Origin of the sequence: Streptosporangium sp. NPDC005286 (assembly GCF_040607515.1) — a bacterium.
In the GTDB taxonomy this organism is placed as follows: domain Bacteria; phylum Actinomycetota; class Actinomycetes; order Streptosporangiales; family Streptosporangiaceae; genus Streptosporangium.
The window spans coordinates 1-51,328 of the sequence record NZ_JBEXGU010000056.1 but is presented as its reverse complement, the minus strand read 5'-3'; the positions used below and the strand labels follow the sequence as shown (position 1 = coordinate 51,328).

Sequence of the window (51,328 nt, the reverse complement as noted above, 5' to 3'; positions counted from 1 at the left end):
GCGCCCCCCGCCCGCCGGGGCCCCGGGGCGCGGGGGGGCCCCCCCCGGGGCGCGGCCCCCCCCCCCCCGCCGCGGCCGCGACGGCGGGGTCCAGGTGATGCCGTACGATCATCCGGCCGTCCCGGATCTCGATGACCCGCCGGTACAGGCGCAGGCCGAGGTCGCGCGGTGGCAGCAGGCCGGCCAGCCGGTGCGGCGGCCGCAGCAGGGCGATCTGCGGGTTGGCCCGGTACAGATCTCCCCAGAGCGGGCGCAGCACCGTGTAGACGCGGTAGCGATGGAACCACTCCAGCAGGGCGGGCACCCGCAAGAGCGCCCCCCACGCCGGCATGGTGGCGCCCAGCGGGACGCATACGAACGCGACCAGGGCGAGCACGGCGTCCAGCACGTGACCGAGCGGCCGGGCGTGGTCGTCCCCTAAGGCGGCCACGGCCGGCAGCAGTGCCTTGTTGACGTGGTACGCCAGGGCCGCGACCAGGCCGGCGACGACCAGCTTCTGCCCGATTCCAGCGGAGACGTCGCCGCTCAGGGGGAACATTCGTCTGGATCGCTGCATGATGAGCGAGGCGAGCAGCTCCGCCTCCCGTTCCTCGACGCCCGGGTAGGAGCCGCGGCTCAGAACCCTGTGCACCATCCCGGAGTCCAGATTGGGCATGAGCAGCCGTACCTGCTCGGCGGCCGACAGGTCGGTCACATCGTGCCCGCACAGCAGATGGCTCAGCTCGTGGAGAATGATGTGTTCCTGGTGCGGTGGCGTGGTCACCTGCTCGTAGAAGATCAGATCGGCACCGTCGACGGCCACCCACAGCCCCATCACGCCGCGCCGGCTCCTCATGGGCTCCAGCCGGATGGTGCGGCTGCGCCTTCGCGCCACCGTGTCGCACAGCTTCCCGGCGTCGAACGGCATGGGCAGCGGGAGCTCGCTCAGTATCTCGTCACACCTGCGGCGCAGCCGCCTGAAACTCGCCCCTGAACGGGTCATCGTGATTCTCGAAAAAGAACGAGAGTGGACCCGCCGCACCACCCGAGGGATGCTTTCCGCCCCCGGAGAACCACGGTCAGAATTCCAGAACGGCGACGTCCGCGGACTCTTCGAGCCCGCGGACCAATGTCTTCATCGACTGACCCACCCCCGTGAGTTCTCCATGTCCTATCCCGGCCGAGCCTAGCAGGCCGGAAATTGGGTCGTGGTCTCAGAATGTACCCAGCCAGCGCAGTTCAGGCCATATCCGCGACCACGGTTCACGGGGGTCACGGCACACCAGGATCTCCTTACCCTGCTCGAAATGGGGAAACTCGAAATCGAGCGTGCCACCGAGCTCGCACCGCCCGAACAGTCTGGAGAACGAGGCACGGTCCACACCGACGGCTATGACAACCGTTTTATCGTCCGCCGGACGACCGAAATCAGCATAGGAATTGTTGCCGCTGTACTCCCGCGGCAGTCCGTAACCGGGGCCGTACAGCGCGACGGCACCCGCCTCGCCGTAGTTGTGGCCGTAGACGACAGCCCGTGCCCGGTCGGCCTCCGGCAGCGACCGGTAGACCGCGGCCACCTGTCCCGCCAGCCCCTGCCAGCCCGTCTGGCCGAACTGCTCCTCGCCCAGCGCCGCCAGCACGGGATCGCGGGCGTACACGGCGGCGGGGAGGACCGGCATCACCATCACCATCGCCAGCAGCGCGTTCCCGGCCACCGCCAGCCCGACCCAGATCCGGCGCGGGATCGTCGCCGCCCAACCGGCGGCGCGGACGCATCCCGCCACCAGCAGCACGGTCAGCAGACCCTCGGTGTACCGGGGGGCGCCACCGGCCAGGAGCAGGACCACCACCATGACCAGGTAGGCCACGGCGAGCGAGCGGTAGGCGCGCCACTCGGGCCGGCGTAGCAGGGCCAGCAGTCCCACAACCCACACCGGGGTCAGGAACGGGCCGATCATCAGTATCTGTCCCACGAAGAAGTTGATCACGCTTCCGACCCCGAACGGCTCGGACAGGCTCCCGGCCATCGCGAACTGGGGCCAGCCGTTCAGCGCCTGCCAGACCAGGCCGGGCGCGGCGACCAGCGCGGCGACCCCGGCGCCGGTCGGCAGATACCCGCTGCGCAGCACCCGTCTGGGCCCCGTGACCAGCAGCCCCGCCGCGAGGCAGATCACCAGCAGCACCACGAGGTACTTCGCGAGCAGTCCGATCCCGACCACCGCGCCGGCGACCGGCCAGAGCCTCTCCTCGCCGGTACGGATGACACGGATCACCAGCCAGCACGCGGTCACCCAGACGAGGTGGTCCACGGCGGTGGGGTGGAGCACGTGCCCGGCGGCGAACGACGCCAGCGAGCCGGCCGTCGCGCACGCCGCGAGCAGCTGCGCCCGGCCGCCCCCGCCGAGTTCGCGGGCGATGAGCCCGGCGACCAGCACGGCGACTCCGGCCAGCAGCGCCGGCACGACGCGGATCGCGACCAGGTTGTCGCCGAACAGCGCCATCTGCGCCCGGGCCAGCAGCGGGATCAGGGGCGGCTGGTCCACGTATCCCCAGTCGAGATGCCCCGCGGCCACCCGGAAGTAGAGTTCGTCGACGTAGTACCCCTGCCCTCCGGAAAGCAGCAGGAACACGGCGACCGCTCCGCCGGAGACAGCCGCGAGGGGTCCCCGGCGCACCGGCGACATCGCCGCCCCGTTTTTTTCCGCGGATGGTTCTGGAATGGCCGTCACGGTCGACATTTAAGAGCACCTCTCATTCTCGATCCACGACCCGCCACGGCATGCCGGACATTCTCATCCGCAAAGTAGGCGTTCCATATTGAACCGTCATGCCGACAGTACAGCCGCTGGTGACAGCATGACGGGGGCGTCGCAGACGGGCAACGACATTGAATCCTCGGGAAAATATGCAGCTCGCGTATTGAACAACCAGGCGCTTGCGAACATTCTTTTCATGCATTATTTTTCCCTCAACACCCCTGTCGTTTCGTGTGATCGATAACCGCATTCCGCGGCACCGGTCGACCGGCGGTCCACGAACGGTTACCCCCGGATTCGACAGGGATTTTTCGAATGCCGGAAAACAGATGTCCCCGGCTGCCCCACACTCCCGAACCACCCATGCGAGGTGAACGGAATGCAGGAAACCCGAACGGTGCCCGCCAGTTCAGAGCTGGACGTCGGCAATCTCACCCAGTTCGAGTATCTGGCCCTGAACAGCCCGCTGAACATCGCCGACGCGCACGCCCGCCAAGGGCTCACCGCGGGACAGGCCCGGATCATCGACGACCTGCCGAACCTGTTCCTCAAGGCCGCCGAACTCCCGGTCGAGGAGGTGGAGCGGGAAGCCCACCGCGCGTACTTCGGGCTACTCGGCCAGCACAGCTACCCGGGCGACGACGGCCGTGTGCTGGCCTGCTACTCCTCCTCCGTGGCCATGGAGATCCTCGCCCGCTCCCTGGCCGGCGCGATGAGCTCGGTCGCGCTGATCCACCCCACCTTCGACAACATCCCGGACATCCTCCGCGGTGTCGGGCTGGACCTGGTGCCGGTGGCCGAGGAACGGCTGGGGGAGGACGACCTCGACGACATCCTGGGCTCGGTGGGCTGCGTCTTCGTCACCACACCGAACAACCCGACCGGCCGGGTGCTGTCCGAGGAGGGCCTGCGCAGGCTCGCCGGGCAGTGCGCGGAGCGCGACCTGGTCCTGGCGCTGGACACCTCGTTCCGCGGGTTCGACCCCGCCGGCCACTACGACCACTACCGGGTGCTGGGGGACAGCGGGTGCCGCTGGGTCGTCATCGAGGACACCGGCAAGCTGTGGCCGACGCTCGACCTCAAGGTCGGCTGGCTGGTGACGGCGGCCAACCTCGGCCTGCCGGTGGCCAAGATCTACTCCGACATCCTGCTGGGCGTGTCCCCGATGGTGCTCGCGCTGGTCCAGCGGTTCTCCGAGGACGCCGCGGACGGCGGCCTCGCCGACCTGCACCGCTTCGTGGCGGAGAACCGCGCCCTGGTGCGGGAAGGGCTGGCCGGGGTGCCGGGGATCCACTTCCCCGACCCGCACAGCAGGGCCAGCGTGGAACGGGTGAACGTCGGCGCGCGGTCGGCCCTGGACGTGTGGTCCAGCCTGCGGGACCACAACGTGTACGTGCTGCCCTGCCAGAAGTTCCACTGGGCGAACCCGCCCGAGGGGAACAGTACCCTCAGGATCGCGCTGGCCAGGTCCGCCGCTCCCCTCAGGGAGGCGACCCGGGCGCTGCGCTCCGTACTGCTCTCACGATGAGAACCGACGCGGGCGAGGCCGCGACGGTTCCGGCGGAGACCGCGGGACCCCTGTCGCACGCGCGCTCCTGGCGGGCGGGGGTCGTGCAGTCGCTCCCCCCTCCCGGCGTGTTCGACCTGGGGCCGGGCTACCTCGAACCCGGCCTGCTCCCGGTCGACCTGCTGGGAGCCGCCTACGCGCGGGCACTGGAGGAGTACGGCTCGGCCGCGCTCGGCTACGGCGACGACCGGGGCGCGCTCGACCTCCGCGCCGCGCTGGCGGAACGGACCGCCCAGGCGGACGGCATCGCCTGCGGGCCCGGAAACGTGCTGGTCACCGCAGGCATCTCGCAGGCTCTCCAGCTGCTCGCCACCACCCTGGCGGATCCGGGGGATGTGGTCCTCGTCGAGGAGACCTGCTACGACCTGGGACGCCTGATCCTCACCGACTGCGGGATGCGGCTGCGCGAGGTGCGCTCGGACTCCGGGGGCATGGATCCGGACGCGTTGCGCGAGGCCCTGGCCGAGGAACGGGCCGCGTTCGTCTACCTGAACCCCACCTTCCACAACCCCACCGGCCGGGTCGTCCCCGTCGCGCGGCGACGTGAGTTGCTGTCCGTCGCGTCCCGCCACGGGACCCCGGTCGTGGAGGACGACGCCTACGCCGAACTGCATCTCGGCGAGGCCCCCGCTCCCCCCTCCATGGCGGGGCTCGCGAGCTACCACGGGGTGATCCGGCTGCGCACCTTCTCCAAGACGCTCGCCCCGGGGCTGCGCCTGGGCTGGCTGCTCGCCGGAACCGAGACCGTCGACCGGCTCGCCGGTCACGGGCTGTTCCGCAGCGGCGGCTGCCTGAACCACACCGCCGCGCTCGCGGTGGCCGCCCTGGTGCGCGCCGGCGACTACGACCGTCACCTGGACTGGCTGCGAGCCAGGTTGCGGGAGAGGCGTGACACGCTCGTCGACACCCTGCTGGCCAACCTGGACGACGGTTTCGAGCTCGACCGGCCGGACGGCGGTTTCTTCGTCTGGCTCCGCGCCCGCCACCGGCAGCGCGAGCCCGACCTGCTCGGCGCGGCGAGCGGTGCCGGGGTCGAGGTGGCCGCGGGCTCCCGCTTCGGCGGCACGACGCGGCCGGCCATCCGGCTGGCCTACAGCTTCAACTCCCCCTCGCGGCTGGCCTTCGCCGCCCGGCGGCTGGCCGCGGCCTGGAACGCGTTACCGGCGCACACGGATCGGACCTGACGCATGCGATCGATCGAGACGACCATCCCCTCCACTCCGATGGCGGGCCCGCACGGCTACACCCTGCCGCTCTCCCCCTCCGGGGGCTCGGCGATGGTCACCCCGCCGCCCTGGCACTTCTCCGGCGACGTCATCATGGTCGACTACCGCGTGGACCCGGCCGCGGCCGCACGGTTCCTGCCGCCCGAGCTGGAGCCGGGGCCCGACCCCGGCGAGGCCGCCGCGATCTTCGCCGAGTGGCAGTGGTGCTCGGAGTCCGGGGCCGAACTGGCCGACCCGGCGCGATGCCGGTTCGCCGAGTTCCTGATCCTGATCTCCTGCCGGTATCGGGGGCGGCATCTCGCGCGATGCCCGTACGCCTGGGTGGACAGCCCGGTCCCGCTGATGCGCGGCTGGATCCAGGGCATGCCCAAGCAGTTCGGCACCGTCCACCAGATCCGGCCGGTGGCGGTCGGCCGCGCGGGTCCCCGGCTGGCCGGTGGGGGACGGTTCGGCGGGGTCCTGTCCGTAGACGGACGGCGTACCGCCGAGGCGACCGTCACGCTGGACGGCCGGATCGACCGGCCGCCGCTTCTGCACACGGTCCCGCTGGTGCACACCCGGCTGTTCCCCTCCTGGGTGCCGTCGGAGGCGCCGCTGAACCGGCTCGTCGTCTCGGAGGTCACCGACATCGAGTTCTCCGACATCTGGGCGGGATCGGCCGACCTGCGCCTCCTCGACGTGCCGGACGCCGACCTGGCCGGCCTGGCCCCCGTCGAGGTGGGCAGGGGGTACGTGTTCTCCTACGCGGAGACGCTGCATCACGGCCGGCCGCTGACGGATGACGACAGGTGACGACACCCCCGGGAAAACATCAGGATATTTCATCTAATGTTCCGCCCGGCGGACCTCGCAGCAACCGATCCACAAGAACAACAAACTGTCGTTGGTCCATATACACACTGCCACCCACCCCAGTTGACGCCCTGGTATCCTTCGACCTGCGACCCGGGCCTGCCCAGGCCGGTCCGCGCGGGAAGGACACATGCCAGACACCTCGCCAGCCGGCTCGCCGGACACACGGCGGACCCTCGCGGCGAAGCTGGACCATCTCTTCCACACGGTCCACCCGCGTGACGGCGGCGAGTACAGCTTCGAGGAGGTCGCCGAGGCGCTTCGCACGGCCGGCGGCCCGACCATATCGGCTACCTACATCTGGCAGCTGCGAAAAGGCATCCGCGACAACCCGACCAAACGGCATCTCGAAGCCCTGGCGGGATTCTTCGGTGTCCCTCCGGCCTACTTCTTCGACGAAACGGCAGCCGAGCGGATCGACGCCGAACTCGCGCTGCTGACCGCCATCCGGGACACGCACGTCCGGCAGCTCGCGCTGCGCGCGGCCGGTCTCTCCCCCAAGAGCCTGAACGCCATCACCGAGATGATCGAGCGGGTACGCGAGCTGGAAGGACTGCCCGACACCACGGAGAAGCCGTGAGCACCCGCCCTCCTCGCGGAGGCAGGCAGGCCCGCGGACGCCACCCTCGCCTTCGCCCGCTCATCCTCCGGTATCCCGCACCGCTCCCGCCGGGCGGTCGACGACGCACCGACCTGTTCGGACCGGTGTCCAAGTAAAGTTCAAGTCGTATCCAAGATCGTGTGAGAAGACTTCTCCGGGAGATCTCCTGAGGGAGAAATCAGGTGACCGGATACGACGGCGCGGAAATCTGCGGTCTCGCCCGCTCACGCTGTTCCGGCACGACTTTCCCCGCCCTCGGGCAAGGAAGTGAGTGAAGGAGAAAGTCATGAGAACACGCGGAATCATCGGTGTGGCGGTCGCCGCCGCCCCGGCCGGTGGGCTCCTCGTCCCGGCGCTCCCGGCCTCGGCCGCCGATCATCACCATCAGGACCGGCAAGATCCTGGAACCACGGACCGGCACCAACCTGTTCCTCAAGTGCCCCGACAACCATCCGTGGTAAACGACCGCAGGGACAACCGGCCACTACACCCGATGAAGGAACACCGGCGGCAACTGTCCGTCTTCTTCAGGAACGAACCCCGCTTGAAGAACATGTCGGCGAGCGCACTCCGGTCAGGCCGTTCCAGGGCCTGACCGGAGTTCGGAAATCGCTCTCACCTCATAACGCTCCACGACGATCCGTTGGGCGCGCACTCTCGACCTTCCTGGTGTTTCACCAGGTCGGAGACATCTCATATCGCTCCGCGCAGCCGAGTCCAACGATGTCGAGCAACCGGTCGACCGCGGAATCCACGAAGGGTCACTTCAGTTCCGCGTCGATTCAGAAACGACGTCGGCCGGAAATCGTGTAGAGTTGCATATTTTTCCGAATTTAATAACAAAGAGGAGGTTTCCGTTGTCAGGAAATACGGAAGTTACCGATCAAGGCTCTTCGACGCGGCATTCCGAAACGAGGTCGGCTTCCATATCCGATACGCCCGCCGTTCCTGCCGCCTTTTCTGTGGCCCCTGGGCCTGCCCGGGGCCTGTCCGTGCTGGAGCCGCATACGGTACTGACGGCATCCGAGCTCTACTCACGCATCTGCGTGAGAGATCCCTACTTCGCCCTCAAGGACGTCACGGTGATGCGGCAGGGCGAGGTGGCGGCCAGGGTGCCCGTGCAACAGGACCCAGACATGGAGGCCGGCTGCATCGGCATCGCCGAAGCGGGCCGCCACCTGGCGATTCTTGGCTCATGCGCCGCGGCCGTGGCGGCGCCTCGGGAGGGCCAGCACTTCTACCTGGCAACGGGCGCCCGCGGACAGTGGCTGAACCCGGAGCCGCAGGCGCGCGCCTCGGAGTTGCTCCGGGGCTCGGCGCAGGCGGAGCACACCGGCGAGCGCACCGCCAAAGCACACACGCTGCTGTCCTCGCCCGACGGCACTCCACTGATGCGCTTGGATGTGGACTACGACGTGCTGCCGGCCGCCACCTTCGCACGTCTGTTCGCCAAGGCGCGTGTGGACATGCGTCGCGAGCCGCGCCTCGACGACGGAGTCCGGCGCGCGCCCGAGGAGTGGGCCGAGCTGCGGCAGAACCCGTACGGCAAGCCCCTGGCGCTGCGTGACTGGCACCCGGACGGCGAATGCCTCAGTGCCACACTGGGCCCGGTGACAGCGGACATGTGCAAGGGCCACTTTGCCCTGCACCCGGCGATGCCGGTGGCCGTTGTCGCCGGTGGCATGACGCGAGTGGCCACCACACTGCTGCGCCGGCTGGAGGGTGCGCCATCGGCTCGCTGCGTGACGAAGGGCGTACGCCTGGTAGCGCATAGCCTCGCCTACGCGGGGCAAACGATGAGGTTCAGCGCGCACCGCCGTACCCGCGAGGGCGCTGACCATGACTTCCGCTGCTGGGCCGAGGTGGGCGAGCGCGTGGTGGCGGAGCTCGACATCACCTTCACCCGTGTGGACTGAGTCGCCTCAGTCCTGGGCGATCATCAACCCGTCCGGCTTTGTCGAAGCGGGCCCGGCCTCCTCACCCGCGACCGGGCCCGCCGCCTTCCAGCACTCAGAGGTCGCCGAGTCCCAGCTCGCGGGCGATCAGCATGCGCTGGACCTCGCTGGTGCCCTCGCCGATCTCCAGGATCTTGGCGTCGCGGTAGAAGCGGCCGACCGGGTATTCGTTCATGAACCCGTAGCCGCCGAAGATCTGGGTGGCGTCGCGGGCGTTGTCCATGGCGGCGTCGCCGGCGACGAGCTTGGCGATGGCCGCCTCCTTCTTGAACGGCTCCCCCGCGAGCATCTTCTCCGCGGCGTGGTAGTAGGCCAGGCGGGCGGTGTGGGTGCGCACCTCCATATCGGCGATCTTGAACTGGATGGCCTGGTAGTGGCCGATGGGGTGGCCGAACGCCCGGCGCTCGCGGACGTAGCGCAGCGACTCGTCCACGCAGCCCTGGGCCAGCCCGGTGGAGAGCGCGGCGATGGCGATGCGGCCCTCGTCGAGGGTCTGCAGGAACTGCGCGTAGCCGCGCCCGCGCTCGCCGAGCAGGTTCCGCGCCGGGACCCTGCAGTCGTCGAAGGAGAGCCCGCGGGTGTCGGAGCAGTTCCAGCCCACCTTGGAGTACTTCTTGGCCACGGTGAGGCCCGGGGTGCCCGCCGGCACCAGGATCGTGGAGATCTCCTTCTTGCCGTCGGCCCGCTCGCCGGTGATCGCGGCCACACCGATGACGCCGGTGATGTCGGTGCCGGAGTTGGTGATGAACGCCTTCGTGCCGTTGATCACCCACTCGTCGCCGTCCAGCACCGCCGTGGTGCGCATGCCGCCCGGCACGTCGGAGCCGCCGCCCGGCTCGGTGAGACCGAAGGCGCCCAGCATCTCGCCCGACGTCAGCCGGGGCAGCCACTCGGCGCGCTGCTCGGCCGTGCCGAACCGGTAGATCGGCATGGCGCCCAGCGACACCGCGGCCTCGACGGTGATCGACACGCTGGAGTCGACCCTGGCCAGTTCCTCCAGGGCCAGGCAGAGCGCGAAGTAGTCGCCGCCCATGCCACCGTACTCCTCGGAGATCGGCAGCCCGAACAGGCCCATCGCGCCCATCTGCCGCACGATGTCGTAGGGGAACTCCTCGCGCTCGTAGAGGTCGCCGATCACCGGGGCCACCACGTCGCGGGCGAACGCCTCGACGGTCTTGCGTAGCTCCTCGTACTCGCCGGTCAGCTTGGGCATGGTCACTCCTTCTCCACGGGGGTGCGGGACGGGCTCCCGGCCAGGGCCTGGACGACCCGCGACGGGCTGGGGCGGCCGAGCCTGCCGGCCAGCCAGGTGCTGGTCTCCACCAGCGACGGAAGATCAAGGCCGGTCTCGACGCCGAGACCGTGCAGCATCCAGACCAGGTCCTCGGTGGCGAGGTTGCCGGTGGCGCTCTCGGCGTACGGGCAACCGCCGATGCCTCCGGTGGAGGCGTCGACCACCCTCACGCCCTCCCGCAGCGCGGTGAGCGTGTTGGCCAGGGCCTGGCCGTAGGTGTCGTGGAAGTGGACCGCGAGCCGGGAGGGGTCACCGAAGGCCTCGATCAGCGCGGCGACGTGGCCGGCGGTGCCGACGCCGATGGTGTCGCCGAGCGACAGCTCGAAGCAGCCCAGGTCGAGCAGCCTGCGCCCGACGGAGACGACCTGGGCGATCGGCGTCGGGCCCTCCCAAGGGTCACCGAAGCACATCGACACGTACGCCCTGACCTTCAGGCCGTGCGCCAGCGCCCGTGCGACCACCGGCTCGAACATGTCGAACTGCGACTCCAGCGTCCGGTTGAGGTTCCGGCCCGCGAACGTCTCGGTGGCGCTCGCGAAGATCGCGATCTCCTGGACGCCGTGTTCGAGCGCGCGGTCCAGGCCGCGCTCGTTGGGCACGAGCACCGGGTAGCGCACACCGGGGACCCGCTCCATGACCGTCAGCAACTCCGAGGCGTCGGCGAGCTGGGGCACCCACTTGGGGTGCACGAAGCTGGTGGCCTCGATCACCCGGTGTCCCGCGGCGGCCAGCCGGGCGATGAACTCGGCCTTGACCCGGACGGGGACCACCGCCGCCTCGTTCTGCAGCCCGTCGCGCGGCCCGACCTCGTAGATCGTGACCCGCTCGGGCAGTCCCTCCGCCCCGATCCTCTGCGGCTCGCGCATCATGCCCCCTCGCCTCCCTGACGTTCCGGTACGGCGCGCATCACCGCTCCTGTCCGCCGACCACGGCCAGCACGGCGTCCATGCCGACCGCCTGGCCCGTCCGGACCCGCAGCTCGGCGACGACCCCGTCGATCGGCGCGGTCACGGTGTGCTCCATCTTCATCGCCTCCACGATGAGCAGCGGCTGCCCCTCGGTGACCCGGTCACCGGCGGCCACCTTCACCACCAGAACGGTGCCCGGCATCGGGCTGCGGACCAGACCGTCCCCCGGACCGCCCGCGCCCGCCCGGTCGCCGGGGTCGCCCAGGTGGCGGTGGGTGAACGCCCAGGCGTCGCCGTCGCGGCCGAGCCACACCGTGTCGCCGTCCCTGGCGACGGCGTAGCGCCTCGCGGTCTCACCGAGGGTGACGAGCAGGTCGTCGCCCTCGTCGGCCAGCAGCGCCCGTACCGTCTCGGCGCCGGCATCCGCGCCGTCGCCGGAGAGGTCGCCGGAGAGCAGGACCTCGGCGCCGGAGGCGGGCAGGCCGCGCACCCTGAGCTCGTGGACCCCGTCGCGGCTCTCCAGCCGGTAGACGGTCCACGCCGCCTCGCCCAGCCGCCAGCCGTCGGGGACGTCCCACGGGTCGGCGTGCCCCGCGGGGACGTGCTCGCGGTGCAGGACCAGGGCCGCGGCGGTCAGCACGTCGTCGGGGACGCCCGCACGGGAGACCAGCTCGTCGAGGTGGCGCTCGACGAGGCCGGTGTCGAGGTCTCCCGCGACCACCGCGGGATGGCCGATCAGGGCGCGCAGGAAGGAGATGTTGGTGGGCACCCCGAGCACGGCCGTGGCCGCGAGCGCCCCGTCGAGCCGCCGCAGGGCGCTCGCCCGGTCCGGCCCCCAGGCGATGACCTTCGACAGCATCGGGTCGTAGTCGCTGCCGACCACGCCCCCGGCCAGCAGACCGGAGTCGACCCGCACGCCGGGCGGCTCGCGCAGCGCGAGGACCCGGCCCCCGGTCGGCAGGAAGCCCCGGAAGGGATCTTCCGCGTAGACCCGGGCCTCGACGGCGTGACCGTCGAGCCGCACCTGCTCCTGGGTGAGCGGGAGGGGCTCGCCGGCGGCGACCCTGAGCTGGAGCTCGACCAGGTCCAGGCCGGTGACCAGCTCGGTGACGGGGTGCTCGACCTGCAGGCGGGTGTTCATCTCCATGAAGTAGTAGTCGCCGGTGGAGCCCTGGACGATGAACTCCACGGTGCCGGCACCGGTGTAGCCGACGGACCTGGCGGCCTCGACCGCCGCGGCGCCCATCGCGGCCCTGGTCGCGGCGTCGAGAAGCGGGGAGGGTGCCTCCTCGACGATCTTCTGGTGGCGGCGCTGCAGGCTGCACTCGCGCTCGCCCAGGTGGATGACGCCGCCGTGGGCGTCGGCCATCACCTGGATCTCGATGTGCCGGGGGTTCTCCACGAACCGCTCGATCAGCAGGGTCGCGTCACCGAACGCGGCGGCGGCCGTGCGGCGGGCGGACGCCAGCGCCTCCGGCAGCTCCGCCGCGGAGCGCACGAGCACCATGCCCTTGCCCCCGCCGCCCGCCGAGGGCTTGATCAGCGCGGGGAAGCCGATCCGCTCGGCGGCCTCGGCCAGGTCGTCGCCCGGCTCGGCTCCGCCGGGGACGACGGGGACGCCGGCCGCGGAGACGGTGGCCTTGGCGCGGATCTTGTCGCCCATGGCCTCGACGGCCTCCGGCGGCGGGCCGACGAAGACGAGCCCGGCCTCGGCGCAGCGCCGGGCGAAGGCGGCGTTCTCCGCGAGGAAGCCGTAGCCGGGGTGCACGGCCTGGGCTCCGGTCGCCGCCGCGGCGGCGAGGATGCCGTCGACGTCGAGGTAGCCGCCGGCGAGCCGTACCGCGACATCGGCCTCGCGGACGTGCCGCGCCCCGGCGTCGGCGTCGCTGTGCACGGCCACGGAACGGATGCCCAGTCTGCTGAGCGTGCGGGTGATCCGCAGGGCGATCTCGCCGCGGTTGGCGACGAGGACGGTGTCGAACATCCGGCGGGGTGCTGATGGTTGGGTCATGGGTGCGGTCACATCCGGAAGACGCCGTAGCCGACAGGGTCGAGGGGGGCATTGGCCGAGGCTGACAGGGCCAGGCCCAGGACGGTTCGGGTGTCGAGGGGGTCGATGACCCCGTCGTCCCAGAGGCGGGCCGTGGAGTAGTAGGGGTTGCCCTGCTCCTCGTACTGCCCGCGGATGGCGTCGGGGTCGGCGTTGCCGACCGTGGACAGGACGTTGGCGGCCTGCTCGCCGCCCATCACCGAGATCCGGGCTCCGGGCCACATCCACAGGAACCGGGGCGAGTAGGCGCGCCCGGCCATCGCGTAGTTGCCGGCCCCGAACGAGCCGCCGACGACCACGGTGAACTTGGGCACCCGGGCGCAGGCGACGGCGGTGACCATCTTCGCGCCGTGCTTGGCGATCCCGCCCGCCTCGTAGGCCCGGCCGACCATGAACCCGCTGATGTTCTGCAGGAAGACCAGCGGGGTGTTGCGCCGGTCGCACAGTTCGATGAAATGGGCGCCCTTGAGCGCCGACTCGCCGAACAGGATGCCGTTGTTGGCGATGATCCCGACGGGGTGACCGTGGATGCGGGCGAACCCGGTGACGAGCGTGCTGCCGTACTCGGCCTTGAACTCGCCGAACCTGCTGCCGTCGACGACGCGGGCGATGATCTCACGGACGTCGTACGGGGTGCGGGTGTCGGCGGGGACGATGCCGTACAGGTCGCGGGGGTCGCAGACCGGCTCCTCCGATGGCAGGCGCTCCCAGGGGGAGGGCGTGCGCGGCGCGAGGGTGGAGACGATGTCCCGGACGATCCTCAGCGCGTGGCGGTCGTCGTCGGCGAGATGGTCGGTGACGCCGCTGACCCGGGCGTGCAGGTCGCCGCCGCCCAGGTCCTCGGCGCTGACCTCCTCGCCGGTGGCCGCCTTCACCAGCGGCGGGCCACCGAGGAAGATCGTGCCCTGGTTGCGGACGATCACCGCCTCGTCGCTCATCGCCGGGACGTAGGCGCCGCCCGCCGTGCAGGAGCCGAGGACCGCGGCGATCTGCGGGATGCCGCGCGCCGACATGGTGGCCTGGTTGTAGAAGATCCGGCCGAAGTGCTCGCGGTCCGGGAAGACCTCGTCCTGCCTGGGCAGGAACGCGCCCCCGGAGTCGACGAGGTAGACGCAGGGCAGGTTGTTGTGGAGGGCGACCTCCTGGGCCCGCAGGTGCTTCTTGACGGTGATCGGGTAGTAGGTGCCGCCCTTGACGGTGGCGTCGTTGGCGACGATCACGCACTCGCGGCCGGAGACCCGGCCCACCCCGGTGATGATCCCGGCGGCGGGCGCCTCGTCCCCGTACATCCCTCCCGCGGCCAGCTGGGAGAGCTCCAGGAATCGCGAGCCGGGGTCGAGGAGGGAGTCGACGCGGTCGCGGGGCAGCAGCTTGCCCCGGGAGACGTGCCTGGCGCGCGACTTCTCCGGGCCTCCCAGCCTCGCGGCCGCGACGCGTTCCCCGAGGTCGGCGACCAGCCGCTCATTGACCTCGGCGTTGCGCCTGAAACCCTCGCCACCCGGGTCGCAGGTGCTTCGCAGCACCGGCCAGCCACTCATGCGGGCCCTCCTGTCCGGCTCCGTCGCCGCTGGGTTAAGGATCACTAACTTCACCGCAGATGTTAGTCATTATTAACGTTACCGTCTACCATGCGGAAGGTGACGACTGCCCAGCCCGCTACCCGCAATCGCGGCTCGCGGCGCGCCGAGATCCTGGACGCCGCGGCGAGACTGTTCGCGGCGCGCGGCTTCCACGGTGTCTCGATCGAGGACATCGGCGGCGCGGTCGGCACCTCGGGTCCGGCCCTCTACCGGCATTTCAGCGGCAAGGAGGCTCTGCTCTCCGAGATGCTGCTGGACGTCAGCGAGCGCCTGCACGCCTCGGGCACCCGCCGCGTGACCGAGGCAGCCGGCGCCGAGCAGGCCCTGAACGCCCTGCTCAGCTGCCAGATCGAATTCGCGCTGAGCCACCCGGCACTGATCACGGTGCACGACAGGGAGCTGGACAACGTACCCGAGCCCGCCCGGCGACGGATCCGCAGGCTCCAGAGACTGTACGTCGAGGAGTGGGTCACCGTGCTGAGCGAGCTCTACCCGGGCCGTTCCCAGGCCGAGCTGCGCGCCGCGACCCACGCCGTCTTCGGGCTGCTCAACTCCACACCGCACAGCGCCGGGGAACTACCGCCCGCGGCGATGGCCGAACTGCTGCGCGGCATGGCCCGCGCGGCGCTGGCCACATCCCAAGGTTAGCAATCACTAACTCATGATGTGGGCACCCTTGCGCGGGGACGTGAGCCACGCCTGCGAGGGGTTCACCATGACCGTGCACGGCGCCTCGCGCAGCAGCATCTGGCAGGCCGGGCCGATGGGGAGGCCCGGCGGGTCGTCGTGCTCCCTGTCGGCCACCACCATCAGGTCCGAGCGGTCGGCCGCGGCACGGAGCACCTCGACGTGGGATCTCGTCTCGATCATGGTCTCCACCTCCAGCTGCGGATACCTCTCCTCCCACAGCGCGACGTTGGTGTTGAAGCGGACCGCCACCCGCCGGGTGTCGTCGGCGCCCTCGGGGCAGAGGCAGATCACCAGCAGCGTCGCCCTGCGCAGCCTCGCCTCCTCGAAGGCCAGGCCGAGCTCCGCCGACTCCAGGTGCGCGTCCTCCACGGCGATCGCGACGCGGTCGGTGCGGAGGTGGCCCGGCTGCCTGACGACGGCCACCGGGCAGCGGGCGTGCGAGGCGACCTGGACCGTCGTCGAGCCGATCTCCAGCTCGTCGAAACCGCCGGAGCCGCGCGGGCCGATCGCGACCAGCTCGGCCGCACCCGACACGCTCACCAGGGCCGCCCCCGGCGACCCCTCCACCAGCTGGCCGCGCACCTGTGCCCGGGGGGCCAGATCGTGCGCCAGGGCCAGCCCCCTCTCCAGGATGTGCGAGCCCATGCGCCGGATGACCGCGGTGGTCTCGTGGGTGACGGAGAGCATCGGGTAGGGCCACTGCCAGGCGTGACAGATCAGCAACGGGAGGAATCTGAGGCGGGCCTCCTCAAGGGCCCAGCGCAGTGCCCGCCGGCTCTCCACGGAGTCGTCGTATCCGACGACCACCGGCCGCTCATCGTCCTGTACCAGCATTGCGGCTCCCCTCCCGCGTCACTCACCTTCCATACTTCACTGATCCTCACGCTCGGTAAGGCGACCATTCACAAGTCTTGCCTCGTTTTCCGGCTCGCACCGGCAAAGACACCTCCTTGACCATTGTTTCCGATAATCAGCAGTAAATTCTGACAACCCGTCATGGAAAACTGTTACATGAGGCCGATCCACGACCCCGCCGCACCAAAGATGTCAAGGTTGAGGACGGCGTCCGCCGAGGAGGACATAATCGGGCTGTGGCGCGCGACACTGTTGAGACCCACTTCACCGAGGCCGTGGCCGCCCTCTCCCCCGGGGCGCCGCGCGATCCCGGCCTTCCCGTACGGGAGGGCACGACCCTGACCGGGGCCCGCTGCCGCGAGCTGTTCGAGTTCCAGCTGGGCAGCAGGCTGCTGGACGTCACCGCCCGCTGGCTTCGTGAGCAGGGGCAGGGCTTCTACACCATCGGCTCGGCCGGACACGAGGGCAACGCCGCGATCGCCGCCGCGCTGCGCGTCACCGACCCCGTCCTCCCGCACTACCGGTCCGGCGCCTTCTACCTGACCCGGTCGGCGATGGCGGGACGGCTGCCCGAGGAGGGGATGCGCGACGTGCTGCTCGGCCTGACCGCCTCGGCCGAGGAGCCGATGGCCGGCGGGCGGCACAAGGTCTTCGGCCACCCCGACCTGGCGGTGATCCCGCAGACCTCCACGATCGCCAGCCACCTGCCGCGCGCGGTGGGCGTGGCCTTCGCCATCGAGCGCACCCGCCAGCTCGGCCTGCCGGGGCCGTGGCCGGCCGACGCGATCGCGATGTGCAGCTTCGGCGACGCCTCGACGAACCACGCCAGCGCCCTGTCGGGACTCAACACCGCCGCCTACTGCTCCTACCAGAAGCTGGCGCTGCCGGTCCTGTTCGTCTGCGAGGACAACGGCCTGGGCATCAGCGTGCGCACCCCCGAGGGCTGGGTCAAGGCCGCCCACCACCCACTGTTGAGGTACTTCGAGGCCGACGGCTGCGACCTGGCCGACGTCCACGACGTGGCGCTGGCCGCCGCCGACCACGTCCGCTCGAATCGAGCCCCGGCCCTGCTGCGCGTCGACACCGTCCGGCTGATGGGCCACGCAGGGTCGGACGTGGAGCTTTCCTACCGGAGCAAACGGGAGATCGACGCCGACCTCGCGCGCGATCCGCTCGTCACGACCGCCAGGCTGCTCGTCGAGGCCGGTCTGACCACCCCCGACGAGCTGCTGCTCCGCTATGAGACGACGCGCGAACACCTGTTCAAGATGGCCATGGAGAGCTCACGGCGGCCCCGGCTGGTCTCCGCCCTCGACATCGTCGAACCGCTGGCCCCGCGCACCCCCGCCGCCGTCGCCGCGGCCGGCAGGAACGTCGCAGCCCCCGAGGCCAGGGCGAGGGCCTTCGGCGGCAGACTCCCCGAACAGGAGGGTCCGCTGACCCTCTCCCAGGCCATCAACCGCACCCTCACCGACGCCCTGGCCGCCCACCCCGACGTGCTGGTCTTCGGTGAGGACGTGGCGCGCAAGGGCGGCGTCTACGGCGTCACCCGCGGCCTGCAGAAACGCTTCGGTCTCGGCCGGGTCTTCGACACCCACCTCGACGAGCAGGCGGTGCTCGGCCTGGCACTCGGCTCGGGGGTCTCCGGCCTGCTGCCGGTGCCCGAGATCCAGTACCTGGCCTACCTGCACAACGCCCTGGACCAGATCCGCGGCGAGGCCGCGACGCTCCAGTTCTTCTCCCGGGGCGCCTTCCGCAACCCGATGGTGCTGCGCGTCGCCTCCTACGCCTACCAGAAGGGCTTCGGCGGCCACTTCCACAACGACAACTCCGTCGCCGCGCTGCGCGACATCCCCGGCCTGGTCGTGGCCTCCCCCGCGCGTCCCGATGACGCCGCCTCGATGCTGCGCACCTGCCTGGCCGCCGCCCGCACCGACGGCAGCGTCTGCGTCTTCCTTGAGCCCATCGCGCTGTACAGCACCCGCGACATGTTCGAGGAGGGCGACAACGGCTGGCTCTCCCCGTACGCGCCCCCGGCCCGCTGGGCGGAGACGCACATCCCGATCGGGCGCGCCCGCAGCTACGGCGACGGCCGCGACCTGACGATCGTGACCTTCGGCAACGGCCTGCGGATGAGCCTGCGCGCCGCGGTCAGGCTCACCGCCGAGGGGCACAGCTGCCGTGTGCTCGACCTGCGCTGGCTCTCCCCCCTGCCGGTGGAGGATCTGATGCGGGCCGCCGAGCTGACCGGAAGGGTGCTGATCGCCGACGAGACCCGCCGTAGCGGAGGGGTCTCGGAGAGCATCGTCGCCGAGCTGATCGACGCGGGTTTCACCGGCAGGATCGCCCGGGTGACCTCCTTCGACAGCTTCATCCCGCTGGGCGAGGCGTCCAGGCACGTGCTGCTGTCGGAGGCCGAGATCGAGGCCGCCGCCCGCAAACTGCTCAGCTGATTCCTCCGGACCGAAATCCCGGAACCCGCCTCCACCATGTCACCCGTACGTGTTCAATTGGATGCGCACTGTTACGGATCGCGACTCCGGCTCGTAGCCGGACAGCCCTCCGTTTCCCCCTGAGCAGGAGGTACCATGCCCGGAGTGGCGATTGGAAACACAGGTCAGCGCCTGACGGAGTTGGAGGCTCATGCCTTCAAGACGAGCGCAGACCTGGCGTACATCAAGGAGACCCTGAATGATCTCCCTAAGATCGTCCGCGAGGAGGTCATGACCTACACCGCGCCGATGTTCGAAGAGATCATGAACAGGATGGCCACCAAGGAGGACCTCTCCGCTCTCTCCACCAAGGTCGACGGTCTGGAGACCAAGGTCGACAACCTGGAGACGAAGATGGACGCCCGTATGGACTCCATGGATACTCGCATGGACTCTATGGAGACTCGTATGGACTCCATGGAAGGCAAGCTCGACCTGATTCTGGCCAAGCTCAACTGACGGTGCGGATGTGCGGAGTGCACTCCCCGCCTCGCCGGGAGTGCACTCAGAGCCAGTCTCGGCGTTTGAACACCAGATACAGGGTGAGACAGACGCCCGCCATGAGCAGGACCGCGAAGGGGTAGCCCCACGTCCAGTGGATCTCGGGCATCACGTCGAAGTTCATTCCGTAGATGGTGCCGACGAGGGTGGGGGCGAACAGGATGGCGGCCCAGGCGGAGATCTTCTTGACCTCCTCGTTCTGGGCGTTGCTCGCCTCGGTGAGCCTGGTCATGTGCTCGTTCTGGGCCTGGGCGACCATGGTCGAGTTGACCACGAGGATGTCGTGGAGCATCTGGCGGAAGCCGCTGACCCGCTCCGCGACGGTGATCGCGTGGTCGGCCACGTCCCGCAGGTATCTCTGCAGTTCCTCGTCCACCCCGTACTTGGCGGCCCCCGCGATGAAGCCCTCGATCATGCCCAGCAGCGGCTGGGTGGCCCGCTGGAACTCGATCACCTCGCGCGACAGCTCGTAGATGCGGCGGGAGACCCCGGGCTCGTTGCCGAAGACCTGCACCTCGATCTCGTCGATGTCGTTCTGCAGACCGGCGACCACGGGGGCGTAGCCGTCCACCACCGCGTCGAGGATGGCGTAGAGCACCGCCTGCGGGCCCTGGCCGAGCAGGTCGGGGTCGTGCTGCATCCTGCGGCGGACCTGTGACAGGTCGGGGGCCTCGCTGTGCCGTACGGTGATCACGAAGTTCTGGCCGACGAAGACGTGCAACTCGCCGAAGTCGACCTCCTCGGCCTCGTCGAGATACCTGGCGGGGCGGAGCACCACGAACAGGGTGTCGCCGTAGCGGTCGGCCTTGGGCCGCTGGTGAGCGACGATGGCGTCCTCGACCGCCAGCTCGTGCAGGTCGAACTTCTCGGCGACGTCGAGGATGACGCTGTCCTCCGGCCGGTAGAAGCCGATCCAGGCCATGCTGTCCGGGGTGTTCTTCAGGCACTCGAAGGCGTCGGGAAGAGACTCGGGGGTGGCGGCGCGATGCCCGTTGACGTAGATCGCGTTGTCGATGACGCGCGAGCGGGGTGGGACCGGCAGCCCGTCACCGGCGGATCTGGGGTCCATCGAACGCTCGGGAGACTCCCGACCGGCGCCGGGACGCCCACGCATCAGGCTTCGCAGGCCCCGCACTCGCCGGTCGGTCACACGTGTCTCCTTATCGGGTGGTCATGAACTCTTGCAGCGACTGCATCGCGGTGTTGCGGATCTTGGCCCTGAGCATCGGGGTCCAGCCGAGGATGATCCCGGTCGGCAGGCCCATGGCCATCTTGGACCAGCGCCGCAGGTCGAAGTCGTCGTGGTGGCGAACGATAAGTCCGTCCTCGAAACGGAAGAGAGCGTCGATTTCATTGACGACCCTCCTGCCCGTCTTGCCGAAGGTGTAACTGGCGGTCCAGTGCGCGGTGCCCTCGTACTGGCGGACGGCGATGTCGCGGACCTCCACCCCGAGGTCGGTACTGCGGCCGAGCAGCATCCGCCACATCCCCATGACCTTGTCGCGTCCTTCGAGGTCCTGGAAGACGGGGTCCCCGAACGTGACGTCGGGGTGGTAACAGCGCTCCATCTCGTCGGCGTCACGACGTGCGAAGGCGTCATAGAACGTCTTGATGAGCTCGGCGTTTCGGTCGTTCACGAGTCTCTCCCGATCATCAATGTCCTGCTGACCGAGTGTAGTGCGCCGAAAGGTCAAGGAGATTGTCCGCATTGTTCCAGCACACCGCGCGGAGCCAGTCGTCGCCCAGGTCGAGCCTGTCCAGCGCGTGGAGCTGGTGGGCGTAGGGGTGGGGGATGTTGGGGAAGTCACTGCCGAGCAGGACCTTGCCGGCCAGCCCGAGGTCACGCAGGCGCGGCCGGAGGCGCGCGGGGAACGGCGTACCACGCTCGGCGAAGTCGGTGAAGGTCATCGTGGTGTCGAGCCGCACATTCGTGAAGGTCTCGGCCAGCTCGAAGAACTCGTCGTACTCCGGCATGCCGAGGTGCGCCACGACCAGCGGCAGGGCGGGATGGCGCTCCAGTACCCCGCGGACCGGCACCGGCCCCGTGCAGCGGCCGGGCAGCGGGATCGAGCTGGCGTGGACGACGACGGGAACGCCCCGCTCGGCCAGCAGCCCCCACACGTCGTCGATCTCCTCACACCTGGGGTCGAAGTCGCCGACCTGGAGGTGGACCTTGAAGATCCGCGCCCCACGGCCGAGCGCGTCCCGGACATAGCCAAGGACTCCAGGTTCGGGGTAGAAGGTGGCCGAGGGCAGACATTCCGCCGTACGGCGGGCGAAGTCGAGTGTCCATTCGTTGAGGCTCTCGGCCATGCCCGGCCGGTGCGCGTAGGCGAGGGCGGAGAAGGCCCGCACCCCGAGCGCCCGCAGCCGATCGACCCGCTCCTCGACGGGCAGCCGGTAGTGGATCCGCCACCCTTTCCCCATCAGCGGACCGCCGTGCTCGAAGTGGTGCCAGACCCGGCGCTCCATGCGCTCGGGCAGGAAGTGGACGTGCACGTCCGCCAGGCCGGGCAGGCCAAGCCCACGCCACCAGGCGGAGACGCCGGCGTCCGCGAGTTCCGGAATCATGTTCTGCACGACCTCGACTTTATCGCCAGCACACCGGCAGTCGTGGGACGCTTTGCTCTCATGCCGCGAAGGAGAAGTGAGCGTTGTCCGACCTCTGGGTGACCCTGACCACGGCCCGTTCCGGGCCGCCCCTCTGGGTCGTGCTGCTGTCCGCGCTGGCCGCACTGGGCGTGGTGTCGTGGTCCACCTCGTGGCAGTTGTCGCGAGGTCTGATCACCATCGCCCACGAGGGCGGGCACGCACTGATGGCACTGCTCACCCGGCGCAAGCTGGAGGGCATCCGCCTGCACTCCGACACCTCCGGCGTGACCCTGACCAGGGGCAGGCCCCGCGGGCCCGGCATGATCCTGACCGCCGCCGCCGGATACGTCGCCCCGTCCCTGCTGGGGCTGGGCGGGGCATGGCTGACCTCCTCCGGCTACGTGGAGGTGCTGATCGCAATAGTGATCGTGCTGCTGTTCTGCATGCTGCTGCTGATCCGCAACCTGTTCGGCGTGGTGAGCCTGCTGGCGACCGGGGGCGCGATCTCCGTCTTCACCTGGTACGCCGAGCCCGACATGGACGCCGCCCTCGCCTATCTGGCCGTGTGGTTCCTGCTGCTGGGGGGTGTGCGGCCGATCGTGGAGCTGCAGCGCAAGCGGCGTTACGGCCGGGCACCCGACTCCGACGCCGATCAGCTCGCCCGGCTGACCTTCCTGCCCGGCGGGTTCTGGGTGTTCCTCTTCCTGGTGGTCGCGGGCGCCTGCCTGGTGGCCGGGACCTATTTGCTGCTGCCTCCGGCGTTCAAGCTCTCCTGGTAAGCCCACCCCCGGACCGGCCCAGGTGATTTCGCGGTGACGCACGGCGTGCGCCAGGAGAACCCCTGACCAGCGGCCGACTCCCTCGCCATCCAGTTCAGATCATCGCATTTCCAGCTCATTAGTCATAATTATGTCCCACCTCCGAATAAAGCGGCAGGCCGCCCTTCTCGGTTGACATTTAACACCTTTTTGAGTTTATTAGAAGGAATATAGTTTCCGCTGTGAGAGGCGCTTCATGCCGCATCCCGCCTACCTCGTCGGAACGGCCGGGGCGGGCATCCTGCTGATCTCTCTGGGCGTCACGCTCGCCCTCACCCTGCGGATCAGGCGCCTGCGCGTCGAGCGGGAGCGCGCCCTCGCCAGGGCCTACGAGGGGTTCGCCCGCGACATGCACGACATCGTGGGGCACTGGCTCTGGCTGGCGTCCATCAAGGGAGAGCTGGCCCACCGGCGGGCCGCCGGCGACGCACGCCTGCGCGAGGATCTGGAAGAGGTGCTCCAGGCGGTACGGCAGGCCGCGCACGCCGTACGGAACGTGTCCGCGGCCCGCCACCGGCTTTCGTTCCCCGGCGAGGCCGCCCGCGCCAGAGCGCTGATGGAGGGGTTCGGAGCCTACTGCTCGGTCCGGGTGGACACCGATGAGCTGCCCGAGCCCGTGAGCGCGGCGCTGGGCGCCGTGGTGCGCGAGGGCGTGACGAACATGCTGCGGCACAGCCAGGTGAAGCGGTGCGCGATCGAACTGGTCGAGCACGGCGGCCTGCTACGCCTGACCGTCGTCAACGACGGGGCACCCCGGCGGGAGGCGCCCTCCACCGGCGGCGACATCGGCAGCGACATCGGCAGCGGGGTGGGCAACCTCCGCCACCGCCTGGGCGAGCTGGGCGGCACGGTACAGGTGACGGGCGGTGCGGACGGGTGGTTCACCCTGATAGCCGAGGTTCCCGGCAATTATTCCGAATAACCTTCATGTCTCTCACAAAAGCACAGGTAGTACCCACCTTCACGGTCGACACTGTGCGTTTCGCATATACGAGTGGTTTAGTTTGTAACTAGTGGTTTCTCGGGTTATCCGTAATTCTCTCTTCTGGAAGACAGCAGGGGAGAATGCCGTGGATGACCAGTATGAGCTTTATTGCCTGGCGGACCCGCTTTTTTACGACACGCTTGACGGTCGGCGGAGCGACCACCCCGATTTCGCGCTCGCGGCCCGGGAGGTCCCGGACGGCTGGCAGCACCAGGCGACCGACACCTGGATGCACTACGCGCCGCTCGCGGGCCGCATCCCCGCCCAGGGCTGGAAGGTCCACGTCTCGGCCCGCGCCGAGGACGCCGAGCGCGCCCTGGAGACGGTCTGGGACTACTGCGTCCCCCGCGGCATCGCGTTCAAGTTCCTGCGCAGCCTGCCGGTCATGACCATGCTGAACTCCAAGGCCGCCCCCCGCGGCGCCAGCGGCAAGCTCGTGACGATCTACCCGGTGGACGAGGCACAGCTGGAGCTCACCCTGAAGGAGCTCGACGAGCTGCTCGCCGGCGTCGAGGGGCCGTACATCCTCAGCGACCTCCGCTACGGCGAGGGCCCGCTCTTCGTGCGGTACGGCGGGTTCGCCGCGCGGCGCTGCCTGGCCGGCAACGGCGAGCTGGTGCCGGCCATGGAGGACGGCGAGGGGCGGCTGGTCCCCGACGTGCGCGAGCCCTCCTTCGGAGTGCCGTCCTGGGTGACGCTGCCCGCCTTCCTCGAACCCCACCTGGCCGCCCGCAACGCGGTCACCACCGAGAACCTGCCGTACCGGGTCGAGAGCGTCATGCAGTTCTCCAACGGTGGCGGCGTCTACCTCGGCGAGGACCTGCGCACCGGGGAGCGGGTCGTGCTGAAGGAGGCCCGCCCGCACGCCGGTCTCGACGCCGCCGGCCGGGACGCCGTGGCACGGCTGGCACACGAGCGCGACATGCTGGAGCACCTGTCCGGGCTGGACGCGGTGCCCGCGCTGATCGACTACTTCACCCTGGGAGGCCACCACTTCCTGGTCGAGGAGTTCGTCGACGGCAACCCGCTCCAGCGGCAGCTCGTACAGAGATACCCGCTGACCAGGGCCACCTGCGACGAGGCGGCCCTCGCCGAGTACACCGCCTGGGTGCTCGACACGCTTCCCAAGGTGCGGCGGGCGATCGAGTTCCTGCACGGACGCGGGGTGGTCTTCGGCGACCTGCACCCGAACAACATCCTGGTGACCGCGGACGGCCGCCTGGTGCTGATCGACTACGAGGTGGCGACCTTCAGCACCGATCGCGGCCGCGCGGCGCTCGCCCATCCGGCATTCGGCGCGCCGGCCGACCGGCAGGGCACGGACGTCGACCGCTACGCCCTCGCCTGCCTCTGCCTCGGCCTGTTCGCCCCCCAGCTCACGATCATGCTGCCGCTCGACCGCGCCAAGGTGGTCGACCTGGCCAGGCTCATCACCGAGACCTTTCCCGTGCCGCCCGAGGTGATCGGCGAGGCGGTCCTGACCGTCGCGGGCCCCGCTCCGGCGGCGGTCACACCGTTCCCGAGGCCGGGCCACGACGGCTGGCCCGAGCTCAGGGAGGCGATGACCCGGGCCATCCTGGCGAGTGCCACTCCCGACCGCGACGACCGGCTCTTCCCAGGCGACGTCGCCCAGTTCCAGCCCGGCGGGGGCGTCAACCTCGCGTACGGCGCCGCGGGCGTGCTCTACGCGCTGGCGGTGACCGGGGCCGAGCGCCTCCCGGCCCACGAGGACTGGCTGCGCCGCAGGGCGCTGGCCCCCGCTCCGGGGACCGGTGTCGGTTTCTACGACGGGCTGCACGGCGTGGCCTACGTCCTCGACCTGCTCGGGCACCGCCAGGACGCGATCGACACCGTCGACCTGTGCCTGCGCGAGAAGTGGGAGGCGCTGGAGCTGGGGCTGTTCGGCGGCCTGGCGGGCATGGGCCTGAACCTTCTCCATCTGGGCGTCACCACCGGCGAACGGACCTTCGCCGACCTTGCCCTGCGGATCGTCGACATCTGCTCCGACAGGCTGGGCGGGCCCGACGACGTGCCGAAGATCAGCGGCGGCAGCCATCCCCGCGCCGGGCTGATGTACGGCTCCTCCGGGCCCGCCCTTCTCTTCCTGCACGCCTACGAGCGCACCGGCGACACGTCGCTGCTCGACCGGGCGGCCGTGGCGCTCCGGCAGGACCTGCGGCGCTGCGTCACCGGCGAGGACGGAACCCTCCAGGTCAACCAGGGCTGGCGCACGCTGCCCTACCTGGACGAGGGGTCCGTGGGCATCGGCATGGTGCTCGCCCGCTACCTGGCCCACCGCCACGACGCGGACCTCCGCACCGCGCTCGACGGCTGCCGGCTCGTCACCCGGGGACGGTACTTCGTGCAGTCCGGCCTGTTCACCGGCAGGAGCGGCGTGCTCGCCGCCCTCGGCTGGGGCCTGGGACCCGAGACCCCCCGCACCGACCACCCAGACCTGGCCGCGCAGCTGCGCGGGCTCGGCTGGCACGCGCTGCCCCACGGCGGCGGGCTGGCCTTCCCCGGCGACCAGCTGCTCAGGCTCTCCATGGACTTCGCGACCGGCACGGCCGGAGTCCTGTTCGCGATGAGCGCCGTGCTGCACGACCGGCCGGCGTTCCTCCCCTTCATCGAGCCGCCCGGCGGCACGAACGCCCCTGCCTGGGCGTCCGCGCACGGATCCGCCGGGCGGTTTGGCTCCTGCGACTCACCGAAGGAGGTGTAACGACATGGTTCTTCTCGACCTGCAGTCCCTGGAAACCCCCGGTGGCGGCTCCGGCGGCGGCGGTGGCAGCACCCTCACCGTCCTGGGCTGCCAGTCCGGCCGGCCCAGCAACCTGAGCCTGCTGCTCTGCCACTAGTCCTCCCCATATCGGTTCCCATCTACAAGTGAGGCAATCCCATGATCCTTCTCGACCTGCAGTCCCTGGAGACCCCCGGCGGCGGCTCCGGCGGCGGTGGCGGCAGCACCCTCACCGTCCTGGGCTGCCAGTCCGGCCGGCCCAGCAACCTGAGCCTGCTGCTCTGCCACTAGTCCTCCCGTTCCACGAAAACCCAGACAACCTAGAAACGGAGCCATTCCCATGGTCCTTCTCGACCTGCAGTCCCTGGAGACCCCCGGCGGCGGCCACGGCGGCGGTGGCGGCAGCACCCTCACCGTCCTGGGCTGCCAGTCCGGCCGGCCCAGCAACCTGAGCCTGCTGCTCTGCCACTAGTGAGACCCCGTGCCCGGGACGGCCAGCGACGGCGGCCGCCCCGGGCACACCCGTTCCAGGAAGGAGGGACCGTGCGGGCAGCCGACCGGCTGGTGGCCGAGACCGTACGACGTGGCGGACCCTGGCTGGCCGTCCTCGCGGTCACCTCCGTGCTGGGCGCGTTCGCCCAGCTCGCGCTCCCGCTGGTGCTGGGCAGGACCGTCGACGAGCTCGTGGCCGGCGGCACGGACACGGCGACCTGGCTCGGCACCTGCGCGGGCGTGGTGATCCTGACCGTGGCCTGCGACACCCTCGGCGTCTGGGCCTCGGGATCGAGCGGCGCGCGCTCCTCGGCCTGGCTCAGGGAACGGGTGGTGCGCGGCGTCCTCGGCATCGGGCCGGCGATCACCCGCCGGTTCCCCGAGGGGGACCTGGTCACCCGGATGGGCCTGAACACCGAGGAGATCGGACACGTCCCCGAGTCGCTCGTCACCGGGGCGGCGCTGGTCATCCCCACCGCGGGCGGCATCGTGGCCCTCACCCTCATCGACCCCCTGCTGACCGCGACGCTGGTCGTCGGGCTCGTCCTCATCGCGCTCGTCCTGCGGGCCTTCCTCACCGTGAGCACCGCGATCGCGGGCGACTACCAGGCGGCGCAGGGCGACATCGCCGCCCGTCTCGTCGACGCGCTCGCCGGGGCCCGTACGATCGCCGCGGCCGGTACCGCCGATCGGGAGCGGGCGCGGGTGCTGACCGCGCTGCCCCTGCTGCGCAGGCATGCCATGGCCATGTGGCGGGCCAACGCGCGGGCCGGCGTGCAGGCCGGTGCCGTGGTCCCGCTGCTGGAGGTCGCCGTGCTCGGGGTGGGCGGGCTGCGACTGGCCGCCGGAGACCTCACGGCCGGCGAGTTGTACGCCGCCGCCCGCTACGTCGTGCTCGGCGCCGGCCTCGGCTCGGCGCTTGGCTACGTCGGCCGCCTGGCCCGGGCGCGGGCCGCCGCCGCCAGGGTGGACGAGCTGGTCGCCGAGAGCCCCCGGGCCTATGGCACACGGCCGCTGCCGCCGGGCCCCGGCACGCTGGAGCTCCGCGGCGTGGACGCGGGCGGCCTGCGCGAGCTGGACCTCGTCGTCCCCGGCGGGCAGGCGGTGGCCGTGGTCGGCCGCTCGGGCGCCGGCAAGTCGCTGCTCGCCGCGGTCGCCGGACGGCTGGTGGACCCACGCCACGGCACGGTCCACCTCGACGGCGTCCCGCTGCCGGAACTCTCCCGCGAGGCGCTCCGCCGGGCCGTCGGGTACGCCTTCGAGCGCCCGGTCCTGCTCGGCGACACCGTCGCCGCCGCGATCGCCCTGGGCACCGAAACCCCCGCCCGCGCCCCCGGCACCGGCCGCCACGGCCGCCGCACCGGAGGCGGCCGGGTCGAACAACCAGGCGCGAACAGGGAGGTCGTGCGGGCCGCCGCGCGGGCGGCCCGCGCCGACACCTTCGTCCGGCGCCTCCCACTCGGATACGACACGCCACTACAGGAGGCGCCCATGTCCGGCGGTGAGCGGCAAAGGCTCGGCCTGGCCCGCGCCTTCGCGCAGGGGCGGCGCCTGCTCATCCTGGACGACGCCACCTCAAGCCTGGACACCGTCACCGAGCGCCAGGTCGCCCGGGCACTGTCCGGGGAACTGCGCGACCGCACCCGTCTGATCGTGACCCACCGGGTGGCGACCGCCGCGGCCGCCGACCGGGTGATCTGGCTGGACGACGGGCGGGTACGCGCCTGCGGCAGCCACCATGCCCTCTGGGCCGACCCGGCCTACCGCGCCGTCTTCCAGGCGGGTGCCTCATGACCGCCACAGACCCGTACCGGCTCCGGGACGGCGCCGTCTTCCGGGTGGGCGCCCGGTGAACCGGCCCATCCGGCGGGCGCTCACCAGGGACCCGTACCAGCTGGTCAGGCTCGCGGGCTGGTCCGTGGCGGAGACCGCGCCCGCGCTGGTCATCGGCCTGGCCATCGCGCGGGCGATCGACGACGGCTTCGGCGCGGGACGCCCCGCGGCCGGGTTCGCCTGGCTGGCCCTGCTCGGCGGTGCCTGGCTGCTGGCCGCCGTCGGCGCGCGTCAGGTGGTACTGGCCGTCGCCGCGATCGTGGAGCCGTTCCGCGAGGAGCTGCTCGCGCATGTCGTCGACGACGCACTGCGCCACTCGGCCGCCTCCGGGCAGGGGCCGGGGGCGGGAGCGGTGGCCCGCGCCAACCTCCAGGTCGAGCTGGCCCGCGACGCCTTCGCCTCGGTCATCACCGTGGTCAGGTCGTTCGCGTTCACCGTGGTGAGCGTGGTACTCGGGCTGGCGACCCTCGTCCCCGGGGTGCTCGCGCTGGTGCTGCCGCCGTTCTGCGCGGGCCTCGTCCTCTTCTCACTGTCGCTGCGTGCCCTGGCCAGGCGGCAGCGGGACTTCATCCTGGCCGACGAGCGTACCGCCGGGGCGCTGGCCGGCATGGTGGGCGGGCTGCGCGACATCACCGCCTGCCGGGCCGAGGAGCGGGTCGCGGGTGACGTCGGCCTCCGGGTGACCGAGCAGGCCCGCGCGGCCAGGTCGCTGGCGCGGGTGACCGCGCTGCGCACCGCGTCGCTGGCGGTGGGCGGCTGGCTGCCGGTACTGCTGGTGCTGGCCGGGACCCCCTGGCTGCTCCGCGAGGGCGCGGGCGCCGGGGTGATCCTGGGCGCGCTGGCCTACGTCACCCAGTCGCTGGCGCCCGCGCTCGGCAACCTCGTGGAGGGGCTGGGAATCAACGGCGTCCGGCTCCGGGTGGCACTCGACCGGCTGCTGCGCGACGGCGACCCGCCCGTACGGGCACGCGGACGGCTCGCGGCCGAGAGCGGAGGTGCCGAGCTGCGCGGCGTGACGTTCGCCTACGGCCCGCACGCCGAACCGGTGATCGACCGCCTCGACCTGTCGGTCCCCGAGGGGGACCACATCGCGGTGGTCGGGCCGAGCGGCATCGGCAAGTCCACCCTCGCCGCGCTGCTGACCGGCGTGCTGCTGCCGGGCTCCGGCCAGGTCATGGTGGGCGGCGTGCCCGCCGACCGCCTCGACCCCGCCGACCGGGTGCTCATCCCCCAGCAGGCGTACGTCTTCCGCGGCTCCCTGCTGGAGAACCTGACCTACCTGTCCGACGCCCCGAAGGAGACGGTGGACGAGGCCGTGGCCGCGGTCGGCCTGACGAACCTGGTGGCGCGGCTGGGCGGCTACTCCGCCGAGATCGACTCCGGCCTGCTCTCACCCGCCGAGCAGCAGCTGGTCGCCCTGGCCCGCGCCTACCTGGCCCCGGCCCGGCTGGTGATCCTCGACGAGGCGACCTGCCATCTGGACCCGGCGGCCGAGGCCCGCGCGGAGGAGGCGTTCGCCCGCCGGGGCGGCACGCTCCTCGTCATCGCCCACCGGCTGACCTCCGCCCTGCGGGCGCGGCGGATCCTCGTGATGGACGGCACCAGCGTCCGGCTGGGCACGCACGAGGAGATGCTCGCCGCCTCCCCGCTCTACGCCGACCTGGCCGGACAGTGGAATCCGTCGAGCAGACAGGAGCTGGTGCCTTGACTCTCCCCGAAGCCAGAGCCCTGGGTGTCCACGCCGAAGGAGATTCGATGATCTATCCTCCCGCCGAGCGGCAACCGGTCGTCGACCACCTGCACGGCCACATGGTGCCCGACCCGTACCGCTGGCTGGAAGACGCGGACAGCCCGGAGACGCGGGGCTGGATGTCCGCCCAGGAGGAGCTGTGGCGCGGCCACGCCGCCGCGCTGCCCGGGCGCGACCTGTGGCACGCGCGGGTGGCCGCGCTGACCGGCGCCGGGATGGTCGGCGTGCCGATGTGGCGCGGTGGGAGCCGGTTCCTGCTGCGCCGTACGGCCGACCAGGAGCACGCGGTCCTCTATCGCACCGGCCCCGACGGGGTCGAGGAGGCGCTGATCGACCCGGTGGAGCTGGACCCGAGCGGGCTGACCACGCTCGACCACTGGCAGCCCGACTCGGACGGCCGACTGGTGGCCTACCAGCTCTCCACGCACGGCGACGAGCGCTCGGAGCTGCGGGTGATGGACGTCGCCACCCGGCGGGTGGTCGACGGCCCGATCGACCGCTGCCGGTACGCGCCGGTGGCGTGGCTGCCCGACGGTAAGGCGTTCTTCTACGTCCGCGCCCGCCAGGTCCGCCTGCACCGGCTCGGCACCCCGGCCGAGGACGATGCCGTGATCATGGGCGAGGACCGCTCCTACGGGCTGGGGATCAGCTACAACGGGCGCTGGCTGACCGTCTCGGCGGCGGCGGACGACGGCAACGACCTCTGGCTGGCCGACCTGTCCACCTCCTCTCCCGAGCGCCCTGACCTGCGGGTCGTCCAGCGGGCGGCGGGCGCGGTGACGATGTCCGCGGTCGGCCGCGACGGGCGCCTGTACCTGCTCACCACCCTGGACGCGCCACGGGGACGGCTCTGCGTGGCCGACCCCGCGCGGCCTGGCACCGAGCACTGGATCGAGCTGGTCGGCGAGGACCCGCAGGCGGTGATCGGCGAGTTCGCGATCGCCGGACAGACGCTGCTCGTCGGCTGGACCCGGCACGCGGTCGGCGAGATCAGCGTCCACGACCTGGCGACCGGGGAGCGGCGCGGCCTGGTGCCGCTGCCGGGGCTCGGCTCGGCCGGCGCGATGTCCACCCGTCCCGAGGGCGGCCACGAGGTCTGGTTCACCTACACCGACAGCGTCACTCCGCCGAGCGTGCACCACTACGACACCCGTACCGGGCAGACCTCGCTGTGGAGCGCCGCGCCCGGCGCGGTGCAGGTGCCGGAGCTGGAGGCCCGGCAGGTGGTCTTCGCCTCGGCGGACGGCACCCCGGTGCGGATGGTCGTGCTGGCACGGCCCGGCTCGGGCCCCCGGCCCACGATCCTGTACGGCTACGGCGGCTTCGGGCTCTCGCTCACCCCCTCGTACTCCGGCTACATCCTGCCCTGGGTCGAGGCCGGCGGGGTGTTCGCCCTCGCCCAGCTGCGCGGCGGCGGCGAGGAGGGCGCCGCCTGGCACCGCGACGGCATGCTGGAGCGCAAGCAGAACGTCTTCGACGACTTCGCGGCGGCGGCCGAGGCGCTCGTCTCCGGCGGCTGGACCACTCCCGCGCAGCTGGGCGCCTGCGGCGAGTCCAACGGCGGGCTACTGGTCGGCGCCGCGCTGACCCAGCGCCCCGACCTGTTCGCCGCCGCGGTCTGCTCGGCACCGCTGCTCGACATGGTCCGCTACGAACGCTCGGGGCTCGGCCCGGCCTGGCGTTCGGAGTACGGCTCGGCCGACGACCCCGAGCAGCTGGGCCGGCTGCTGGGCTACTCCCCCTACCACCGCGTCACCGAGGGCGTCGACTACCCGGCGACCCTGCTGACCACCTTCGGCGGCGACTCCCGCGTCGATCCCCTGCACGCGCGCAAGATGTGCGCGGCCCTGCAGTGGGCGACCTCGGGCTCACGGCCGATCCTGCTCCGCCACGAGGGGGACGTCGGCCACGGCTCCCGCGCAACCGGCCGCGCGGTCGCCCTGGCCGCCGACATGCTCACCTTCCTCGCGGCCCACACCGGTCTGGAGGCCGACGCCTGAAACCTCCGCCCGGCCTTTGGGAGCTCTCTTTCTGCTCACTCCCCACCCTGCTGGAGGGAGTCGAGGCGGGTCATTTCGTCCTCTGAGAGCCGCAGGGCGCCGGCGGCCACGTTGTCGGTCAGGTGATCGGGGTCGCCGGTGCCGGGGATGGCCAGCACATGTGGTCCGCGCTGCAACGTCCAGGCCAGCCGGACCTGCGCGGCCGTCACGCCGTGCGCGCGTGCGACGGCGAACACCTCCTCGCTGTCGGTGACCCCCGCCCCCGCCTCGCGCCCGGCACCGGCGATCGCGAAGAACGGTACGAACGCCACCCCCTGCTCCCCGCAGATACGCAGGAACTCGTGGTCCTCGGGCCGTGCGCCGATGCCGTAGGCGTTCTGCACGCAGACCACCGGCGCGACGGCCTGGGCCTCGGCGAGATGTGCGGGCGTGACGTTGGAGATGCCCAGATGCCGGATCAGCCCGGCGTCGCGCAGGTCGGCCAGCGCACCGAAGTGCTCGGCGATCGAGCCGGTCGCCAGGCTCCGCGGAATGCGCAGGTTCACCACGTCGAGGTGGTCCCGGCCGAGCTGGCGCAGGTTCTCCTCGACCTGGCCACGCAGCTGCTCCGGCCTGCCCCACAACCACTCACCCGACGGATCCCGGCCCGGCCCGACCTTGGTGACGATGACCAGATCATCGGGGTACGGCGCCAGCGCGCGGTTGATCAGCTCGTTCGCCGAGCGCAGCGCCGAGAAGTAGAAGGCCGCGGTGTCGATGTGGTTCACCCCGAGCTCGACCGCGCGGCGCAGCACGGTGATCGCCCGGTCACGGTCGCTCGGGGCGCTGTTCCCGAACACCGTGCCGTGCTGCGTCAGGCGCATCGCGCCGAACCCGATCCGGTTGACCGGCAGGTCGCCGAGCTCGAAGACGCCCGCTGCCGCGGCGGTGATCGTCTTTGCGGTCATCGAATCTCCTTGCTCGTTGAGACCCCCGCCTTCAGGTGTGAGGAGGAGGTCAAGGCCGAAGTCTGTCAGCTCCGTCGACAGGGCAGGGCTTCGTTGATCCCACGCTCCCACTCACCTTGGCGCTGCGGGAGACGGCTGTGTCCGACCCCAGATGCGGTGGGAGTCCGGTACGGGATAAGCGGTGTCGGTGGGGGTGATGTCCCAGATCCGGGTGGAGCCGAGCCGGGTGTCGAAGGGCGGCCAGCCGGGGTCGCCGGTAGCGGCGAAAGAGGTCCATGCGGTGCGGATCTGCTGGGACAGGGTGGCGAAGCCGGCAGGGGGCGGGGTGCCGAGGAAACGGGCGGCGTAGCGGGTGTGCGGCAGGCCGAAGACGAACGGAAGGTCGATGCCGTGGGCGGCGCCGATCGGTCCTTGCCAGGCGAAGTCGTACAGCCAGGTGCGGCCGCCCGTCCTGGCGTGTGCTTCGGCGGTGAAGGTGGTCGGCATGCGCACCAGGGCGTCGGACATCAGCGTGGTGAACAGTTCGGTGACGGTGCTGTCGGGGTAGGCGGCCCGGTAGTCCAGGGCGGCATCGGAGGCGAGGCCGAACCGGGTGGCGACGGCCGCCAGGTCGATCCGCGCCGGGTCGGCCGTGGGCGGGAAACCGCGGTATTCGTCGTGGGTGAAGCCGCAGAGCAGGTCGATGTGGCGGGCACGTCCGTCGGCGAGAGCCTGCCAGGGAGGTGCGGTGACCAGGTCACCGTCGATGACGGGAGCGAAGGCGCCGCCGGGGCGCCCGCCGGTCAGTTGGGTGTCCGGCACTTCCAGGAGGGCTTGAGCGGGCAGCGCGGCCAGACCATCTCGGGTAGGGACGGTGCCGACGGCTGTCGCGAGCCGTTCGGTGACCCGCTGGGCTTCGGGGACGCCGAGGTAGCCGGCGGGAAGGCTCTGCACGATGCATCGCCGGAACAGACCGGCGGCTGCCGGCGCCGCGGCGAGCAGGGCGGCGGACGCGCCGCCGGCGGACTGGCCGAAGACCGTGACGTTGCCGTGGTCGCCGCCGAAAGCGGCGATGTTGTCCTGGACCCAGGCGAGCGCGGCGAGCTGGTCCAGCAGGCCTCGGTTGTCGGGTATGCCAGGCAGGTGGCCGAAGCCCTCGAATCCGGTGCGGTAGCCGAAGGTGACGACGACCACTCCGGATCCGGCCAGGACCGAGCCGTCGTAGTGCGGCATCGACGCGGCGCCGTGGATCCACTGGCCGCCGTAGATCCACACCATCACCGGCAGGCGCGCGGCCCCGGGGGCCGGGGTCCAGACGTTCACCGTCAGGCAGTCCAGGCCGTCGCCGGGCCGCCACACCGCCGGAACCCCCGGCGCCGGCGGTCGTTGCGGTGGCGCGCCGCCGAAAGCGTCGGCCTCCCGTACTCCGTTCCAGGACGTGGCCGGTTGCGGCGGCAGGAAACGCCGCGCGCCATCGGGTGCGGCGGCGTACGGGATGCCCTTGAACGAGACGATGCCCTCGCGGGTACGGCCGCGGACCAGACCTTGTTGGGTCTGCACCGTGTCGTGCATGTGTTCCTCCTGGCAAGGCCCCAGGCATCGATCGGCTCTGGGGGCATGGTCGGCATCGAGGCGTTTTCCGTCAGCGCAGGGACTGCCAGGCGCCGGTAGGGCCGTCCTTGGCGAGCTTGGTGAGCAGGCCGTGCAGGGTCTGCTGCTCCTCAGGGGTGAGCGGGCCGAAGAACTCCGCCGAGGCCTGCTCGCTGAGCCGCTCGACTTCCCGGACCTTGTCCAGGCCGGCAGGAAGGATGTGCACTTCCATGGCGCGGCGGTCGCCGATGTGCGGCCGACGCTCTGCCAGATCCATTGCCTCCAGCTCGTTCACCAGGGTGACCATGACGGGCTTGAACACCCTCAGCCGGTCGCTCAGCCGAGCCTGGATCATCGGGCCGTGCTGAATCTGGGTGAGCACGCCCAGGTGCTGTGGTTTCAGCCCGACCTGCGCCGCGACCTGCTCATAAGCCTCGCGGGCGTGGGCCGCGACCCAGTTCAGCAGGAAGCCGGTCCACCTGGTCAGAGATTCGGGCGGTCCATCCCCGGCTTCAGCCCCAGATTCGTTAACGTTCATAACGTTAATCACTTTAACGTTTTTCGCGAGAGCAGCCAAACCGCACCGAGGCCAACGCCGGTCCGGCCAGGCTGTGGACCAAGCAGACCCCCGTGGTGATCGAGGCCTCGCCCACCCCACCCTCCCCGCAAACGGTCTTGGACTCAAGGGATCAAGGCGCCGGCGGCACGATCCGCACGCCGTTCAAGCGCCATCGCCATCGTTGGGCACCCCGGAGCTGTACACCGACACGCAGGTCACAGCCTGAACCTGCCCCAAGATCGCCCGAACCTGAACGGCTCAGGGCTTTGGCGTACCGGATCGGTCTGCCGCAGCCTGTGCGATTCGACCTTCTCCCACCAGAGAGGCGGTGCGAAGATGAATGTCGCAGACCCACTGCGACCAGGACCATCAGAACGGCCACGCGTCCAGCGCACGCGGCCTGGTCGGCGACATCGGGAGCTCCGCGGCGTGCACCACACCCAGCCGCCGGGTGGCACGGGTCAGGGCGACGTACAGGTCGTTGAGCCCGCGCGGCCGCTCGGGGCACTGTTCCCGAACACCGTGCCGTGCTGCGTCAGGCGCATCGCGCCGAACCCGATCCGGTTGACCGGCAGGTCGCCGAGCTCGAAGACGCCCGCTACCGCGGCGGTGATCGTCTTTGCGGTCATCGAATCTCCTTGAGCGTGGAGACCCCCGCCTCCAGGCATGGGGAGAAAGTCAAGGTCGAAGTCTGCCGGCTCCTGAGCCGCGGCCACATCGCGACCGGAGTTCGGGCGGAAATCCCGGACCGCGTGAAAGGGCCTATGCGGCGCAGAACTCGTTGCCTTCCGGGTCCAGCATGATCCACCAGTGTCCGGCGGGCCCCTTGTTCACTTCGCGGACGCGGGTGGCGCCCAGGCCCTCCAGCCGTGCCGCCAGCGCGTCAAGACCACCGGGCTCGCTGTGTACGTCAATGTGCAGACGGTTCTTGCCGGATTTGCTCTCGGGTACGTCCTGGAAGAGCAGACGTCGCCCGCGGCCGACGCCGCTGGTCTTGTCGAACGGGTCCTCGGGGTGGCGGATCGCGGCGTAGCCACGGAAGACCTTACGGTCGTGATGCTCGGTGACCGCTTCCTCGCCGATATGGCCGGCGGCCAGCAGCTGCTCGATGAGCACGCTGGGATCTTCCACTTCGTAGCCCAGTGCCGCGGCCCAGAAGTCCGCGAGCGCGGGTGCGTTCGTACTGTCGATGACCAGCTTCCAACTCAATGCCATGTAACCAGTCATACTGGTTACATGGCATTCACCGCAACCCGAGGCTGACACTGCGTTCCCACACCGGCGTCGCCTACCGGTTCGACCCCGGCACCCTGTGCCTGGAACTGCTCACCACCGGCGGTATGAGGTACTACACGAGCCCGCCGACCTGGCCGCCTGGACCGAGCGTTCGCTGCTGACACCGACACCGGAACTGCAGATCTCCGACGCCGAACACGACACCCCGGAACTCCCCCAAACCGGCCGGCAGCTCCTCTGCGCAGGCCGCTACCCGCCGCGCGTTGGTCACCCTGCGACGCCTGGCCTGCCACTCGGCCTCGGCGAGCATGTCTTCATCGGGGTCAGCGCCTCGGTGAAGAACCGCGCCATAGCGAGCGTCACGGCGCCCGGCCCGCAGCCAACGTCGAGGAGTCGGCCCCGGCCGTCCAGGGCCGTGGCCAGTGCGCCGAGGCGCCCGCATCTGAGCCACCGTAGACAATTGGTAAGTTTCTTTACAATAATGAGGGACCGCGCACCCCCCATCATCGCGGCCGACAGTCCTGCGCCGCGCCCGCCAAAGCCCGGTCTCCGGGCTGGAGAAGGGTTATCCACATGACGCGAATACCGCGCCCGCTCGTGCTGGTCGTCTCATTACTGCTCGCGGCCCTGGGGGTCCTGGTCATCCAGACCTCGGCCCGCGCGGCCAACCTGCTCGCGAACCCGGGCTTCGAAACCGGTGCCCTGTCACCCTGGTCCTGCACCGGCGGCCTGGGGTCCGTGGTCGCCTCCCCCGCCCGCTCCGGCACGAAGGCGCTCGCCGGCGCCGCCAGCTCCTCCGATACCGCCCGGTGCAGCCAGTCCGTGTCAGTCCAGCCGAACACCGCCTACACGCTGACCGCCTGGGTCCGTGGCGGCTACGTGTACCTCGGCGTGAACGGCGGCGGCTCCACCTGGACCTCCTCGCCCTCGGCGTACAGCCAGCTCACGGTCCCCTTCACCACCGCGGCCAACCAGACCACCGCCGTGGTCTACCTGCACGGCTGGTACGGCCAGGGCACGTACTATGCCGACGACGTCAGCTTCGACGGTCCCGGAGCCACGCCCTCGCCCACTCCCACGACCTCGCCCACGGCCAGCCCCACGCCGACGGTCAGCCCCACGCCCACGGCCTCTCCCACCCCGACGCCGACGGGTGACACGACGTGCCCGGTGAAGTCGAAGCCCGCGGGGAAGGTCCTGCAAGGTTACTGGGAGAACTGGGACGGCGCGGTCAACGGCGTGCACCCGCCCTTCGGCTGGACGCCGATCACCGACCCCCGCATTCGCCAGCACGGCTACAACGTGATCAACGCGGCGTTCCCGGTCATCCGCTCCGACGGCACCGTGCTGTGGGAAGACGGCATGGACGCCACCGTCAAGGTCGCCACCCCGGCCGAGATGTGCCAGGCCAAGGCGGCAGGCGCGACGATACTGATGTCCATCGGCGGTGCGACCGCCGGCATCGATCTCAGCTCCAGCGCCGTCGCCGACCGTTTCGTCGCCACCGTCGTGCCGATCCTGAAGAAGTACAACTTCGACGGCATCGACATCGACATCGAGACCGGCCTCACCGGCAGCGGCAACATCAACCAGCTCTCCGCCTCCCAGGCCAACCTCATCCGCATCATCGACGGCGTGCTCGCCCAGATGCCGTCCAACTTCGGCCTGACCATGGCACCCGAGACGGCCTACGTCACCGGCGGCAGCGTGACCTACGGCTCGATCTGGGGCGCCTACCTGCCGATCATCAAGAAGTACGCGGACAACGGCCGCCTGTGGTGGCTGAACATGCAGTACTACAACGGCAGCATGTACGGCTGCGCCGGCGACTCCTACTCCGCCGGCACGGTGCAAGGCTTCGTCGCCCAGACCACCTGCCTGAACAACGGGCTGGTCATCCAGGGCACCACGATCAGGGTCCCCTACGACAAGCAGGTCCCCGGCCTGCCCGCCCAGCCTGGCGCCGGCGGCGGATACATGTCGCCCTCACTGGTCTCCCAGAGCTGGAACAGCTTCAGCGGCAACCTCAAGGGGCTGATGACCTGGTCCATCAACTGGGACGGCTCGAAGGGCTGGACCTTCGGTGACAACGTCAAGGCACTGCAGGGCCGCTAAGGTGCGCCGTCAAAAGGATCCAGGTCGTACGAGATCATGTCCGGGTGATTCGCCGTCATGAACTGACCGATGAGAGTTACTCCCGTCAGGGCGGCCGAGCCGCCCTGACGGGAGTAACGATCGCCGGGTGCTGAACGGCATCGCGTGGAAGATCCGTACCGGTTCGCCGTGGCAGGGCTGCGGTGAGACGGCGACGAGGCTCCCGGCCGGAACATCGGATCTTGGTCGACCGCCGTCTTACCCGGGGCCTTCTCTTATCGACCGGCACCCTCCGCGGACCTGCTGCGACCAGGGCCGTGGATGCCAAAAGCCTCAGTCCTCCGCGAACAGCCACGCGTCCAGCGCACGCGGCATGGCCGACGGCGGCGAAGGCTCCATGCTGTGCAGCACACCCAGCCGCCGGGTGGCACGGGTCAGGGCGACGTACAGGTCGTTGAGCCCGCGTGGCGACTCGGCGACGATCAGGCCCGGCTCGACCACCAGCACCTCGTCGAACTCCAGGCCCTTGGCCTGCCTGACGTTCAGCACGACGACGGGGCTGGGCGCACCGGGAGCCTCACCGACGGACGCTTCCGGCACTCCCGCCGCGATCGCGAGGCCGAGCGGTTCCAGCAGCGAGTCCGGCGTGATGACCGCCAGCCGCCGATCGGTCAGCCCGGCGGCCTCGATCGCGACGACCTCGATCAGCCGGTCGGTGAGTTCCTCCGGCGGCACGCGGAGCCCCCAGGGCTCGACACCGCTCTCCCGTACCGAGACGGGTGCCTCAAGGCCGGCGTCGATCTCCGCCAGCACATCGGCGGCGACTGCCATGATCTCAGCCGGCACCCGGTAGTTCCGGGTGAGGTTCTCAAGCCGCCAGCGCCCCTTGACGTAGGGGTCGAGCACCCGTCCCCACGACAGGGTGCCGGCCAGATCGCCGCTCTGCGCCGTGTCGCCGACGACGGTCATCGACTTGGCCGGGCATCTCCGCATCAGCAGCCGCCAGGCCATCTCCGACAACTCCTGCGCCTCGTCAACGATCACGTGGCCGAATGTCCAGGTCCGGTCGGCCGCCGCGCGCTCGGCCGAGGTGCGGTGGTCCGCCTCCTGGTGCCGCTCGGCGAGCGCCTCCGCGTCGACCAGGTCGTTGACCGTGAGCATCTCGGCCTCCTGGTCGTCCTCCAGGTCGGTGGCCCGCGAACCCATCGCGACGTCCAGCACCCCCTGAGCGTAGGAGACCCGCTCACGCCGTTCGTACTCCCTGAGGATCCGCTCCGCCCGGGTGTCCTCACCGAGCAGCTCGGCCGCCTCGTCCAGCAGCGGCACATCGGAAGGCGACCAGCCACCGCCGGGCTCCCGTAGCAGCAGCGCCCGATCCTCGGGGGGGAAACCCGGTGCCGCGGAGGCGATGCGATCCGGGGAGCCGAACAGATCCGTGAGCAGTCGCTGCGGCGTCAGGTCGGGCCACAGCTCATCGAGTGCGGCCAGGACCGCCTCGTCGGTGAGCATCTCCCGGCGGATGCTCTCCACCTGGTCGTCGTCCAGCAGGGGCTCACCGTCGAACGGATCGGTGCCGACGCGTTCGGCGTACTGCTCGGCGAGAGATCTGCTGATCTCCCGGACCACGAGCAGCCTGGCCGGGTTGTGCGGGGACAGAGAGCCCCGCGCCAGGTCGCGTGCCCGCTCGCAGGTCTGCCGGTCCAGGCGCAGCGTCTGTCTCTCGTACTCCACCTCCAGGTGGTCCTCCGGCACCCACTCGCGGTCGCGTACGGCGGCGGCGACCACCTCGGCCATCGCCGACCGGCCCTTCACCTCGGCGGTCTCGGGCGTCTCCTCCCGTTCCGCGGTCACCCCGGGATACAGCCCGCCGATGGTCGACAGGAGCACGCTCGTCTCGCCCAGCGCGGGAAGCACGTTCCCGATGTAGCGCAGGAACGTGGCGTTCGGTCCGATGACCAGCACCACCCGCCGTGCCAGCTGCCGCCGGCGGGTGTAGAGCAGGTAGGCCGCACGGTGCAGCGCCACTGCGGTCTTTCCCGTCCCCGGTCCCCCCTGCACGACGAGCACTCCGGTGTGCTCGGACCGGATGATGCGATCCTGCTCGGCCTGGATCGTCTGGACGATGTCGGTCATCCGGCCGGTCCGGCCGGCGTTCAGGGCGGCCAGCAGGGTGGCCTCGCCCGCCAGCCCCTCGTGCCTGGCCCCTGCCGCGGATTCGAGATCGAGCAGCTCGTCGTGGACCTCGATCACCGTGCGGTCGCGGTCCTTGATGTGCCGGCGCAGCCGGACGCCCTCCGACGTGACCGCGGTGGCGAGGTAGAACGGGCGGGCGGCCGGCGCCCGCCAGTCGATGAGCAGCGGGGTCGTGTCCCCGTCGTCCCCGGCATCGCCGAGCATGCCCATCCTGCCGATGTGGCGGCGCTCGCCGTCGAGCATGTCGAGCCGCCCGAAGCACAGGCCGTGCTCGGCCGCGTTGAGCCGGGCGAGGCGTTCGGCGTAGGCGGCGTGCGCGGCGTCCTTCTCGACACGTGCCTGGGCGTTGCCGCTGGACGTCGTGAGCACCTGGGTCAGCCGTCCGGTGACGTGTTCGCGGAGCTCGTCGAGGCGGCCGTACAGCATTGACACGTACTCCTGCTCCGCACGCAGCGCCTCGCTTGACAACAGAACTCCTCGTGATATAATTAACCGACAGATGTGTGTGTTCTGCATCATGGACGACCAGTAGCGTAGCTCTCGCCGGCACGCCCGTCCAACCTCTCCCGCGCTCGTCGCCGGGCAGTGGCTCTTCCTGCACCCATTCCGCGACCGCGCGAGGTCGGCCTCGAACGTCATCGCGGGTTCCGCGGACCGCTGCCGCCGATCGTCGACCCCTCCCCGGCCGCCCGGAGCAAACGCGCCGCCGACACGCGGACCACCCGCCACAGCCTCGATCGACCCGGCCCCGGACAGCTGAGCGCCATCACCAAACCCAGCGCTTACCGCATTTCACACCATCTATCTGGTGAACGACCGACCAGAGCAGTGACGCAAACAGCCTGAACAATTAGGCTATTTGATGTTTAATGGCAATTATTCTATTGGTCGCATTTGGCCTCTTTGGTCGCCAATCACGTCGCAAACATCCGGGTCATTGTCCGGCATGGTCGTGTACAGTCGGAGTCCTGTTTTCAGCCCTCATTGCGAGCGGCAGCCAAAGAAAGGCAACAGGAGATGCAGAAAGCAGCCATCGATCGGGTAAAGCTCATTTTCGCCCTGCTCGACGCGGACGGCACCGGCTACCTCGAAGCCGAGGACTTCGAACTCATGGCGACCCGCGTCATCGCGGCGGCCCCCGATTCCGACAACGCCACCAAAGCCGCCATGCTGGCTGCTTTCCGGCGCTATTGGACGACTCTCGCCGCCGAACTGGACGCCAACGACGACAACCGCATCAGCTTCGAGGAGTACACCGCCTGCGTCCTCTCCCCGGAGCGTTTCGACACGGCGATCACCGACTTCGCCGAGGCGCTGGCCGCGCTGGGCGACCCGGACGGCGACGGACTCATCGAGCGGCGTGTCTTCGTGGCGCTCATGACGGCCATCGGCTTCGAGCGCGCGAACATCGACGCCCTCTTCGACGCGTTCGGGCCATCGGACGCCGACCAGATCATGGTCTCGGTCTGGGCCGCCGGCATCAAGGACTACTACCACCCGGAGAAGACCGGAATTCCGGGCGATCACCTGGTCGGTGGGCCGATCTGATCGAAATCACGGCAGCCTGACATATCCGGCCTTCGACAGAGGAACACACGTGGAACCAGTCATCGGACTTGCCGTCGGCCGGGGAACGGGCCCCGAACTCGCGACGGTCTTCGAGCGGGTGCTGACCAGAGTCGCCGACGGGTATTCGGTCGAAATCAATGTCACCCGGTCGAAACGGGTTTACCACTCCTATTCCTCATTGAAGGCCGGCGCCGAAATCGAGCGGATCCGCGAACTCACCGGGGAGGACGCCGACCACTACGCGGAGTTCTGCCGCACGCGGGCCGCTCTCGGCGTCCCGGCCATCTTCCGCACGGCGATCAACGCCCAGTCGCTCTACCTGGTCCGCCAGCGTCTGCAGGCGGTGAAGGTCGACGCCATCGCCACCCCGGAGGCGTCACTGCTGCTGGTCCGGGACGAGGCCCAGGGCTTCTACACCGGGGAGAACAGCCACGCTCCAGGCACACTCATCCGCACCATGGCGTTCAGCCGGGAGATCACCGAGAAGGTCATCGCCTTCGCCGTCCGGCGTGCGCGGCGGCAGTGGCCGGACGGCGGAATCGACCAGATCGTCATGGCGTACAAGTTCCACCTGCTCGACGGAGCCCTCGACGAGTGGGTGGCCGAGAGCGCCGCGCGGCACGGCGTCGAGATCCGCCTGTTCCAGCCGGACACGGTGAACCGCAACCTGATCGAGCACGGCCCGCGCCCCCGCACGGTGATCATCGCGGGCAACGAGTGGGCCGACATCATGCACGTGGTCCTGCTGGACCGTTTCGGCGCCGAACGCCAGGAGAACCGCTGCACCGAGAACGTCTACCTGCACCCCGACGTGGCCGGGCTGGTCGAGTACCAGACCGTGCACGGCTCCGCCGACGACCTGACGGGAACGGACACGGTCAACCCGGTGGCGACCGTACGCGCCGCGGCGATGATCGCCGAACGGCACGCGGGCTGCGCCGGGGCGGTGCGGATGGTGGAGCGCGGCCTCGAATCACTCGGCCACCAGGGCATCGGCACCCCGGATCTGGGCGGACGGCACTCGACCACCGCCATGGTGGATGCGCTGCTCGACGTGCTGGAGCCCGCCGGACAGCCGGCCGTCAACGACCCCGGCCTGAAGGCTGGAGCTTGAAGTGCCGCATCGCGCACCGCCGGCTCCACATTGACCAGCCCCAGCCATCACGATGTGGAGGTGCAACCAGATGGCTACGTTGAACACACGCCGGCAGACCGGCTCCGGGGGGCTTCCTGAATTCACATGACCACCGCACTGGTCGTCGTGGACCTGCAGAACGACTTCTGTGTCGGGCCGACCGCCCGCGCCCGGTACTCCGGCGCCCCTGCGACCCTGGAGGCCGTCGCGACGAACACCGCGCTGGCCGTCGACCAGGCGCGGGCCCGCGGCATGGAGGTGGTCTTCGTCCGGTTCGTCGGCGACGCCGGACACCAGGGTCCGAGCTGGCGGCGCCGGGACCGCGTACAGAACAAGCCGCTCAAGTGCCTGGAAGGCTCGTGGGGTGCGGAGTTCCATCGGGTGTCACCCCTGCCGGAGGAGCGCGTCTTCACCAAGCAAGCGTGCTTCGACGCCTTCCTCAGCGCCGGGTTCGAGCAGCACCTCGTCCGTCGCGGCATCGGGCGGCTCGTGTTCGCGGGCCTGTACACCGACGTCTGCGTGGACTCCACCGCCCGGACCGCGTTCCAGAAGGGCTTCCACATCACGGTGCTGACCGACTGCACCACCAGCCGGCACCTGCCGGACGCGGACATCCTGCGCTTCATGGCCGTTCTCTACGGCGCCCACCTCACCAGCTATAACCACCCGTGGACGCCCTCAGCCGGAGAGGAGGACCCGTGCCAGGTGTCGAAGGCGGCGTCGGCCTGACCGCCCTCATGGTCGCCGCCGCGCGGGCGATCGAGACCCACCGGCCCGATGCCCTGGCCGGCGACGCCTACGCCGAGCACTTCGTACGCGCCGCCAAGGTGTCCGCGGCCTGGCCGGTCCGCCCGGCGGAGGTGCCGGACGGGGACGCCAACCCCCTGTGGGGCAGGCTGGGGCGCTATTTCGGCCTGCGCACCCGAGTCCTCGACGACTTCCTCATCCGCTCGGTCCACGCGGGCGCCCGGCAGGTCGTTCTGCTCGGCGCGGGCCTCGACACGCGGGCCTTCCGGCTCGGCTGGCCGCCGGACCGGGTCATCTACGAGATCGACCGCGACGGCGTCCTGGCGTTCAAACACCACGTGCTCGACGGCCTCGCCGCCATCCCGACGGCCACCCGCCGCCCGATCGCGGCCGATCTGCGCGACGACTGGACCCAGTCGCTGCTGAGCACGGGCTTCGACCCGGCGGTGCCGACCGCGTGGCTGGCCGAGGGCCTGCTGCTCTATCTCCCGCCGACCGCCGAGCGGCGTCTCATCGACACCCTGGACCACCTGAGCGCCGAGGGAAGCACCCTGGCCTTCGAGGTCAAGCTGGGGGTGGAGTCTCCTGAGGTCCGCGCCGGCCCCGTCTACGTCGCGACCAGGCAGCAGATCGGCGTCGACCTGCTCGCCCTGTTCGACGGGGAGCCGCGCCCCGACTCCGCCGGCCACCTGCGGGAGTTGGGCTGGTCCACCGCGACCCACACCCCCTTCGACTTCACCCGCCACCACGGCCGCGGCCCACGCCCTGAGCCGAACGACGCCCTGGCAAGCAACCGCTGGGTGTTCGCCAACAAACCCGGCATGTACCGCTGATCGGCTTCTCGGCGGTAACCGCCTGATGTCACACGCTGGTGTCTGGGCTACGGAGGGGCAACTCTCTTTTGATTCGGGGTGAGGAACGCCTCCGTACCGAGCTTGGGAACGGCCGTGGAGCCGGGACCTGCGGTGTGAGCCCCGGTCATAGCCACCGGCCCCGAGGTCAGGAAGGCAGGCGGCGACCAGGGAAGACCGGTGCCCCAGGTCACGCGGGAAGTCCGCACGTCGAAGGTGACGGGGTATGGCGCTGACGTGCTTCCCAAGGGATCGCCGTACCCGGGACTATCAGAATTCCTCAAGGAGTTCGGCGGCGGCCTTGGGATCCATGATGTTGGACCAGACCTGTTCAGCAGGCAGGAGGTCGCGTTCGGGCAGCGCGTATTCGGGGAACCAACCGTCTGCCTCGCAGCCGGGAACCCTACCCAGGATCATCGCAACCAGGTTGGCCGGGACGGAACCGGTGATGCGGATCGCCGCATAGGTTTCGTTACCGTGATCGGCGCGGACCTGGACACCGAGGCGGAAGCCGGAGAAGTCAGCGGCATGTTCGTGGCCGTCATGCAGGGATCCACGCGCGAGATCACGGATGGTGGAGTTGAGCCGCAGGGCGAATCTGGTAGCCGCTTCGAGCCGGTAGCGGTCATGGTCGTCACGGGTGGGCAGGAGATGCCCGCTGTAGGTGCCGGTAGCCAAGGCATTGTCATGCTCAGCGTTGTAACGGGCACGGGCCGCTTTTCCGCTGCTTTCCAGAGCGGTATAGAAGTCATCGTTGGAACCGTCTTCGCGAGTCCCCGCAGCGACCATCCATGTTGGGACCTCAGCGTCGGGATCATCGGTCCATACGGCTCCACGCCAGCGTTGCACCTTCACCTTGAACAGCACCACGTCATCGATAGCACGGATGCGCTCGTGCACGCTGCCGGGATCGGCGAACTGCTCGGAAGCCTTGTCCAGCAGCGGATGGCTGATCGTGTCCAGGGAGTCCGCCCGGATGGTACGGGCGACTTCAGGTCGTTGCGGAGGACACGCAGTGTGGGGCGGACACGATGCATGGAGATGTCATTCCTCCCAGTCGCCGGTGCCACCGAGTTCGTTGATGCGTTCGGGCGACAGGCCGGTGAGCAGGGACACATTGGAGGACAGGGAGCCGTCCAGGACCTTCATCGACTCGATCATCCCGCGGCGGATCTGTTCGCGCTGCTGGTCCAGGTAGACGCGGACGGCGGCGGCGACCAGGTCTTTCTTGGTCATCCCGAGGAAGTGGGCTCCCTGGGAGATCAGCTCGTCGGTTGCCGGGTCGACTTTCAGCGGTGATTGCCGCTTGGCCGGGTGAGGCATCGTCATGACTTCCCCCTTTCGCTTCCATGGTACCCAAGTACCTCAAGGTGAACAATCACCAGAGAACCAGCGAGTGGATGCCAGGTTGGCGTCTGAAGAAGATCCCGCACCGGCCGCATCTGATTGACGCCTCAACAGAACCGGCTCCTCTCTCAAGGTCGAAGAGCTGACATAAAGGGATTGCCTGGTGCGAACCTGACCGATGTCCTCGTGAAAGATGACATCCGGGATTCTCTCGGCTCCTCACGTCAATGCCTCCGCCATCTCGGGAGTCCGTGATCAGTCCCAGAAGCGGGTTCCAGCTCATTCGCCATGAGCTCGGAAAGGTCAGCGCGAGCCATCGGCAGAACCAGCTCTGCCTCGCTCAACAGCCGGTACGGCCCACACTCACCGAATCCCCGCTCGCCAACCGGATCGTCCAGAAACGACACCGGCACGCCGTTCTCACTCCCACACCGAGCAGGTGCGAGAACCGGAAGAAGTGTCACGATCCCGCCGCAGCCCGCCCGAACTCGTGGACGACCTCGATCACACCCACGATGTGGTCGTTGAACTCCGCCAACTCCTCGGCGGGCACCCACAACTCCAGGATGTCCCTGCCGCCCGCCTGCCGGACCGGATAGCGAGCGACGAAGTCACTGTCGACCTGGAACCGGGTGACGTAACCGACCCCGGAGTGCGGGACGTTCCAGTCTCGGGCGATCTTCACCGCGTACGCCTCGTTGAGCACCGGATAGAAGATCGGCTGCTCCGGCAGCCGCGGCGGCCACCTGCGCCACCCCGACCGGCGCACCAACTCCAACTCCTCCGGCCCGGTCGGCCTCCAGAGCGTGGTGAACCCCACCGGCCGCATCGACATGATCCCCTCCCTCTGGCGGCCATTCTCGTCGGACGAACCCAACGGAAGCGAACCGTTTCCTTAGCGGAGGTGTGCTCCTGATTCGTACTCCCACCCTCAACTCGCGGAGGTGACACACCGCGCTAATCCTGCTCTTGCTGCTCAGACAGTGACGACGCGTCGCATCCCTGCTGGGCGGGGCCATGTTCGAGGTGGTCTTCGTACACCCCGACCTTGAAGGTGATCAGGTCCAGGCACCGGGTCAGCTTGTCCATCTGGGCGAGCACGTGCTCCCGGTGCCGGCGCAGCAGCGCGAGCCGTTCTTCCTCGGTGCCGGAACCCTGCCTGACGAGGTCGGTGTACTGGCGGATCTCGGGGAGGGGCATGCCGGAGGCACGGAGAATGACGCAGAGCCGCAGCCACTCCACGTCGTCCTCGCTGTAGAGGCGACGTCTGCCGGGTCCACGGCCTACGGGATTGGCCAGGACGCCTTCACGCTCGTAGAAGCGCAGCGTATGCACGCTCAAACCGGTGCGTTCGGCGACCTGTCCGATGCTCAGATCCTGTTCGACTTTCGGCATGCCCTTCACCGTAGGGGCTTGCCCTAGGGCCGACTCTAGAACCTAGAGTACGCCGCATGATCACCCCGGCCCGCGACCACTAAGGGAGTTTGACCATGCACTACCGCGTTCTCGGTGGTACCGGCATCGAAGTGAGTGCCCACTGCCTCGGAACCATGATGTTCGGCGCTGTCGGCAACCCCGACCACGACGAGTGTGCCCGCATCATCCACGCAGCCCTCGATCAGGGGATCAACTTCGTCGACACCGCGGACATGTACTCGGCGGGCGAGTCGGAGGAGATCGTGGGAAAGGCGTTGCGCGGCCGTCGTGACGACGTCGTGCTCGCCACCAAGGTGCACTTCCAGATGGGCGAGGGCCCGAATCGCAGCGGTAACTCCCGGCGCTGGATCATCAAGGAGGTCGAGGAGAGCCTCAGGCGCCTGCGCACCGACTGGATCGACCTCTACCAGATTCATCGCCCCGACCACACGACCGACATCGAGGAGACGCTCGGCACGCTGAGCGACCTCGTGCACCAGGGCAAGATCCGCGCCTTCGGCTGCTCCACATTCCCGGCCGAGGAGATCGTCGAGGCGCATCACGTCGCCGAGCGCCGCGGCCTGCTGCGCTTCAGGACCGAGCAGCCGCCGTACTCGCTGCTGGCCAGGGGCATCGAGACCTCCGTGCTGCCGGTCTGCCAGCGGTTGGGAATGGGGGTGCTGACCTGGAGCCCGCTGGCCTCGGGCTTTCTGACCGGCAAGTACCGCAAAGGCCAGCCCATCGATCTCACCACCGGTCGTGCGGCACTGACACCGGCACGCTTCGATCCCTCGCTTCCGGTGAACGCCACCAAGCTGGACATCGTCGAACAGCTCGTGGAGGTCGCGGACGGCATCGGCTGCTCGCTGCCCGAACTGGCTGTGGCCTTCACCGTGGCACATCCCGGCGTCACCTCGGTGATCGTAGGGCCGCGAACGATGAACCAGCTGGAGGCGCTACTGAAGGGCGCCTCACTCATCCTCGACGACGCGACCCTTGACCGGATCGACGAAATCGTGCCGCCCGGGACCAACGCCTACCAGCCGGACGGTGCCTGGCGCCCGCCGGTGCTGGCCGACACCTCCCAACGCCGCCGCCCGCTCGCGAACCGTTCCGCGGCCTAAGGCCGATCCAGGCGCCGGGCGATCTGTCCCTCCAGCAGGTACGACAACCCGGTTCCGCTTCCGTCACGGGCAACCGCGTGGCGCCGTCCTCGTCCTTCCCGCTCGGCCAGACCTGCCCCGGCGCCAGTAGGTGCTCACCGCTCGGGCCGCCCAGCGGGGTCGCGTCATACGCGGCACGCCGGGCTCAGCTCCCGATGATCCGCTCGACCAGCTCGGGTACCCACTCGACGTACTCCACTTCCGGCCCACCGGCGTGGCGGGCGTAGAGGAACCGCCCGGTGGGGCTCGTGCTCATCGCGGTGGTGATCTCGGCGCCGTGCGCCTCCAGGGCGCGGACCTGCTCATCGAGGTCGGAGTCAAGACGCCGTCGAGGCCGTCGACGAAGCTGATGATCTCGTCCATGATCATGTACTCCAGCATGGCGTTAAAGTGCTTGTGGAGACTTTGCGGCTGAGATCGAGAGGCTTCGCCAGGGGGGCCATCCACGCGACAGGCGTGATGACCCCTTGTCACTGCCGGAAGAAGTCGTTGTAGGCACAAGCCGCGGCAATAATTCGGTTGGGCGAGGTGGGCGGGTAGGTTAGGCTCTCGCGCGTGATCTATTTCGTTCGCCTGCGCTCAGCCTGACACGGCGCGACCGCCGGGCCTGCCCGCCATCGGGCGGCCCCTTTTGAGCGACCCTGTCCTTCGGGTCTTCTCCTGCGCGCCGTCGGAACACCTCGTTCGAGAACCGACAGGACATCATGCGTACGCGCGAACACATCGCCATGATCGGCTGCACTGCGCCGAGTCACATCTATCCCTCGCTGGCCGTCATCACCGAACTCGTATCCCGTGGATACCGGGTGAGCTACGCGGTCGGTGAGGCCCTGACCGGGCTGGTGGAGCCCACCGGCGCCGAAATCGTCGCCCACCCCTCGCTGCTCCCGACCAGCGAGGCCGACTGGCCGGACGATCCGGCTTCGGCCATGCACGTCTTCCTCGACGAGGCGATCGCGGTGCTGCCGCACCTCATCGACCGCTACGACGACGACCGACCCGACCTCCTGCTCTATGACATCGGCGGGCTGCCCGCACCCGTGCTGGCCGCACGGTACGGCATCCCCGCCGTGCAGCTTTCCCCCACGCTCGTCGCGTGGGACGGCTACGAGCAGGATCTGGCCGAACACCTCGACGCGATGCGGACGTCGGAGTCGGGCGAGCGCTACTACACGGCGCTCACCGCCTGGCTCCGCGACAACGGCATCGAGCGGGACGCCTGGGACTGGCAGTCACACCCTGACCACGCCCTCTCCCTGATCCCTCGCGCGATGCAGCCCAACGCCGACCGGGTGCCGTCGAACGTCCGGTTCGTGGGGCCGTGCCTTTCTCCCCAGCGGCTGGCGGACACCGGTTGGACGCCGCCCGGCGATGACAGGCGGGTGCTGCTCGTCTCGTTCGGCACCACCTTCAACGACAAGCTCGACATCTACCGGGCGTGTCTCGAAGGTTTCGCCGGTTCGGACTGGCACGTGGTACTCGCGGTGGGCGCGAACGTCGATCCCGCGGATCTCGGCCCGCTCCCGGACGGCTTCGAGGTGCATCGCACCGTGCCGCAGCTGGCCGTACTGGCCGAGGCCTCGGCGTTCATCACCCACGCGGGAATGGGCGGATGCGTCGAGTCGCTGTGGTTCGGCGTGCCGACCGTGGCGATCCCCCAGGCCGTGGACCAGTTCGGCAACGCGGCCATGCTCGAACAACTCGGTGTCGGAAGGCATCTGCCCACCGAGGAGGTCACATCGGCGACCTTGCGCTCCACGGTCGAGGAGGTCGCGGGATCAGCGGAGGTGGCCGCCCGCCTGGCGGAGATCCGTGCGACCGTACGGGCTGACGGCGGCGTCGACCGCGCCGCGCAAGCGGTGGAGTCGTTCCTGAGCTGAGCCCTCGTCCTCGCGGGGCAGGCCCCCTGCCCCCCCGGGCCCGGGGGCCGCCGGGGCGGGGGGCCCGGGCCGGTTATCAGCCGCACACCGCCGCAAGGTGCGGCAG

45 protein-coding genes are annotated in these 51,328 nt (G+C 69.9%); 24 read left to right on the top strand and 21 right to left on the bottom strand.

The window, feature by feature from the left end; translation table 11 throughout:
• Nucleotides 1-982 (bottom strand): MAB_1171c family putative transporter (locus ABZU75_RS21520; RefSeq protein WP_355556842.1); only part of this gene is annotated, 982 nt, incomplete at its 3' end.
• 211 nt (nt 983-1,193) lie between these two features.
• Complete coding sequence (locus tag ABZU75_RS21515; RefSeq protein WP_355556840.1) at nt 1,194-2,717, bottom strand: glycosyltransferase family 39 protein; 1,524 nt, start codon at nt 2,715-2,717, stop codon at nt 1,194-1,196.
• A 397-nt stretch (nt 2,718-3,114) separates the two neighbouring features.
• Here ABZU75_RS21515 and mppP point away from each other — a divergent pair, with 397 nt between their 5' ends.
• The 5 genes from mppP to ABZU75_RS21490 all read left to right on the top strand — a co-directional run bounded on the left by mppP (nt 3,115) and on the right by ABZU75_RS21490 (nt 8,897).
• Complete coding sequence (mppP, locus tag ABZU75_RS21510) at nt 3,115-4,263, top strand: enduracididine biosynthesis enzyme MppP (RefSeq protein ID WP_355556837.1); 1,149 nt, start codon at nt 3,115-3,117, stop codon at nt 4,261-4,263.
• Entirely contained in the window at nt 4,260-5,486 is a 1,227-nt protein-coding gene (locus ABZU75_RS21505) for an aminotransferase class I/II-fold pyridoxal phosphate-dependent enzyme (RefSeq protein WP_355556834.1), read from the top strand. Before mppP ends, ABZU75_RS21505 begins: the two co-directional genes overlap by 4 nt.
• A 3-nt stretch (nt 5,487-5,489) precedes the next feature.
• Entirely contained in the window at nt 5,490-6,320 is an 831-nt protein-coding gene (gene mppR, locus ABZU75_RS21500; protein WP_355556831.1) for an enduracididine biosynthesis enzyme MppR, read from the top strand.
• Nucleotides 6,321-6,510: 190 nt separating this feature from the next.
• Nucleotides 6,511-6,960 (top strand): helix-turn-helix domain-containing protein, encoded by a 450-nt coding sequence (locus tag ABZU75_RS21495; protein WP_355556828.1) that lies wholly within the window; start codon nt 6,511-6,513, stop codon nt 6,958-6,960.
• Nucleotides 6,961-7,973: 1,013 nt separating this feature from the next.
• Entirely contained in the window at nt 7,974-8,897 is a 924-nt protein-coding gene (locus ABZU75_RS21490) for a hypothetical protein (RefSeq protein ID WP_355556825.1), read from the top strand.
• 94 nt (nt 8,898-8,991) lie between these two features.
• On the opposite strand, the gene ABZU75_RS21485 is transcribed toward ABZU75_RS21490, so the two are convergent.
• The 4 genes from ABZU75_RS21485 to ABZU75_RS21470 are packed head-to-tail and all read right to left on the bottom strand — an operon-like array spanning nt 8,992 to nt 14,726.
• A complete protein-coding gene (locus ABZU75_RS21485) occupies nt 8,992-10,155 on the bottom strand; it encodes an acyl-CoA dehydrogenase family protein (protein WP_350916796.1) in 1,164 nt (387 codons plus the stop codon).
• Entirely contained in the window at nt 10,152-11,099 is a 948-nt protein-coding gene (locus tag ABZU75_RS21480) for a hydroxymethylglutaryl-CoA lyase (protein ID WP_355556822.1), read from the bottom strand. The genes ABZU75_RS21485 and ABZU75_RS21480 overlap by 4 nt, the downstream gene beginning before the upstream one ends.
• A 37-nt stretch (nt 11,100-11,136) precedes the next feature.
• Nucleotides 11,137-13,149: a biotin carboxylase N-terminal domain-containing protein gene (locus tag ABZU75_RS21475; RefSeq protein ID WP_355556819.1), complete on the bottom strand. Its 2,013-nt coding sequence runs from the start codon at nt 13,147-13,149 to the stop codon at nt 11,137-11,139.
• Between the two features lie 8 nt (nt 13,150-13,157).
• Nucleotides 13,158-14,726 carry a carboxyl transferase domain-containing protein gene (locus ABZU75_RS21470; RefSeq protein WP_355556816.1) on the bottom strand — a complete coding sequence of 523 codons (1,569 nt, stop codon included), beginning with the start codon at nt 14,724-14,726 and terminating at the stop codon, nt 13,158-13,160.
• Nucleotides 14,727-14,816: 90 nt separating this feature from the next.
• Between ABZU75_RS21470 and ABZU75_RS21465 the strand changes: the two genes are divergently transcribed.
• Nucleotides 14,817-15,416, top strand: coding sequence for a TetR/AcrR family transcriptional regulator (locus ABZU75_RS21465; protein WP_355556813.1), 600 nt, complete (start codon nt 14,817-14,819; stop codon nt 15,414-15,416).
• A 6-nt stretch (nt 15,417-15,422) separates the two neighbouring features.
• Here the strand turns inward: ABZU75_RS21465 and ABZU75_RS21460 are convergent, their stop codons facing one another.
• Entirely contained in the window at nt 15,423-16,292 is an 870-nt protein-coding gene (locus ABZU75_RS21460; protein WP_355556810.1) for a universal stress protein, read from the bottom strand.
• A gap of 257 nt (nt 16,293-16,549) precedes the next feature.
• Here ABZU75_RS21460 and ABZU75_RS21455 point away from each other — a divergent pair, with 257 nt between their 5' ends.
• On the top strand, nt 16,550-18,766 hold the full coding sequence (locus tag ABZU75_RS21455) for a thiamine pyrophosphate-dependent enzyme (protein ID WP_355556807.1): 2,217 nt from the start codon (nt 16,550-16,552) through the stop codon (nt 18,764-18,766).
• 144 nt (nt 18,767-18,910) lie between these two features.
• Complete coding sequence (locus tag ABZU75_RS21450) at nt 18,911-19,264, top strand: hypothetical protein (RefSeq protein ID WP_355556804.1); 354 nt, start codon at nt 18,911-18,913, stop codon at nt 19,262-19,264.
• Nucleotides 19,265-19,310: 46 nt separating this feature from the next.
• Here ABZU75_RS21450 and ABZU75_RS21445 read toward each other — a convergent pair whose 3' ends face one another.
• From ABZU75_RS21445 to ABZU75_RS21435, 3 genes are read right to left on the bottom strand one after another with little or no spacing between them, the layout of a single operon-like run.
• On the bottom strand, nt 19,311-20,456 hold the full coding sequence (locus ABZU75_RS21445) for a magnesium and cobalt transport protein CorA (protein WP_350916772.1): 1,146 nt from the start codon (nt 20,454-20,456) through the stop codon (nt 19,311-19,313).
• Nucleotides 20,457-20,466: 10 nt separating this feature from the next.
• Nucleotides 20,467-20,943: a nuclear transport factor 2 family protein gene (locus ABZU75_RS21440; protein WP_350916769.1), complete on the bottom strand. Its 477-nt coding sequence runs from the start codon at nt 20,941-20,943 to the stop codon at nt 20,467-20,469.
• Nucleotides 20,944-20,959: 16 nt separating this feature from the next.
• On the bottom strand, nt 20,960-21,877 hold the full coding sequence (locus ABZU75_RS21435; RefSeq protein WP_355556844.1) for an amidohydrolase family protein: 918 nt from the start codon (nt 21,875-21,877) through the stop codon (nt 20,960-20,962).
• Nucleotides 21,878-21,960: 83 nt separating this feature from the next.
• Here ABZU75_RS21435 and ABZU75_RS21430 point away from each other — a divergent pair, with 83 nt between their 5' ends.
• From ABZU75_RS21430 to ABZU75_RS21390, 9 genes are all read left to right on the top strand, one after another.
• Complete coding sequence (locus tag ABZU75_RS21430) at nt 21,961-22,677, top strand: M50 family metallopeptidase (protein ID WP_355556800.1); 717 nt, start codon at nt 21,961-21,963, stop codon at nt 22,675-22,677.
• A gap of 235 nt (nt 22,678-22,912) precedes the next feature.
• A complete protein-coding gene (locus ABZU75_RS21425) occupies nt 22,913-23,638 on the top strand; it encodes a histidine kinase (protein WP_355556798.1) in 726 nt (241 codons plus the stop codon).
• Nucleotides 23,639-23,786: 148 nt separating this feature from the next.
• Nucleotides 23,787-26,423 (top strand): class III lanthionine synthetase LanKC, encoded by a 2,637-nt coding sequence (gene lanKC, locus ABZU75_RS21420; RefSeq protein WP_355556795.1) that lies wholly within the window; start codon nt 23,787-23,789, stop codon nt 26,421-26,423.
• Between the two features lie 4 nt (nt 26,424-26,427).
• Nucleotides 26,428-26,559 carry a SapB/AmfS family lanthipeptide gene (locus tag ABZU75_RS21415; protein WP_350916758.1) on the top strand — a complete coding sequence of 44 codons (132 nt, stop codon included), beginning with the start codon at nt 26,428-26,430 and terminating at the stop codon, nt 26,557-26,559.
• Nucleotides 26,560-26,600: 41 nt separating this feature from the next.
• Nucleotides 26,601-26,732 carry a SapB/AmfS family lanthipeptide gene (locus ABZU75_RS21410; RefSeq protein ID WP_355556791.1) on the top strand — a complete coding sequence of 44 codons (132 nt, stop codon included), beginning with the start codon at nt 26,601-26,603 and terminating at the stop codon, nt 26,730-26,732.
• Between the two features lie 49 nt (nt 26,733-26,781).
• The gene (locus tag ABZU75_RS21405; protein ID WP_326641550.1) at nt 26,782-26,913 is read left to right on the top strand and encodes a SapB/AmfS family lanthipeptide; all 132 of its coding nucleotides are present in this window, start codon (nt 26,782-26,784) and stop codon (nt 26,911-26,913) included.
• 71 nt (nt 26,914-26,984) lie between these two features.
• A complete protein-coding gene (locus tag ABZU75_RS21400) occupies nt 26,985-28,727 on the top strand; it encodes an ABC transporter ATP-binding protein (protein ID WP_355556786.1) in 1,743 nt (580 codons plus the stop codon).
• A 55-nt stretch (nt 28,728-28,782) separates the two neighbouring features.
• Nucleotides 28,783-30,474 carry an ABC transporter ATP-binding protein gene (locus tag ABZU75_RS21395; protein WP_355556784.1) on the top strand — a complete coding sequence of 564 codons (1,692 nt, stop codon included), beginning with the start codon at nt 28,783-28,785 and terminating at the stop codon, nt 30,472-30,474.
• A 47-nt stretch (nt 30,475-30,521) separates the two neighbouring features.
• The gene (locus ABZU75_RS21390) at nt 30,522-32,516 is read left to right on the top strand and encodes a prolyl oligopeptidase family serine peptidase (protein WP_355556781.1); all 1,995 of its coding nucleotides are present in this window, start codon (nt 30,522-30,524) and stop codon (nt 32,514-32,516) included.
• A 35-nt stretch (nt 32,517-32,551) separates the two neighbouring features.
• On the opposite strand, the gene ABZU75_RS21385 is transcribed toward ABZU75_RS21390, so the two are convergent.
• The 5 genes from ABZU75_RS21385 to ABZU75_RS21365 all read right to left on the bottom strand — a co-directional run bounded on the left by ABZU75_RS21385 (nt 32,552) and on the right by ABZU75_RS21365 (nt 36,806).
• Nucleotides 32,552-33,463 (bottom strand): oxidoreductase, encoded by a 912-nt coding sequence (locus ABZU75_RS21385; RefSeq protein WP_355556778.1) that lies wholly within the window; start codon nt 33,461-33,463, stop codon nt 32,552-32,554.
• 111 nt (nt 33,464-33,574) lie between these two features.
• Nucleotides 33,575-35,014 (bottom strand): carboxylesterase family protein, encoded by a 1,440-nt coding sequence (locus tag ABZU75_RS21380; protein WP_355556775.1) that lies wholly within the window; start codon nt 35,012-35,014, stop codon nt 33,575-33,577.
• 70 nt (nt 35,015-35,084) lie between these two features.
• Nucleotides 35,085-35,570 carry a MarR family winged helix-turn-helix transcriptional regulator gene (locus ABZU75_RS21375; RefSeq protein ID WP_355556772.1) on the bottom strand — a complete coding sequence of 162 codons (486 nt, stop codon included), beginning with the start codon at nt 35,568-35,570 and terminating at the stop codon, nt 35,085-35,087.
• Nucleotides 35,571-36,052: 482 nt separating this feature from the next.
• Entirely contained in the window at nt 36,053-36,220 is a 168-nt protein-coding gene (locus ABZU75_RS21370; RefSeq protein WP_355556770.1) for a hypothetical protein, read from the bottom strand.
• A 133-nt stretch (nt 36,221-36,353) separates the two neighbouring features.
• Nucleotides 36,354-36,806, bottom strand: coding sequence for a VOC family protein (locus ABZU75_RS21365; RefSeq protein ID WP_355556767.1), 453 nt, complete (start codon nt 36,804-36,806; stop codon nt 36,354-36,356).
• Between the two features lie 594 nt (nt 36,807-37,400).
• Between ABZU75_RS21365 and ABZU75_RS21360 the strand changes: the two genes are divergently transcribed.
• On the top strand, nt 37,401-38,942 hold the full coding sequence (locus tag ABZU75_RS21360; RefSeq protein ID WP_355556765.1) for a glycosyl hydrolase family 18 protein: 1,542 nt from the start codon (nt 37,401-37,403) through the stop codon (nt 38,940-38,942).
• 312 nt (nt 38,943-39,254) lie between these two features.
• On the opposite strand, the gene ABZU75_RS21355 is transcribed toward ABZU75_RS21360, so the two are convergent.
• Entirely contained in the window at nt 39,255-41,582 is a 2,328-nt protein-coding gene (locus ABZU75_RS21355) for an AAA family ATPase (protein WP_355556763.1), read from the bottom strand.
• 426 nt (nt 41,583-42,008) lie between these two features.
• Between ABZU75_RS21355 and ABZU75_RS21350 the strand changes: the two genes are divergently transcribed.
• The 4 genes from ABZU75_RS21350 to ABZU75_RS21335 all read left to right on the top strand — a co-directional run bounded on the left by ABZU75_RS21350 (nt 42,009) and on the right by ABZU75_RS21335 (nt 45,398).
• Entirely contained in the window at nt 42,009-42,662 is a 654-nt protein-coding gene (locus ABZU75_RS21350) for an EF-hand domain-containing protein (protein ID WP_355556761.1), read from the top strand.
• A 49-nt stretch (nt 42,663-42,711) separates the two neighbouring features.
• Nucleotides 42,712-43,797, top strand: a complete 1,086-nt coding sequence (locus ABZU75_RS21345; protein ID WP_355556759.1) for an isocitrate/isopropylmalate family dehydrogenase — start codon at nt 42,712-42,714, stop codon at nt 43,795-43,797.
• Between the two features lie 126 nt (nt 43,798-43,923).
• A complete protein-coding gene (locus tag ABZU75_RS21340; protein WP_355556757.1) occupies nt 43,924-44,547 on the top strand; it encodes an isochorismatase family cysteine hydrolase in 624 nt (207 codons plus the stop codon).
• The gene (locus tag ABZU75_RS21335; RefSeq protein WP_355556754.1) at nt 44,517-45,398 is read left to right on the top strand and encodes a class I SAM-dependent methyltransferase; all 882 of its coding nucleotides are present in this window, start codon (nt 44,517-44,519) and stop codon (nt 45,396-45,398) included. Before ABZU75_RS21340 ends, ABZU75_RS21335 begins: the two co-directional genes overlap by 31 nt.
• Before the next feature lie 288 nt (nt 45,399-45,686).
• Here ABZU75_RS21335 and ABZU75_RS21330 read toward each other — a convergent pair whose 3' ends face one another.
• From ABZU75_RS21330 to ABZU75_RS21315, 4 genes are all read right to left on the bottom strand, one after another.
• The gene (locus ABZU75_RS21330) at nt 45,687-46,316 is read right to left on the bottom strand and encodes a hypothetical protein (RefSeq protein WP_355556752.1); all 630 of its coding nucleotides are present in this window, start codon (nt 46,314-46,316) and stop codon (nt 45,687-45,689) included.
• A 144-nt stretch (nt 46,317-46,460) separates the two neighbouring features.
• Nucleotides 46,461-46,745 carry a hypothetical protein gene (locus tag ABZU75_RS21325; protein WP_355556750.1) on the bottom strand — a complete coding sequence of 95 codons (285 nt, stop codon included), beginning with the start codon at nt 46,743-46,745 and terminating at the stop codon, nt 46,461-46,463.
• Nucleotides 46,746-47,223: 478 nt separating this feature from the next.
• A complete protein-coding gene (locus ABZU75_RS21320) occupies nt 47,224-47,598 on the bottom strand; it encodes an ADP-ribosylation/crystallin J1 (RefSeq protein ID WP_350916715.1) in 375 nt (124 codons plus the stop codon).
• Between the two features lie 122 nt (nt 47,599-47,720).
• Nucleotides 47,721-48,158: a MerR family transcriptional regulator gene (locus ABZU75_RS21315; RefSeq protein ID WP_355556747.1), complete on the bottom strand. Its 438-nt coding sequence runs from the start codon at nt 48,156-48,158 to the stop codon at nt 47,721-47,723.
• Between the two features lie 95 nt (nt 48,159-48,253).
• On the opposite strand from ABZU75_RS21315, the gene ABZU75_RS21310 reads away from it, so the two are divergent.
• Nucleotides 48,254-49,303 (top strand): aldo/keto reductase, encoded by a 1,050-nt coding sequence (locus ABZU75_RS21310; protein ID WP_355556744.1) that lies wholly within the window; start codon nt 48,254-48,256, stop codon nt 49,301-49,303.
• A 291-nt stretch (nt 49,304-49,594) separates the two neighbouring features.
• On the opposite strand, the gene ABZU75_RS21305 is transcribed toward ABZU75_RS21310, so the two are convergent.
• The gene (locus tag ABZU75_RS21305) at nt 49,595-49,723 is read right to left on the bottom strand and encodes a hypothetical protein (protein WP_355556741.1); all 129 of its coding nucleotides are present in this window, start codon (nt 49,721-49,723) and stop codon (nt 49,595-49,597) included.
• Between the two features lie 323 nt (nt 49,724-50,046).
• On the opposite strand from ABZU75_RS21305, the gene ABZU75_RS21300 reads away from it, so the two are divergent.
• Nucleotides 50,047-51,222 (top strand): macrolide family glycosyltransferase, encoded by a 1,176-nt coding sequence (locus ABZU75_RS21300; RefSeq protein WP_355556738.1) that lies wholly within the window; start codon nt 50,047-50,049, stop codon nt 51,220-51,222.
• Nucleotides 51,223-51,328: the final 106 nt, after the last annotated feature.

Coding starts and splice junctions, on each gene's coding strand:
- ABZU75_RS21365 (WP_355556767.1), bottom strand. CDS start 36,806: ATGGCATTGAGTTGGAAGCTGGTCATCGACAGTACGAACGCACCCGCG.
- ABZU75_RS21315 (WP_355556747.1), bottom strand. CDS start 48,158: ATGCCGAAAGTCGAACAGGATCTGAGCATCGGACAGGTCGCCGAACGC.
- ABZU75_RS21505 (WP_355556834.1), top strand. CDS start 4,260: ATGAGAACCGACGCGGGCGAGGCCGCGACGGTTCCGGCGGAGACCGCG.
- ABZU75_RS21300 (WP_355556738.1), top strand. CDS start 50,047: ATGCGTACGCGCGAACACATCGCCATGATCGGCTGCACTGCGCCGAGT.
- ABZU75_RS21425 (WP_355556798.1), top strand. CDS start 22,913: ATGCCGCATCCCGCCTACCTCGTCGGAACGGCCGGGGCGGGCATCCTG.
- ABZU75_RS21385 (WP_355556778.1), bottom strand. CDS start 33,463: ATGACCGCAAAGACGATCACCGCCGCGGCAGCGGGCGTCTTCGAGCTC.
- ABZU75_RS21375 (WP_355556772.1), bottom strand. CDS start 35,570: ATGAACGTTAACGAATCTGGGGCTGAAGCCGGGGATGGACCGCCCGAA.
- ABZU75_RS21325 (WP_355556750.1), bottom strand. CDS start 46,745: ATGACGATGCCTCACCCGGCCAAGCGGCAATCACCGCTGAAAGTCGAC.
- ABZU75_RS21435 (WP_355556844.1), bottom strand. CDS start 21,877: ATGATTCCGGAACTCGCGGACGCCGGCGTCTCCGCCTGGTGGCGTGGG.
- ABZU75_RS21515 (WP_355556840.1), bottom strand. CDS start 2,717: ATGTCGACCGTGACGGCCATTCCAGAACCATCCGCGGAAAAAAACGGG.
- ABZU75_RS21360 (WP_355556765.1), top strand. CDS start 37,401: ATGACGCGAATACCGCGCCCGCTCGTGCTGGTCGTCTCATTACTGCTC.
- ABZU75_RS21465 (WP_355556813.1), top strand. CDS start 14,817: ATGCGGAAGGTGACGACTGCCCAGCCCGCTACCCGCAATCGCGGCTCG.
- ABZU75_RS21410 (WP_355556791.1), top strand. CDS start 26,601: ATGATCCTTCTCGACCTGCAGTCCCTGGAGACCCCCGGCGGCGGCTCC.
- ABZU75_RS21475 (WP_355556819.1), bottom strand. CDS start 13,149: ATGACCCAACCATCAGCACCCCGCCGGATGTTCGACACCGTCCTCGTC.
- ABZU75_RS21470 (WP_355556816.1), bottom strand. CDS start 14,726: ATGAGTGGCTGGCCGGTGCTGCGAAGCACCTGCGACCCGGGTGGCGAG.
- mppP (WP_355556837.1), top strand. CDS start 3,115: ATGCAGGAAACCCGAACGGTGCCCGCCAGTTCAGAGCTGGACGTCGGC.
- ABZU75_RS21310 (WP_355556744.1), top strand. CDS start 48,254: ATGCACTACCGCGTTCTCGGTGGTACCGGCATCGAAGTGAGTGCCCAC.
- ABZU75_RS21340 (WP_355556757.1), top strand. CDS start 43,924: ATGACCACCGCACTGGTCGTCGTGGACCTGCAGAACGACTTCTGTGTC.
- mppR (WP_355556831.1), top strand. CDS start 5,490: ATGCGATCGATCGAGACGACCATCCCCTCCACTCCGATGGCGGGCCCG.
- ABZU75_RS21405 (WP_326641550.1), top strand. CDS start 26,782: ATGGTCCTTCTCGACCTGCAGTCCCTGGAGACCCCCGGCGGCGGCCAC.
- ABZU75_RS21305 (WP_355556741.1), bottom strand. CDS start 49,723: ATGCTGGAGTACATGATCATGGACGAGATCATCAGCTTCGTCGACGGC.
- ABZU75_RS21415 (WP_350916758.1), top strand. CDS start 26,428: ATGGTTCTTCTCGACCTGCAGTCCCTGGAAACCCCCGGTGGCGGCTCC.
- ABZU75_RS21390 (WP_355556781.1), top strand. CDS start 30,522: ATGATCTATCCTCCCGCCGAGCGGCAACCGGTCGTCGACCACCTGCAC.
- ABZU75_RS21460 (WP_355556810.1), bottom strand. CDS start 16,292: ATGCTGGTACAGGACGATGAGCGGCCGGTGGTCGTCGGATACGACGAC.
- ABZU75_RS21480 (WP_355556822.1), bottom strand. CDS start 11,099: ATGATGCGCGAGCCGCAGAGGATCGGGGCGGAGGGACTGCCCGAGCGG.
- ABZU75_RS21370 (WP_355556770.1), bottom strand. CDS start 36,220: ATGACCGCAAAGACGATCACCGCCGCGGTAGCGGGCGTCTTCGAGCTC.
- ABZU75_RS21380 (WP_355556775.1), bottom strand. CDS start 35,014: ATGCACGACACGGTGCAGACCCAACAAGGTCTGGTCCGCGGCCGTACC.
- ABZU75_RS21320 (WP_350916715.1), bottom strand. CDS start 47,598: ATGTCGATGCGGCCGGTGGGGTTCACCACGCTCTGGAGGCCGACCGGG.
- ABZU75_RS21495 (WP_355556828.1), top strand. CDS start 6,511: ATGCCAGACACCTCGCCAGCCGGCTCGCCGGACACACGGCGGACCCTC.